Consider the following 56,205-nt stretch of genomic DNA (forward strand, 5'->3'; position numbering starts at 1 on the left):
GGGTCCGGCTCGGCGCTGCTCGGCACGTCGTCGTTCCTCATCGGAGCGGTCGCGTCCCCGCTGGTCGGGATCGCGGGGGAGCGGACGGCCGTGCCGATGGCGGTCGTGCAGCTGGCGGGGGCGCTCGTCGCTGCCGCGTGCTTCGTGGGGCTGGTACGGCCCTGGCGGACGGCCGAGGCGAGGCTCACGGAGCCGAGGACGGCCGAGGCGAAGCCTGCCGAGGTGACGACGGCCGCCGAGGTGACGGCCGCCGAGGTGACGCCCGCCCACGCGAACCCCGCCGACACGACCACGCACCCGAAGGGAGCGGACAGCTGAGCACCCCGAGACTGCGCACCGGCACCCCCGAGCGGGCCGGGCTCGACCCCGCCGAACTCGCCCTGCTCGAAGCCGAGTTGCGCACCCTCACCGAGGGGCCGCACCCCTGGGCTGCCGGTGCCGTCGCGGTGGCCGGGCGCGGTCCGGTGATCGCGGTGGCCGAGGCCACGGGCTGGGCGGTGCGCTACGCCTCGTACGACCCCGGAACCGGCGCGGGCGTCGAACTCCCGCCCACCGCACGGGTTCCGGCGACCGTGGACACGCCCTTCGACCTCGCCTCGCTCACCAAGCTGTTCACCTCCGTCGCCGCCGTGCAGCAGATCGAGCGCGGCACGCTGGGGATCGACGCCCGCATCGGCGCGTATCTCCCGGAGTTCACCGGAGTCGCCGAACACGGCGTGACCGTACGGCAGTTGCTGACCCACACCTCGGGGCTGCGGCCCGGACTCCCGCTGTACGACTGCCCGGACGCCGCCGCGCGGCTGGCCCTGCTGCGCGCCGAGGCGCCGAGCGCGGAGCCCGGCCGCCCTCTCTACTCCGACCTCAACATGATCCTGCTCCAGTTCGTCCTGGAGCGGATCACCGGGCGCGGTCTGGACACCCTGATCGTGGACGGCATCACCCGCCCGCTCGGAATGACCGCGACCCGTTTCGGACCGTGCCCCGGCGCGGCGGCCACCGAGGACCAGCGGCGGCCCTGGGCCAGGGCGGACCGGGGGATGCTGCGGGGCGTGGTGCACGACGAGAACGCCTGGGCGCTCGGCGGCGTCGCGGGCCACGCGGGCCTCTTCTCCACCGCCCCCGACCTCGCGGTCTTCTGCCGCGCCCTCCTGGCGGGCGGCGGCTACGGCCCCGCCCGCATCCTCGGCCCCGACTTCGTCGAACTCCTGCTGACCGCCCCCGGGCTGGGCTTCGCCGTGGACCAGCCCTGGTTCATGGGCGACCTCTCGGGCCGAGGCGCCGCGGGCCACACCGGCTTCACGGGCACCTCCCTGGTCCTGGACCCCGCCACCGACACCTACCTCGTCCTCCTGGCCAACACGGTCCACCCCGTCCGCCGCCCACCCGCCAACACCCCCCGAGCGAGCCTCGCCACCCACCTCTCCCACGCGATCCGCGACGCCTGACGCCGCGCCGAGACCGCGGCCGCGCACGGCGGCATCGACCCCGCCGTCCCGCCACGAGCGCCTGACGCACGGGTACGGCGTACGCCCCGCGCCGCGCTTCCCCCCCGACAGCCGTCCGGCTGTCGAGAGCCCCGGTCCCCGCCGTCGCCCACGGGGGCACGCGGCCGTAGCGAGGCCGTCTCCCCGCCCGTCGGCTGCGTCGGCCGCGTGGCCGGAGGGCGCCCGCCGCTCTGTCGATCACCCGCGCCGACCGTCCCGCCGCAGCGCGCCCGCAGTCCTCGGCCGCCACATGCGCCGACCGCATGGCCGCTCCGCGTCCCGCCCCCGGCGCACTCCCTCCGGCAGCCGCCCGGCCGCAGCGGTCCCGTCGCTCCCCCCCGGCGTGCCACTCGCGCCGACCTCTCAGCCGACCCGCGCACCCCCATCTACCCACCGCGCCGACACCCCCCGGCCGCAGCGCGCGTCCCCACCCCTGCCCACCACCTCCCGCCGCCCAACTGCGGCCCGCCCACCCCCGCACCCGCCACCTGCGACAATCGACACGTGAACGCCCCCACCTCCCCAGCCGAGACCCTGCGCGCCACCCTCGCGGGAGTGCTCGACGGGCTGCCGCCTCGGCAGGCGGCCACGGCCGTCGAGCGGTTGATCGCCAACTACCGGGGGGACACCCCGACGAACGCGCCGATCCTGCGGGACCGGGCGGACGTGGCCGCGTACGCGGCTTATCGGATGCCCGCGACCTTCGAGGCCGTGCGGTCGGCGCTGGCCGCGTTCGCGGACGCCGTGCCGGAGTGGGTGCCCGGGAGCCATGTGGACATCGGGGGCGGGACGGGGGCCGCGACCTGGGCCGTCGCCGCGACCTGGGACGGGGACCGGCCGGTCACCGTGCTGGACTGGGCCGAGCCCGCGCTCGCGCTTGGGCGGGAGATCGCCGCAGCCCACCCGGGCCTGGCCGGGGCGCGCTGGGAGCGGGCGCGGATCGGGGCCGCGCTCGACCTCGCCGACACCGACCTCGTCACCGTGTCGTACGTCCTCAACGAGCTGTCGGAGACCGACCGCGAAGCCCTGGTCGACGCCGCCGCAGGGGCCGCGCGGTCCGTGGTGATCGTGGAGGCGGGCACCCCGGCCGGGTACGAGCGGATCATCGAGGCCCGCGACCGGCTGATCGCGGCCGGGTTCCGCATCGCCGCGCCCTGCCCGCACAGCGCCCCCTGCCCGATCGTGCCCGGCACCGACTGGTGCCACTTCTCCGCCCGGGTCAGCCGCTCCTCGCTGCACCGGCAGGTCAAGGGCGGCTCGCTGGCGTACGAGGACGAGAAGTTCAGCTACGTCGCCGCCACCCGGCTGCCCGCCGAACCCGCCCTCAACCGCATCGTCCGCCGCCCCCAGCTCCGCAAGGGACAGGTGCTGCTCGACCTGTGCGAGGCCGACGACCGCCTTGGCCGTACGACGGTCACCAAGCGGCACGGCGATCTGTACAAGGCGGCCCGCGACGCCGAGTGGGGCGACGCCTGGCCCCCGTACGACCCCACCTGACGCGACCCGGCCGCAAACCTCGTAATCAGCGGGTAAAAGCAGGCAAATCACCTTGATTGTGAGGCATGTCTCGCCGGATTCCTTCACGTACGCGCTCCGGTCCCCCGGGGAGCTGGAAGATGGGACGATGAGACATGCTGTCCGCACCACAGCGATGCGAGGGGATGGATGAGCGCGACGTTCGGCGGCCGGTCCGGCCGGCAGGGCAGGATCTCCCAGTGGCTGCGCGGACGCCGGTCCAAGGAGACGTCCGCCGACGACGGCCGTGAGGCGCTGCTGCTCGCCGCCGCCGAGGCCGGACTGCCCCTCGCCCCCGCCGCGCACCCCGCCCCGGGCTACGGCTGTTCCTGCGACCGCGTCGGCTGTCCCACCCCCGGCCGCCACCCGGTGTCCTTCGCCTGGCAGACCCAGTCCACCACCGACCGCGCCCAGATCGAGCGCTGGGCCCGCAACCAGCCCGAGGCCAACTTCATCACCGCCACCGGCATGGTCCACGACGTCCTGGACGTCCCCCTGGCCGCCGGGCGCGAGGCCCTGGACCGGCTGCTCTCCACCGGCGTCGAGGTCGGCCCGGTCGCCGAGAGCGACGACGGCCGGATGCTGTTCTTCACCCTCACCCGGGGTACCCCCGAGGACGAGGACGAGTGGTGGCCCTGCGAACTGGACTGCCACCCCGAGACCATGGACGAACACCCCGGAATGCGCTGGCACTGCCGGGGCTCCTACGTCCTGATGCCCCCCGCCCGCCTCCCCGGCGGCGACGGCGACCGCCAGGTGCGCTGGGTACGCGGCCCCGAGCACCCGCTGCCCGAACCGCTGACCCTCCTCGAGGCGCTGACCGACGCCTGCGCCCGGCACGCGGGCACGGAGGAGGCCGACCACTCCACCGGCGCCTGGCCGCTACGGCACTGAACGACGGCCGGAAGCGGCTACGCCCCGCGCGCCGAGGTCAGCCCCTGCACCCGCCCCAGCACCGACACCCGCCCGCTCCCGGCCGGGACCAGCGCGGTCTCGTTGGAGACGAACTCCATCGTCAGGGACTGCTTGACCTCGCCCTTGGTCAGCGCCCGCACGTCCTGGTCGGTCACCGGCACCGAGGTGCCCGCCGCCGCGGTCTGCTTCTCGTAGTACCGGGAGGCGAAGAAGACCAGCGCGCCGCCGTCCACCGTGCGCAGCGCGAGCGGCGCGTAGGCGCCCCGGTCCAGCGTCTCGTCGATGTACTGCCGCACCAGCCCCGGCTTGCGCGCCTGCTGCTGCCGTACGGTGCGCAGCCCGCTGGTGCTCGGGCCGTTCGCGAAGCTCGTGCCGCCGCTCTTCAGATACTCCGCGTACTTACCGCTCAGCTCGCCCGGCGGCATGGCGAGCCCGGTGGCGTCGGCGGGCACCGCCTCCGCGAAACCGTCCGCGTCCTTCTTGAACTCCGGTACGGCGCCGGGCGCGAGCACGGTCAGATACGCCACCTGCCAGGGCGCGCCCATCGACTGACGGGTGAACACCAGCAGCCAGCGCGCCGAGCCGCCCTTGTTGCCGAGCGCGTCCGCGACGAACCAGCGCGGCCAGCCCGGCTTCTTCGGGATCGTGAACGTCGCGTCCGTCAGCTTCAGCGGGGTGTGCGCGGGGTTCCCGGACGGATGGTTGGTGTGCCCCGCGCGCAGCCGGGCCGAGTCGATGTCGGCGAGGGCGCCGGTGACATGGTCCTCGTCCAGGGAGCTGTCGTAGGCCCGGTCGGCCTTGTTGTACGCCTCGGTGAACCGGGCCAGCGCCTGCGCGGCGTCGGTACGGGTGGCCGCGGGGATCATCGCGCGCTCGCCGTGCACCACCACGCAGCCGCTCGCCGTCAGCGACACGGCCGCGCTCAGCGCGCCCGCTATGACGGCCTTCCGCCCCCGGCGCCGAACCCGATTGCTGCCCATGAGTACCGCTCACCCCTTCCCGGAGGCGAACCCTACCCGGACGTGCTCTCCGCCCGCTTCCGTCCGCGCAGCTTCGCCGAGACGCCCGGGTCGAGCAGGAACAGGGTCAGTACCGGGACCAGGTAGAGCAGCCAGACCGTGATCTGGACGACTGTCGGGTCCGGCTGGAAGTTGAGCACGCCCTTGAGCAGGGTGCCGTACCAGCTGTCCGGCGGGATGACGCCGCTGATGTCGAAGGCGAGGTGGGTGAGGCCCGGGACGATGCCCGCCTCCTGGAGGTCGTGGAAGCCGTACGCCAGCACGCCCGCCGCGACCACCACCAGCATCCCGCCGGTCCAGGTGAAGAACTTGGCGAGGTTGATGCGCAGCGCGCCCCGGTAGAACAGCCAGCCGAGCAGCACGGCGGTCGCGAGACCCAGCGCGACGCCGATCAGCGGGCGCGGAGTGCCGTCGCTCGCCGCGTGCACCGACGCCCAGACGAACAGCGCGGTCTCCAGGCCCTCGCGGCCCACGGCGAGGAACGCGGTCGCGACCAGCGCGCCGGTGCCCATGGCGAGGGCCGCGTCCAGCCGCCCGTGCAGCTCGCTCTTGAGGTGCCGGGCGGTGCGCCGCATCCAGAACACCATCCACGTCACGAGCCCGACCGCGATGATGGACAGCGAACCGCCCAGACCCTCCTGCGCCTTGAACGTCAGCTCCTGGGAGCCGAATTCGAGGGCGCAGCCGAAGCCCATCGCGAGCAGGATCGCCACGCCGATGCCGAGCCAGATCGGCCGAAGCGCGTCCCGGCGGCCGGTCTTGACCAGATAGGCGATCAGGATGCAGACGACGAGCGACGCCTCGAGCCCTTCGCGCAGACCGATCAGATAGTTGGAGAACACGGACTACGCCTCCTCGGAGAACAGCGTCCGGCCCCACCAGTCGGCGGAGTCCCGGACACCGGGCGGGATCGCGAAGACGGCCGAACCCACGTGCTGGATGTACTCGTTGAGCGCGTCGTGCGCGGACAGCCTGCGCTGCAACGGGACGAACCCGGTCCGCACGTCACGCTGGTAGGCCAGGAAGAACAGGCCCGCGTCCAGACGGCCGAGCCCGTCGGTGCCGTCGGTGAAGGAGTAGCCCCGGCGCAGGATGGTGACCCCGCCGTTGGAGTCCGGGTGGGCCAGGCGCACATGGGCGTCCGGCTTCATCGCCTTCAGGAACGGCGCGTCGTGCTCCTTGGCCTTGCCGACGGGAGCGCCCTCGCGCTTGTCCCGGCCGAACACGTCCTCCTGCTCCTGGAGCGAGGTGCGGTCCCAGGTCTCGATGTTCATCCGGATGCGCCGCGCGACCAGATACGAACCACCGGTCATCCAGGCCGACTTGGCGTCCCCGTCCGAGGCGGCCACCCACACGTGCTTCTTCAGCCGGGCGGTCTCGGTGCCCGCGATGTTGCGGGTGCCGTCCTTGAAGCCCATGAGGTTGCGGGGCGTCTGGGCGTCCGGGGTGGTCGAGGAGGTCTTGCCGAAGCCGAGCTGCGACCAGCGCACCGCGACCTTGCCGAAGCCGATGCGCGCCAGATTGCGGATCGCGTGCACGGCCACCTGCGGATCGTCCGCGCACGCCTGCACACAGAGGTCGCCCCCGGTGCGGGACTTCTCCAGGTTGTCGCCGGGGAACTTCGGCAGGTCCGCGAGCGCGGCCGGGCGCCGGTCGGTGAGACCGAACCGCTCGAAGAGCGAGGGACCGAAGCCGATCGTCAGGGTGAGCCGCGAGGGCTTCAGCCCCAGCGCCTCACCGGTGTCGTCCGGCGGGGCCTCGGCGAGCCCGCCGTAGGCACCCTCGCCGACCGCCTTGCCCGCCGTCATCCGGCGGGCCGCCTCGGTCCAGTCCTTCAGCAGCTGGACGAACTCGGCGCGGTCACCGGTCTTCACGTCGAACGCGGCGAAGTGCAGCCGGTCCTGCACCGGGGTGGCGATGCCCGCCTGGTGCGCGCCGTGGAAGGCGACCGCGCCGCCGGTGTCGGCGGACGCCAGACCCAGCCGGTCGTCCGCCCCGGTCAGCGCCAGCGTGCCGCCCGTGGCGGCGGCGCCGAGCGCGAGCCCGGCCCCGCTCCAGCCGATCAGCGCGCGCCGCGAGGGGCCGCTCCGCTCGCTCTCGGTCATCGCCTCGACTCCCGTGCTCCCGTTGCTACTTGACGACCGTGGCGGCGAGCTTCGACAGCGGCTCCGCCAGCGCGTTCACCGCGTCGGACAGCTCCTTGCGCTGCGCCTTGGTGACCTTGTCGTAGGAGACGAAGTCGTAGGACGCCTTGCCCGCGCGGTACTTGTCGAGCAGCTTGTCCAACGCCGCGAACTGCTTGTCCAGTTCGGCGGTCAGCTTCGGGTCGTTCTTGGCGGCGACCGGCTTCAGCAGCTCGTACGCCTGCTGCGCGCCCTCCACGTTGGCCTTGAAGTCCACCAGGTCGGTGTGGGAGTAGCGGTCCTCCTCACCGGTGATCTTGCCGGTGGCGACCTCGTCGAGAAGTTCCTTGGCGCCGTTGGCCATCGAGGTCGGGGTGATCTCGGCCTTGCCGACCCGCCTGCGCCAGTCGTCGAGGTCGGTGACCAGCTCGGCGGCGAGCTTCTTGTCCGCTGCGGTGATCTTCTTGTCCTGCCAGAGGGACTTCTCCAGCTTGTGCCAGCCGGTCCACTTCTGGCCGTCCTCCAGGCCGTCGGCGCGGGTGTCCACCTTCGGGTCGATGTCGCCGAAGGACTCCGCGACCGGCTCGGTGCGCTCCCAGCCCAGGCGGGAGGGTGAGTACGCCTTCTTCGCGGCGGCGAGGTCACCGGCCTGGATCGCCTTGGCGAACACCTCGACGCGGGGCAGCGTCTCGTCGGCCTGGTCCTGGGCGTACTCGCGATAGCCCGCGACGGCCTTGTCCAGCGCCGGGTCGCGCTTGGCGGTCGTACCGGAACCGGTCACGGCGAGCTTCTGCCGGACGCCGTGGCCCCGCATGCCGGGGCGGCACGCGATCTCGTACGAACCCGCCTTCACCTCGGCGGTGAGCGTGTACTTGGTGCCCGGGCCGATGTTCTCCTTCTCCGAGACGATCCGGTCGTCCGGGAAAAGGATCTCGACCTCGGTGGCCCGCGAGCCCTTGTTCTCGATCTTCAGGGTGACCTGGCCCGCCGGGACCGACTTGGTGGAGGTCTCGCACGTCGAGTCGGCGGCGGTGACCTGGATGGCGTCGCCGTCCTTGGCGTCGCTCTTGGCCGTACAGGCCGACAGGGCGGTCAGGGCAGCCGCCGCGGTGGCGGCGATCGCGATCGGGCGGACGGCTCGCATACGGGCTCCAGGCGGTCAGGGCAGGACGAACCCACCCATTCGGTTTGGTGAGGCTTGCCTAACTTACCCGACCCTTAGTTCGGCCGTACCCACCCCGGACCGCATTCGAACCGCACGAAAAGATCACAGACACGACTTGATGTCGGAGCCCCCAAGGCGCCGCCAACGGCAGGCAAAGAGCACCTCAAGCGGTCTCGGTGCTTCAATGCGCGGGTGACTGACTACGACGTTCTCCGCGTCTTCTGCGGACCCACCGGCGGCTACGGCAACGAACTCGGTGTCGTCCGCAACGGCTCGCTGGTGCCCGAGCACGACGACCGCCAGGAACTCGCCGCCAAGCTCGGCTTCAGCGAGACCGTGTTCGTGGACGACCCCGAGCGCGGAGTGATCGACATCTACACCCCCACCTCCCGGCTGCCCTTCGCGGGTCACCCCTGCGTCGGCACCGCCTGGCTCCTCGACGTGCCCGAGCTGGTCACGGCCGCCGGGGAGGTCGGCACCCGGCTCGACGGCGAGTTCACCTGGATCGAGGCCCGCGCGGAATGGGCCCCGCCGCGCACCCTGCGCCAGTACCCGAGCGCCGCCGAGGTGAACGCCCTTGAGGTGCCGCCGCCCGGCGACTGGATCTACGCCTGGGCCTGGGAGGACGAGGCGGCGGGCCGCGTCCGCGCCCGCGCCTTCCCCGGCCGGGGTGACGGCATCGACGAGGACGAGGCGACCGGCGCCGCCGCGCTCCTCCTCACCGACCGCCTCGGCCGGGCACTCAACATCACCCAGGGCGCGGGCTCCCAGATCCTCACCGCACCCCAGCCGCACGGCTGGGTGGAGGTGGGCGGGCGGGTGTTTCTGGAGCGGTGAGCGCTCGCACCAAGAGTTCTCGCACGGCGGGCCGGGTCCGGGGAGTCGTCTCCGGAGGCGGCCCGCTCGTCTTCGGCACAGCGATCTGCTGCGCATCCCAGTCGTCCTCGGCACCCGAGTCTCCGTACTCGTCGACCGACGGCACGGGAAGGCCCCGCTCGTCCGCCACGGGGGAGACAGACGGGCGGGGCCGGTTTCAGAGGTTCCAGGTGTTCTTCGGGTGGTCCAGCCAGGCGCGCTGGTCGTAGACGGTGACGGTGAGCCCGAACCGCTCGTACCCCGGTTCGCCGGCGGCCCGCCACCAGTCGAGCGCGGCGGACACCTCGTCCCAGAGCCGCCGGGGCCCGGACTGCCACACCATGGCTTCGCGATGGCCGTCGCGGAACATGACGCAGGCCCAGGAGCGGTCGGTGAGGCCGTAGAACCACACCGGCCGGGCGCCGTCGCGCTTGTCGGACGCCTGGTGGTGGCAGTCGCGTACCCGCAGTCCCACGGCGAACCGTGCGACGGCGAACCGGCCGTCGCCGAGCAGCCGCTCCTCGGTGACGGTGGTGGTGCCGCGGTCGGCATCGCCCACCCCGTCCGGCACATAGGCGGCGTGTCCGGCGAACGGGGACCGCTGGGAGCGCAGCTTCATGAACTCCACCGGCCCCAGGAACCGGCCGGACGCGCGACCGCCGTCCTCGTCCCTGCGGAGCCGTACGAGGGCGTCCCCGTTGCCGAAGTGTGTCCCCCAGGGCGCGAGGATGATCCCACCCTCCCTGGTGTGGCGAAGCCAATCTCCCGGGATCTCCCGGACTCCGGCTGTGACGGTGATCCGGTCGTACGGGGGCTCCCGCCTCGTCGCCTTCCAGGCCATCCCGGGTGAGGACCGTACCGAGCAGCCCTTGCGCGGCGAGCCGTTCCCGGGCGGCGTCGGCCAACTTCGGGTCGACCTCGATACTCACCACGTTGTTCGTGCCGAGCCGGTGTGCCAGGAGTCCCGCGTTCCAGCCGGTTCCGGTGCCGATCTCCAGGACGCGGTGTCCGGGCTCGACTTCCAGGGCCGCCAGCATCCGGAAGACGACCGAGGGCATGGACGCCGACGACGTCGGCACGTCGCCTTGTCCTTCTCGCGCACCGTCGTCCCACTGAGTGACGATCGATACGTCGGCGTTGGCGTACGAGGTCCAGCGTTCCGGCTCCTCGCGCCGGTCGACGGTGACGGTGGTGCCGGTGTCCATGTTGTGCGGCCACATGACATCGGGCAGGAAGACGGACCGGGGCACGGCGGCGAACGTCGGTAGCCAGTCGGCCGACATGTGCTTGCGTTCCAGGAGGGAGCGGCCCAGCTCGGACCGCCCCTCCTCCACTCCGGTGAGTGTCATCTCAGCCGTAGACCCTCGGGCCGCCGTCGGGAGACGGGGGCTCCTCCGGACCCGGCCACGGCTCACCGGGCAGGCCGTCCCCGCCCTCACCGCCGCCGCCTCCAGCCATCCGCCAGGTGAGCGTTTCCTTCATCGTGTTCTCCTTCGGTGTGTTCATGTTCTTTGCCGCCAACCCGCGTGCCGCTGGAGGGCCGGGAGTCTGGGAGCTTTTTGCAGGGCGGTGAGGTGCGACCCCGACTCCAAGCGGCCGTCATGGGGCCCCGTGACGGCCGGGGCATGAGGTCGCCGTCAGGGGCGGTGGACACGGCTCTGGCTTGTTCCGCTCGTCGCACAGCAGGTATGTCCCCAGGCCACTCAGCAGGTCGACGTGGTCGCACAGGGAGACCACTGACACGGCGAGCTGCTTCACCCGCATGAATTCGCCTTTGAGTCCCGGGGCTTCTTGAGCGCCGAGCCTTTGGCGGGCCTCGGCAAGCGCGGCCAGGCCCGCCTTCGCGCAGGCATCGTCGTCCGGCAGCCCGGCGGCCAGTTCCTCGACACGCGGCATCAACGCGGCGAGCGCCGTGCGGAAGTCACCCTCGAATGCCTTCACGGTGCCGTGGCGCGGAAGCGTCTTCTGGCCCAAGAAGACGGAAGCGGCGGCGCGCGTCATGGCGCGGCCGGGGGCGTCTCCGGCTCTCGTCCGTGTGTCGCTCACCGGCCGGTCTCCGCGCGGTGGATCGGGCAGGCGCAGGGCGGCAGTGCGGTACTCATCGGCGAGGGCGCAGCCGTGTGGTCGTAGGGGACGGTCACGATCGGACGCCGCGCGGTGACGAGCCCCTCCCGCGTGACCGTGTACACCCTGATCGTCATCGCCGGTCCGCGTGTGCGCTTTCGTGGTTGGCCTGTACCGTTCGTCATGTCGACGCTCCCTCACTGGTTTGAGCGTTGGCCATGGCCCCGGGACCGTCCCATCGGTCGCCGGGGTTCATGCGTCCTGGACCACGAGCGTCGTCCGTGCGGGCAGTTCGCGATATGACCAGCGGGGGTTACCGAGGCGGTCATACCCTCGTTGTCGGTTCGCTACGGCGCGATGACGCGCATACGATCACTCCGGAAGTTGGGCCCATGGACGCCACCACCCCCGGCCCGCTCGCTCCCGAAGTCCTCGACCGAGACGACTTGAAGCGAGCCCTGGCAGAGCACGACTTCGCCGCGGTCTTCTCGCTCGTCAAGAAGTGGGGCGGTCTGTCGCAGAACCGCATCGCGGCGGCTTGCCGGCTCACACCTGGCAAGGTCTCCACGATCATCAGCGGGCAACAGCAGGTCACCAGCTTCGAAGTGATCTGCCGTATCGCCGACGGGCTACGAATCCCGGGCCGGATGGTGGGACTTGCCGACTGCCCCTGGGAAAGACGGACCGAGACCCCAGACCCGTACCCTCAACAGCCCCCGGCCGCACGGTTATCAGTTGACGCACCTTGGCGCTCCACCGCGACCGTGCACCTGGCCGCAGACCTGACCAGGAGCGATCTCGTGATGGACCGCCGCGCTGCAACACGTGCCCTCACCGGCGCGGCCCTGTTCGGCACCCCCCTCCTCGATTCCCTTGAGGGGTGGCTCCAGCCCTCCCCGGCCGTTGCAAAGGGCCACCACCGGGGCCGCATCAGCATCCGGGAAGTACGGGAGCTGGAAGGAACAGCGCGTGTCTTTCGCGCCTGGGACCACCGGTTCGGCGGAGGCCTGCGCCGCAAGGCCGTGGTCGGACAGCTCAACGAGGTCTCCAGCCACCTCGAAGATCATCAGGCGCCCGACGTCGAGCGGGGCCTTTTTCAGGTGATGGCCTACCTCGGCGGTACAGCCGCAACGATCGCATGGGACTCCGGCCTCCAGCAGCAAGCGCAGTCCTACTACCTACTCGCGCTGCGCGCAGCCCACGCTGCGGGGGATTCTGCCTTCGGTGCCAACGTCCTTGCCGGAATGGCCCGGCAGATGCTGTACCAGGAGCGGCCGCAGGACGCACTCGAACTCGTGCACCTGGCGCAAAAGGGCACGGGGCCGAAGGCCGGGCCACGCCTTCGGGCACTGCTGCACACCAGGGAGGCGTGGGCGTACGCGGCGATGGATCGCACGGCAGCCTTCAAGCGTGCCACCAGCGAGGCGGAAGAAGCCCTGGCGGACGCGGGGGCGGATGATGAGCCGTACTGGATCGCATACTTCGACGAAGCCGAACTGACGGGAACAACCGGCGGCCGGCTCCTCGAAATGGCCCGCAAAGGCGCCCGTGAGCGCGCTGAAGAAGCGGCGGACTCCATCCGTCGGGCGGTCGAGCGCCGGGGTCCGGAGGCAGGGCGCAGCTACGCCCTGGACACGATTGGCCTGGCCGAATGCCATTTCCTCATCGGGGACGTGAACGGGGCTGTCGACCACACACAGCGCGCCGTCGAAGCAGCGGCGCGCACGCAGTCGGCCCGTGTGCGCGCCCAACTCGGCAAGCTGTATCCGTACACGGTCGGCCGGAACACTTCGCAGCGTGTGGCGGACGCCCGCACAATGATCCGCGACCTGCTGTCCACCTGAGGAAGTACCGTGACCACGATCGCCGTGACCGGCCACATGGACCTGACCGAAGCCAGCGTTCCGCTCGTACGTGACGCCCTTCGGGAGGCACTGAAGCCATACGCTGCGGATGGCGCCCTGGTCGGAGTCTCATGCATCGCCAAGGGCGCCGACTCTCTGTTCGCCGAGGCCGTGCTCGAACTTGGTGGCCGCCTGACCGCGGTCATTCCCTCGAAGGACTATCGCCAGAACAAGGTGAAGCCGGACCACGCCCAGACGTTCGACCGGCTCACGAACGCTGCCGCCGAGGTCATTGTCCTGGAACACGAGCTCGCGAACCGCTCGGCCTACGAGGACGCCAACCGTACGCTTCTCCGCCGAGCCGACCGCCTCATTGCCGTCTGGAACGGTGAACCGCCCACCGGGAAAGGGGGCGGCACCGCCGACACCGTCCACGAAGCCAAGGAAGCCGGGCTACCGGTGGACATCGTGTGGCCGGACGAAGCCGCACGCCAGAGCTGACCCAGTCCCGAGGGCGCCCAGCGGGGGCCCTGCGTGTCTGCGCCGACACGGACGGTGCCGCTCGGTCGGACTGCGGGCGGCCATCGAGGAGTGGTGCGTGGACTCGGCTCCGCGCCGTCTCGCGCTCTCGCCAGGCACAGGGGCAGCCTGATTTGATCGCTGCATGACTTCGTTCGACGCCATGCGAAATCACTGGTGGTGGCGCCCCGGCTGGAACGTGGGCCGCCGCTTCTACACCTGGCACCTGACGTTCGAGGGACAGAAGGACGTGCACCGGCTCGCGGCCGAGTACCGCTCCGCACTGGCCCCGTTCGGAGACGCCCTGACCGTCGTTCCGGATCCATGGCTGCACCTCACCATGCAAGGGATCGGGTTCGTCGGCGAGGTCAAGGAACAGGACGTCCGGGCCATCGTCGACGCGGCCGGCGCGCACCTGGCCGCCATCCCCGCCTTCGACGTTCAGGTGGGCCCGCACGTGCCGGACCCGGAGGCCATCCTTCTGCACGTCCATCCGGACGGTCCCGTGCATGCCGTCCGCAGCGCGATCGGTGACGTACTGCCCGAGATCCCGGAGAACGCGGACGGCTTCACCCCGCACGTGTCGGTGGCCTACAGCGCGAGCAACGGACCGGCCGACCCCGTTTTCAAGGCACTCGACACAGGCGGTTTCGCCCCGGCCCGGGCCCGGATCGCCAGCGCCGACCTGATCGTGATCCACCGGGACAACCAGATGTACGAATGGGAGCCCTTCGCCTCAGTACCCCTGGGCCGGCCGGAGCGGTGAGGCTCCTACGGCAGCGTCAGGATGTCCGCCCCGCTGTCCGTCACCACCAGTGTGTGCTCGAACTGGGCCGTGCGCTTGCGGTCCTTGGTGACCACGGTCCAGCCGTCGTCCCACATGTCGTACTCGTGGGTGCCGAGGGTCAGCATCGGTTCGATGGTGAAGGTCATGCCGGGCTGGATGACCGTGGTGGCGTGCGGGGAGTCGTAGTGCGGGACGATCAGGCCGGAGTGGAACGACGAGTTGATGCCGTGGCCGGTGAAGTCCCGTACGACGCCGTAGCCGAAGCGCTTGGCGTAGGACTCGATGACCCGGCCGATGATGTTGATCTGGCGGCCGGGCTTCACCGCCTTGATCGCCCGGTTCAGCGCCTCGCGGGTGCGCTCGACCAGGAGGCGGGACTCGTCGTCCACCTCGCCGACCAGGTAGGTGGCGTTGTTGTCGCCGTGCACCCCGCCGATGTACGCGGTCACGTCCAGGTTGACGATGTCGCCGTCCCTGAGGACCGTCGAGTCCGGGATGCCGTGGCAGATGACCTCGTTGACCGACGTGCACAGGGACTTGGGGAAGCCCCGGTATCCCAGAGTCGACGGATACGCGCCGTGGTCGCACATATAGTCGTGCGCGACCTTGTCCAGCTGGTCCGTGGTGACGCCGGGGGCGATGATCTTCGCCGCCTCCTCCATCGCCCGGGCGGCGATCCGGCCGGCGACGCGCATGGCCTCGATCGTCTCGGGCGTCTGCACCTCCGGACCGGTGTACGGAGTGGGCGCGGGCTTTCCGACGTACTCGGGGCGGCGGATGTTTCCGGGCACCGGACGGGTGGGAGACAGCTCCCCTGGTACGAGCAGCGACTGGCCAGACATGCCAGCGAGTCTAACCAGCGGGCATGGGGGAACATGTGTGTGGCGAGAGGAGCCGTTGATGTCCGTGTTCAAGAAGCGCACCCAGGGCAAGCCGGGCGAGTGGTACTACTGCCTGGAGCACAAGAAGGTCGAGGAGGGCCCCGACTGCCCCGGCAAGGACCGCTTCGGCCCGTACGCCACGCCGGAAGCGGCCCGGCACGCCATGGAGACCGCCCACGAGCGCAACGAGGAGTGGGAGAAGGACCCCCGCTGGCAGGACACCCCCTCCGGCGAGGACGGCGACAAGGCCTGACGGCCGCGCCCCTACGTACCCCTGCGCACCTCGACGTGCCGCCCGCGGCGCCCTACCAGGGTGCCGCGGGCGGTGCCGTCAGGATCTCCGCCAGCCGGGACAGCCGGTCCTTGAAGCCCCGCCGCGCCCTCGGCGGCCCCGCGTTCTCGCCCGCCGCGGCGCTGACCAGGTGCTGCACGCTGTCCAGGTCCAGCTCGGCGCCCTCGGGCACGGCCAGCACGTCATGGGCCATCGCGGCCAGCTCACCGTCACCCGCGCCGAGCGCCAGCACGGTCACCCCGGCCCGGCGGGCGGTGTGCACCCGCTCCAGCAGGGCCGCCGGTTCGTCCGGGGCCACCACCAGCAGGGTCTCGCCCCGGCGGGCCTCCGCGATGCGGCCCGGGCCGACCGCCAGATGCGCGGGGTCCGAGGGGCGGGCGTGGTGGCGTACCAGGACGGGGGCCAGCTCCGGCGTGCCCGACCAGGCCGCCTCGTCCACCAGATGCGCCGCCAGATGCCAGGGCTCGTACTCCGGCGTCCCGGCGAGCAGCAGCCCGCCGCCGTGCGCCGTCACCGAGCCGCGCAGCACCCCCGCGAACCGGCGCGTGGCCCCCAACCACTCCGTCCCGGCGAGCACTTCGCGCAGCAGCGCGACCCGTACGGCGTCCATGCGCCCGCATCCTGCCTCAACCGGTCCCCTCCGTCCCGCAGTTCACTCCAGGTTCGCCCGAACCGAGGACTCACCCGCGCGGGTGCGCGAGGGCGCGCGGACGTAGAGTCGGGCCATGACCACCAGCGACAGCGCACAGACCGCCGCCCGGACCCCCGCGAAGGCCCCGGCCAAGGACCCCTGGGACCTGCCCGACGTCTCCGGGCTGACCGTCGGCGTCATCGGCGGCACCGGGCCGCAGGGCAAGGGCCTCGCGTACCGGCTCGCCAAGGCCGGGCAGAAGGTGATCGTCGGCTCCCGCTCCGCCGAGCGCGCCCACACGGCCGCCGAGGAGCTGGGCCACGGGGTGGAGGGCGCCGACAACGCCGAGACCGCGCGCCGCAGCGACGTCGTGATCGTCGCCGTGCCGTGGGACGGCCACGCCGACACCCTGAAGTCGCTCCGCGAGGACCTGGCGGGCAAGCTCGTCGTGGACTGCGTCAACCCGCTCGGCTTCGACAAGCAGGGCGCCTACGCACTCACGCCCGAGGAGGGCAGCGCCGCCCAGCAGGCCGCGGCCCTGCTCCCGGACTCCCGGGTCACCGCCGCCTTCCACCACCTCTCCGCCGTCCTCCTGGAGGACCCGGAGATCGACGAGATCGACACCGATGTGATGGTCCTCGGCGACCGGCGCGCCGACACCGACATCGTGCAGGCCCTGGCCGGGCGCATCCCCGGCATGCGCGGCGTCTTCGCCGGGCGGCTGCGCAACGCGCACCAGGTGGAGGGCCTGGTCGCGAACCTGATCTCCACCAACCGCCGCTACAAGGCGCACGCCGGGCTGCGCGTCACCGACGTGTGACACCCTCCGCCCCGGCATCGGCGGCCGGGGCCCATGGGGGACACTGGTGCGCGTAGCAGTGTCCCCCGACAGGAGCCGGTCCCATGCCCCGCATCGCCCTCGTCACCCTCGCCGTCTGCGTCCTGGCCGTGGCCGCGGCCGTCGTCTCGTTCGTCCAGGGCAGCTGGCTCGGGATCGTCTGGGTGCTGCTCGCGGGCCTGACCTCCAACATGAGCTGGTTCTACTTCAAGCGGAGCCGGGGCGCCGCCGCCAAGTCCGTCACGGGCTGACCGCGCAGTACGCCGGGGCCTCGCTCCAGAAGCGGTAGAGCCAGTACCCGCAGTCGGAGACCCCGTCCTGCACCCCCAGGGCGCGCAGCACGCCGTAGACCAGGTCGAAGAAGGCCGCGTTGACCGAGGGCACCCACAGCAGCGCGAAGACCAGCAGCATGCCGAACTGGGCGAACGTCTCCAGCTGCCGCTTGATCCCGTACGGCAGCCACGGCTCCAGCACGCCGTAGCCGTCCAGGCCCGGAACGGGCAGGAAGTTCAGGATCGCCGCGCTCACCTGGAGCAGGGTGAGGAACGCCAGCGCGTACCGGAAGTCGCGCGGCACCCCGTCCGCCGCGCCCAGCCAGAACGGCGCCGCGCACACCAGCGCGAACGCCACGTTCGTCAGCGGGCCCGCCGCGGAGATCAGGCTGTGCCGCCAGCGGCCCCGGATCCGGCCGCGCTCGATGAACACCGCGCCGCCGGGCAGACCGATCCCGCCCGCGATCACGAACAGCACCGGCAGCACGATGCTCAGCAGCGCGTGCGTGTACTTCAGCGGGTTCAGCGTCAGATAGCCCTTGGCCCCGATGGAGATGTCGCCGCCGTGCAGCGCGGTGCGCGCGTGCGCGTACTCGTGCAGACAGAGCGAGACCACCCAGGCCGCCGTCACGAACAGGAACACCGCGAGCCCCGGCTGCGCGGCGAACCCGGTCCAGGTCGCCCAGCCGGTCACCGCCGCCACGGCGAGGATTCCGACGAAGACGGGACTGACCCGGCGGTCGCCGGGACGGGTCGCTGCGGTGGTCATGGGCGGCTCCTGAAGGGTTCTTTTCGGGCGAAGCGGTACGGATCGGGCGGTGCGGTGCGGGGATCGGACGGACGGTCGGGTGCCCGACCGTACCGGGCCGGGACGCGCCGGGAAAACGCCTCGCCACCGGCCCCCGGTTCCGCGAGGCTGGGGGGATGGCACCGAGGGAGGTCCGCTGCGGCGGAGGCGACCGCGTCGCCCGCGTCGTCCTCGCCGCCCTCGTCGTCCCGGAGGTCCCGGACGGGTCCTCCACGCCCCCGCCCCCACCGTCCCGTGCCCGCTGCCGATCCCGCCGGGCCGACCGGAGACAATGAACCCCGTGCGCTATCGGCTTCTCGGCACCACCCAGGCCCTCCGCCCCGACGGCACGGCCGTCCCCGTCGGCGGGGCGCGGCTGCGTGCCCTGCTGACCGTGCTCGCGCTGCGGGCCGGGCGGACCGTACCCGCCGCCGTCCTCGTGGACGAGGTGTGGGGCGCCGACCCGCCCGCCGACGCGGCCGGAGCCCTCCAGGCGCTGATCGGCCGCCTGCGCCGCGCCCTCGGCGCCGACGCGATCACCTCCGCCGACGGCGGCTACCGGCTCGCCGCCGCCCCCGACGACGTCGACCTCACCCGCTTCGACCGGCTCACCGCCGACGGCCTCGGCGCCCTCGCCGACGGCGACCCGGCCAAGGCCGCCGGGGTCCTCGACGACGCCCTCGCCCTCTGGCAGGGCCCGGTCGTCGCCGACCTGCCCGACCGCACCGCCGAGGCCGCCCGCTGGGAGGCCCGCCGCCTGGACGCCCTGCGTGCCCGGCACACCGCCGCCCTCGCCCTCGGCCAGGCCGAGCGCTCCCTGCCCGAGCTGGCCGCCCTGTGTGACAGCCACCCGCTGGACGAACCCCTCCAGGCGCTGCGCCTGCGCGCCCTGCGCGACGCGGGCCGCCCCGCCCAGGCCCTGGCCGCCTACGAGGAGGTACGACAGCTCCTCGCCGACCGGCTCGGCTCCGACCCCGGGCCCGAACTGCGCGCGCTGCACACCGAGTTGCTGACCGAGGACGCCCCGGCGCCCCCGAGACCGGCCCCGGCAGCCGCCGTGCGCCCCGCGCCGGGCAACCTGCCCGCCCGGCTCACCTCCTTCGTCGGCCGCGAGAGCGACATCGCGGCCATCGGCGCCGACCTCGCCGCCTCCCGCCTGGTCACCCTGCTCGGGCCCGGCGGCGCGGGCAAGACCCGGCTCTCCCAGGAGGCCGCCGAGGCGGTCCGCGACACCGCCCGCGACGGGGTCTGGCTCGCCGAACTCGCGCCCGTGGACGCGCCCGAGGCCGTCCCGCAGGCCGTGCTCACCGCGATCGGCGCCCGCGAGACGGTGCTGCACGGCGCGGGCGTCGAGGGCGCCCGCGCGGTCTCCGAGCGCTTCGGCGACCCCGTCGAGCGCCTGGTGGAGTACTGCGCCCGGCGCCGGATGCTGATCATCCTCGACAACTGCGAGCACGTGGTGGACGCCGCCGCCCGCCTCACCGAACGCCTCCTGGCCGCCTGCCCCGGGCTGACCGTGCTCGCCACCAGCCGCGAACCCCTCGGCGTACCGGGGGAGTTGGTGCGTCCGGTCGAGCCGTTGCCGGAGCCGGTCGCGCTGCGGCTGCTCGGCCACCGGGGCGCCGCCGCGCGGCCCGGCTTCCGGGTGGAGGACGACCCCGAGGCGTGCGCCGAGATCTGCCGCCGCCTGGACGGACTGCCCCTCGCGATCGAGCTGGCAGCCGCCCGGCTCCGCATGCTGACGCCCCGTCAGATCGCGGACCGGCTCGACGACCGCTTCCGGCTGCTCACCTCCGGCAGCCGCACCGTGCTGCCCCGCCAGCAGACCCTGCGCGCCGTGGTCGACTGGTCCTGGGAACTGCTGGACGAGGACGAACGCGACGTCCTGGGCCGTCTGTCCGTCTTCGCGGGCGGCTGCGACCTCGCCGCCGCCGAGGCCGTCTGCGGCCCCGTCGCCCTGGACGCGCTCGGCTCCCTGGTCGACAAGTCCCTGGTGGTGGCCACCCCTTCACCCGACGGCGGGATGCGCTACCGGCTCCTGGAGACCGTCGCCGAGTACGCGGCGGAGCGCCTGGACGAGACGGGCGCGCGCCTGGCCGCCGAGCGCGCGCATCTCACGTACTACCGCGAACTCGCCCGCACCACCGACCCGTTGCTGCGCGGCTCCCGTCAGCGCGAGGCCATCGGCCTGTTCCAGCTGGAGTACGAGAACCTGCGCACGGCCTTCCGGCACGCCGTCTCCGTGGGGGACGAGCAGGAGGGGCTGGTCCTGGTGCTGTCCCTGCTCTGGTACTGGCAGATGCGCGACCAGCGCCTGGAGACCCGGGCCTGGTGCGAGGACGTCATGGCGCTCGGCCCCGACCCGTTCGCGGACCCGGTCCGGCCCGCCGAGCCGGTGTGGGAGCGCTGCACCGACACCCCGCCGCCGCTCACCGGCGAACTCCTCGCCGAGGCCCGGCGCGGACTGCACCTCGCCCATCTCGCCTGCATGGACACCGACCTGGAGGCATGGCAGAACCCCGAGGCACGGGACAAACTGCGCCTCGTCACCGAGGTCTACCGGCCAGGGCTGCCCCAGACCTGCCGCTCGCCCGGCATGCTGTGGTGGTTCGCGGAGATGCTCGTCAACGGCGCCGGCCGGCTGCCCGAGATCACCGACGCCACCGTGCGCACCTGCCGCGCGACCCCCGGCTACGAATGGGAGCTGGCGGGTGCCCTCCAGACCCGCGCCAACCTCCTTGCCAACCGCGCCAGCTGGGCGGGGGACGCCGCCCGCGACGCCGACGAGGCGCTGGAGATCTACCGCCGTCTCGGGGACGCCTGGGGCATCGCCGAGGCGCTGTCCGCGCGCGGGGAGGCCCACGAGCGCAAGGGCATGAGCCGCGAGGCCGCCGCCGACTACGCGGGCGCGATGGAGCACGCCGAACACCTCGGCGCCCGCGCCCAGATGGCCGTCCTCGGCGCCCGCCTCGGCAACATGCTGATGGAGGCGGGGGACAAGGAGCGCGGCGAACGCCTGCTGCGCGAGGTCGTCCACGAGCTGGACGGCAGGCACAGCGAGGCGATGCCGGTGGCCCGGCTGTATCTGGCCGCCTGGCTGCTCGTGGACGGCAGGACCGCCGAGTCCCGCGAACAACTCGGGCTGCTCCGCGAGGAGTTCGTCCTCTCCCGGTTCGTCGTCTTCGACGCCATGATCCTCACCCAGGAGGCCTGGCTGGACGCCGAGGAGGGGCATGTGGAGCGGGCGCTGGAATCGGTCCGCCGGGCGCTCGGGCTGGCCGGTGACCCGCTGTGCGAGGTCGTCGTCCCGCAGATGCCGTCCCTCTGCCTCACCGCCGCCGCCCAGGCCCTGGCGGCCACCGGCGACGCCGCCCGCGCCGTGGACGGCGCCCGCTGCCTGGGCGCCTCGGTGGCCCTGATGCCGAACGGTCATCTCCGCTCCCACGTGGAGCAGCATGCCTACGACCGCGCCGAGGCCGACATCCGCGCGACCCTCGGCGAAGCCGCGTTCCGCGCCGCGTACGCCGAGGGCGGTGGCCTCTCCCTCGCGGAGGCCACCGCCCTGGTGTGAGGCGCGCCAAGGTCAGCTCTTGGTGCGGAACTTGTGGATCGCGACCGGCGCCATCACGGCGGTGATCGCGACCGACCAGCCCACCGTCACCCACAGGTCGTGCGTCACCGGGCCGCCGACCATCAGGCCGCGTGCGGCGTCCGCGAGCGTGGACAGCGGGTTGTAGTCGGTGAACGCCTGGAGCCAGCCGGGCATCGACTGCGTCGGCGCGAAGATGGACGAGCCGAACTGGAGAGGGAACAGCACCAGGAAGCCCATCGCCTGCACCGACTGCGCGCTCTTCATCACGACGCCCAGGGTGAGGAACACCCACATGATCGAGGACGCGAACAGCGCGGACAGACCCACGGTCGCGAAGAGCCCGGACCAGCTGGTGATGTCGAAGCCGACCAGCACCGCCACGACCATCAGCACGACCGTCGCGAACAGCATCCGGCCCAGCTCGACCACGATCTTGGCGAAGAGCACCGAGCCGCGGCCGATCGGCAGCGAGCGGAAGCGGTCCATGACACCGCTGTTGAAGTCCTGGCTGAAGCCGGTGCCGACGCCCTGCGACATCGTCATGCTCATCATCGCGAGCATGCCGGGGATGACGTACTGGACGTACTGGTCCTGGCCGCCGCCCAGCGCCTTGCCGATCGAGCCGCCGAAGACGAACACGAACAGCAGCGTGAAGACGATCGGCATCAGCAGCGCGTCGAACATCGACTCCGGGTCCTGCCGGATCCAGAGCAGATTGCGCCGGATGAGGGCGCCGGTGTGCCGCAGATGCCCGCGCAGGGTGATGCGGGAGTCGGCCGTGGTGACGGCCGCGGTGGTGACGGTGGCGGCGCTCATACGGCGACCTCTTCGCGGGTGTCGGAGTCGACGGGCGTGGCGTCCTGCGGGGCACTGGCGCGGTGGCCGGTGAGCGAGAGGAACACCTCGTCCAGGCTGGGGAGTTCGGTGACGATGGAGGAGATGGTGATGCCGCGCGCGGTCACCGCGCCGACGACGGCGGTCAGCTGCTCGTCGCTGAGGATCGGCACCAGCAGCGTGTTGCTCTCGGGGTCCACGGTGGTGGTGGCGAGGCCGGTGATGCCCAGCTCGTCCAGCATCGCGGCGAGCGGGCTCAGCTGGAGCGGGTCCACCGGGCGGATGCGCAGGGTGCGTCCGCCGACGCGGGCCTTCAGCTCCTCGATCTGACCGGCGGCGACCACCTTGCCCCGGTCCACCACGGTCAGCTCGGAGGCCAGCTGCTCGGCCTCCTCCATGTACTGGGTGGTGAGCAGCACGGTCACGCCCTCGCCGACCATCGCCTTGACCTCGTCCCACACCTCGTTGCGGGTGCGGGGGTCGAGGCCGGTGGTCGGCTCGTCCAGGAACAGCACCTGCGGGCGGCCGATCATGGAAGCGGCCAGGTCCAGGCGCCGTCGCATACCGCCGGAGTATGTGGAGGCGGGGCGCTTGGCGGCCTCCGTCAGCGAGAACCGCTCAAGCAGCTCGTCGGCGCGGGCGCGGGCGTCCTTGCGGGACAGGTCGAGCAGCCGGCCGATCATGTACAGGTTCTCCCAGCCGGGCAGCTTCTCGTCCACCGAGGCGTACTGCCCGGTCAGGCCGATCACCCGGCGCAGTTGGCGGGGCTGCCGTACGACGTCGTACCCGGCGACGGTCGCCTCACCGGTGTCCGGCGTGATCAGGGTCGACAGAATCCGCACGAGGGTCGTCTTCCCGGCCCCGTTCGGCCCGAGCACCCCCATCACGGTGCCCTCCCGCACGTCCAGGTCGACCCCGTCCAGCGCCTTGGTCTCCCCGTAATGCTTCACCAGCCCCCGCACGGAAACCGCCACCCGGCGCCCGTCGGAGTTGTCTTCGATTCGCGTCATGGGGATGACGATGCCAGCACCCACCGACAAAGCACCGACATACGGCCGACAGCGCGGCGGAGGCCGGTGTGGGCGCCTGTCGGCCCGCGCGCCGGGCCTCGCCGTGGCACTCCCGTGCTATTTCTCCGGGCGCCCGAGCTGGTGGACGGTCCAGCCCGCCGTTCGCCAGGGCTCGGGGTCCAGGGTGGTGCGGCAGTCGACGAGCAGGGGGTTGGCCGGTCGGCAGGCCAGGGTCCGAGGGTCGGCCTGCCGGTACTCGGCCCACTCGGTGGCCAGTACGACGAGGTCGGCGCCGTCGAGGGAACCGGCCAGGTCGTCGGTGTACTCCAGTTCCGGGTTGCGTACCATCGCCGTGGGCACAGCCTGCGGGTCGTGCACGGTGACGATTCCGCCCGCCTGCTGGAGAGCCTGGGCCAGGGCGAGGGCGGGGGATTCGCGCACGTCGTTGGTGCCCGGCTTGAACGCGGCGCCCCACACGGTGATCCGGGCACCGCTGACCGGCCGCTCGCCCAGGGCGCGGGTGACGAGCCCGAGGGCCACGTCCGTACGCTGCTCGTTGATCACCTCCGCGGCCCGCAGGAGAGAGGCGGCGGCGTCGGCGCCGAGGGCCCGCGCGGAGGCGGTGAAGGCGCGTACGTCCTTGGGGAGGCACCCGCCGCCGTAGCCGATGCCCGGACGCATCCCCCCGCTGCCGATCCGCGGGTCGATGCCGAGGATGTCCACGATCTGGGCGACGTCGCCGCCCGCGGCCTCGCACATGTCGGCGACGGCGTTGATGTAGCTGATCTTCAGGCCGAGGTACGTGTTCGCGGCACCCTTGGCCAGTTCGGCGGTCTGCGGGTCGGTGATGAAGATCGGCACACCGGCGTCGATGATCCCGGCGTACACGGCGCGGATCGCCTTCTCGCCCTCCGCGGTGGTGACACCGGCGATGAGGCGGTCCGGGCGCAGGGTGTCCTCCACGGCGTGGCCCTCGCGCAGGAACTCGGGGTTCCACACGACCTCCACGCCCTTCCCGGCCGGGGCGAGCCGCTGGGCGAGGGCGGTGACCTGCGCGGTGGTGCCCACGGAGACCGTGCTCTTGCCGACGATGGCGCACGGTCGGCCCAGATGCGGGGCGAGTCGGCGGATCGCGCCGAAGACCTGCGCGGTGTCGTACGAACGGCCGTCGGCGTCGATGGGGGTGCCGACTCCGAGGAAGTGCAGCTCGGCGAAGCCTGCGGCCTCGCTGATGTCGGTGGTGAAGCGCAGACGCCCGCTCGCGGTGTGGCGGGTGAGCAGTTCCGGCAGCCCGGTCTCGTAGATGGGGCACTCGCCGGCGTTGAGCCGGTCGACCTTGGCCTGGTCGACATCCACGCCGATCACCTCATGGCCGAGCTCGGCCATCGCCGCCGCGTGCGGGATGCCGAGGTGTCCGCAGCCGATCACGGAAACGCGCATGGCAGGTCGTCCTCGTCTGGTCGGGGGCGCGCCGGATCCGGCGGGCCCCCGCACGCTATCGGCTGTCACGCAGGGTTCAAGTCGGTTCGTATACTTGTTCGTTGCGGTGTTCGATCAGTGTGGGGCGTGGGCGGCCCGGGGCTGGACCGCGAACTCCACACCGAGCCGGCGGCACAGCTCGACCAGCGTGGGAATGGCCTCGGCCCGCACGACCACGTCACCGTCCTGCGGACCCTCCAACGGATAAGGCAGGTACTGGCCGAACTCCTCCAAGCCCTCGGTGTCCACGAAGAACACCTTCATCCCACGCTCCCGGGCACGCTTCTCGATCGACCGGCGGTCGGCGTGCAGACCGATCACCAAGAGCGCCTTGGCCTCGTCCAGGAGCGGCACGGGCGGGATCTTCTGGTCGTAGCGGCGTACGAAGCACTCGGTGAGCCCGGCTCGCGCGGCGAGCAGGTCGAAGTTGTGCTGGAGGACCGGGCCCACCATGTGTCCGGCGTCACGCAGGGCCTTCAGCGCGCGGTGCGCGGCCGTCGGTCGGGCGAGGAAGCTGATGCGGAACATCGCGACCAGTTCGTCCGCCTTCGCGGTGGCGTCGAGCAGCATCTCCCTGACCAGGGTGTCCCTCTGCGGGCTCAGCACGAAGGGATGTGTCTCCTTCATGACGCTGTCGGTGCGCTCGGTGACCCGGTACACCTGATGCAGGAAGTGCAGCGGGGGCACCCCGGCCTCGACGCTCGTGCCGCAGCCCAGTTCGACCTGGAACGGCAGGTGGTCCTTCAGTTCGCCCAGGTCGTCCGCGTAACGCGGGTTGCCACGCCTGTCCTTGACGCGGATGCCGCCCGACAGCACGTTCCAAGGCATCTGCCGTACGACGCGCGTCACTTGGAAGTCCTCGGACAGGAAGACCACGTCCAGCGAGCGGAACCCCTCGGGGGTGTCCCGGGCGGCACGCTCGTCCTGCGGGTGAACGTCGTAGGGGGTGACGGTGACCCGCAGGTCGCCCTTGGACCACACGTCGTCGTCGGTCTGCCGCCAGCGGCCCTCGCTGAGCCAGGCCCGCACGTCACTGCGGTACGTGTCGATCTCGGCCGCCGGGGCGCGTACCGACGTGTACAGGTACAGGTCGGCGAGCACCAGACGGGGGACGGGGAACGTGTAGTCGATGTCGAACCGGTACCGGTAGTGGACGATGCGCCGGCGCCCGTCCTCACCCTCGGCCCAGCCGGACTGCGTCGCGTTGGCCGGGTCCTGCGTCCGGCGCCAGACCCCCTCCTCGATCGCGCGGGGGCGCTCGCGTCCGGTGCCTGCGAAGTGCTCGTGCCAGGCCGCTTCCTGACTCTCGTCGAGCTGGTCGATCACGGGGTGGGGAAGGAACATCTCGTTCTCCTCGGTGGGCGAGTGAGTGACACCTCTGGACGCCGTTCCTCTGGGCGCCGTTCGAGGACATCACCGGCACGACGGCCGTGGTGATCGACTGGCAGGGTGCGCAAACGCCTTGCAGCATCTGCAAGTTCGGGCAGTAAACCTGCGGACGGCGCACACCCGATGCCGCCGAGTCTCTACGCTGGGTAGCCGTACGGTGTCGGGTCTTCGCGCGGGAGGAGCCGGATGAACGCGGTTCGTCTCTGGGGGTCCGAAGAGGCCCGTTCCTGTGTGCGGGAGCAGGACCCCGGCGGCCTGATCCGGATCGGCCGGGTGGGACGTGGCTGGCGTCTGGAGGATCTCGGTGCCCGGATCGGCTGCTCGGCCGCCACCGTCTCCCGGCTGGAGCGAAGGGGGCGGAAGGCCGACTTCGACATGCTCATGAGCGCCGCCAGGGCCGTGGAAATCCCGATGCTTGTCCTGGCTGCGTCACTCGGCTTAACCGGCGCCCCAGCGACTAGAGTTGCGCCGGACGGGCCACGCTGTGCCGAGGAGGACCCCATGCGCCGCCGCAGGTTGCTCGCCGCCACCGGCCTGGCCGTTCCAGCCTCCCTCCTGGCGGGAGTGAGCGACGCGCTGGCGAGCATTCCCGATCCCACCGGGTCGCCAGTGCCTCTCGACTCACGGCTTGCCGCCGCCCGCGGACTCTTCGACGCCGGACAGAACGCCGAGTTGCTGCGCGTGCTGCCGGGCCTGCTCGCCGATGCCCGTCACGCCGCGTCACCCGCGCACGAGGAGATGGCGCTCGCTCGCCTCTCGACCGCCTACAGTCTGGCCGGCCGGGTACTGACGAAGGTCGGCCGCTACGGGGACTCCCGGCTGGCCGCGGATCGTGCGGCGCTGTACGCGGAGTGGTCCGGCTCGCCCCTCGCCGCTGCGGCCGCAGCCCGGGAGCTGAGCATCGTGCTGCGCCATCAGGACCAGCCCGCCGCTGCCGAGCGCCACATCCTCGATGCCGTGGCCAAGGTCGAGGAGACCGGGCTGCGAACGGACGCACAGCGCTCGGCGTACGCACAGATGCTGTGCACCACCTCGTACACCGCAGCACGCGCCGGGGTTCGTGACCAGGCCCTCACCATGATCCGCGACGCCGCGCGAGCCGCTCGCGCTCTTCCCGACGTGACTCCGAGGGGGCGGATCTTCCCCATCACCCCGGCAGCGGTGGACTTGTACGCCGTCGGAGTGCACTGGGCCCTCGGGGACGCGGGCGCCGCACTGGAGGCCGGCCGTGGTTTGCACGAGGGACGGTTCACCACTGCCGAGCGCAAGGGCAGGATGCACACCGACCTCGGGCGGGCGTGGTGGCAGTGGGGCAAGGCGGAGCAGGCAGCTGCCGAACTGCTGTCGGCGGTACGCGTCTCTCCGGGCGAAGTCCGTGACCGGCCCGCGATCCGGCAGATCGTCAGCGACCTGCGGTCCCGTCACCCTCGGGTGACGGGGGTGCGCGAACTGGCGGCGGCCGCGGGCTCGGCGGAGTAGACCGCCGCAAGCTCGGCGGCCCGAAAACCGCAGGGCAGCCCGCCGACGGGGGATGATCGGCGGGCTGCCCGGGGTGTTGCCGCAGTGGCTAGTGGACGGAGTGTTCGTCGAGCGGGAACGTGCCGCCGACGACCTCTTCCGCGAAGGACTTCGCCGCGTCGGTCATGACCTCGCGGAGCGCCGCGTACTTCTTGACGAACTTGGGGACGCGGCCGGAGGTCAGGCCGAGCATGTCGGTCCAGACGAGGACCTGGGCGTCGGTGTCGGGGCCCGCGCCGATGCCGACCGTCGGGATGTGCAGGACGCGGGTGACCTCGGCGGCGAGTTCCGCCGGGACCAGCTCCAGGACGACGGCGAAGGCGCCCGCGTCCTGGACGGCCTTGGCGTCGCGCAGGAGCTGCTGGGCCGCCTCCTCGCCACGGCCCTGGACGCGGTAGCCCATGGCGTTGACGGACTGCGGGGTGAGGCCGATGTGGGCCATCACCGGGATGCCGGCCTCGACGAGCAGCTTGATCTGCTCGTGCGAGCGCTCGCCGCCCTCCAGCTTGACCGCCCCGACCCCGGCGTCCTTGACCAGCCGGGTCGCCGAGCGCAGCGCCTGCACCGGGCCCTCCTGGTAGGAGCCGAAGGGGAGGTCGCCGACGATGAGCGCGCGGCTGGTGCCGCGTACGACGGCGGCGGAGAGCATGGTCATCTCGTCGAGGGTGACGGGCACGGTCGTCTCGTAGCCGAGATGGCAGTTGCCCGCCGAGTCGCCGACCAGCATCACGGGGATACCGGCCTCGTCGAAGACGGACGCGGTCATCGCGTCGTAGGCGGTGAGCATGGGCCACTTCTCGCCCCGCTCCTTGGCAAGTGCGATGTCGCGGACGGTGATGCGACGGGTGCCCTTTCCTCCGTACAGCGTCTTGCCGTCGGAGGGCTTCGTCTGGGCAGCCGAGAGCTGCGTCATGGCAACGGCTCCTTACACGTCATCTCGAGGCGCCCTTTCGGCGTCCCCGGATCGCCTCCATGGTGGCACCTCGTGCCGCACCTGGCCAGAGGGAGGTCCCCCTACCGGCTCCCGCACCGGCTCCGGCACAGGCCCCGCACGAGGCCGCACCGGCCCCGCACCGACCCCGCACAACCCTCCCCGCGTAAGAGCTGGGTAAAGTAATTCAGATACGAGACGGTTCCGTATTGAAATGGGCCTAGGCTCGAACGCATGACAACTTCCGTCCCCGCACCCCGGATACCGGAGGCGGTGCACAAGCGCCGCTGGGCGATCCTCGGCGTGCTGATGCTGAGCCTGCTCATCGTGGTGCTCGACAACTCGATCCTGAACGTCGCCATCAAGACCATCGCCACCCCGGCCCCGACCGGCCTCGGCGCCACCCAGAGCGAGATCGAGTGGGCGATCAACTCGTACACGCTCGTCTTCGCCGGGCTGCTGTTCACCGCGGGTCTCGTCGGTGACCGCCTGGGCCGCAAGAAGGTGCTGCTCGGCGGCATCATCGTCTTCGGCATCGGCTCGGCGCTGGCCGCCGAGGCGGGCTCCCCGGGGCAGCTCATCGCCTACCGCGCGGTGATGGCCCTCGGTGCCGCCTTCGTCATGCCCGCGACCCTCGCCGTGCTGATGAACGTCTTCGAGCGCGAGGAGCAGCCCAAGGCCATCGGCATCTGGGCGGGCGGCGTCGGCCTCGGCATCGCCATCGGCCCGATCACCGGCGGCGCGCTGCTCGACCACTTCTGGTGGGGCTCGGTCTTCCTCATCAACGTGCCGATCGTGATCCTCGCCCTCGGCCTGATGCTCTGGCTGGTCCCTGACTCCCGCGACCCGAAGCCGGGCCGCCTCGACCCGATCGGCGTGGTCCTGTCCGTGGTCGGCCTGGTGCTGCTGGTCTACGGCATCATCAAGGGCGGCGAGCTGGCCGACTTCACCGATCCCAAGGTGCTGGCCACGATCATCGCCGGGCTGGTGATCCTCGCCGCGTTCGTGATCTTCGAGAAGCGCAGCGACCACCCCTCGCTCGACGTCACCTACTTCCGCAACAAGGTCTTCTCGGCCGCCATGAGCGCCATCGCGCTGGTCTTCTTCGCCCTCATGGGCGTCACGTTCTTCGGTGTCTTCTACACCCAGAGCGTGCGCGGCTACTCGCCGCTGGAGTCCGGTGTGCTGATGCTCCCGCTGGCCGCCGCCCAGATGATCTTCGCGCCGCGCGCCCGGCTCCTGGTCGACCGGTTCGGCAACAAGGCCACCACCACGGCGGGCCTGGTGCTCATCGCCGCCACGCTGGCCGCGTTCGCGACCTTCGAGGCCGACACGCCGATCTGGCTCCTGGAGGTCGTCTTCTTCCTCATGGGCACCGGCATGGCGCACATCATGACGCCGACCTCGGTCGTCATCATGCAGGCGCTGCCCCGCGAGAAGGCGGGCTCCGCCTCCGCGCTCAGCAACACCTTCCGCCAGGTCGGCGGCGCCCTCGGCATCGCCGTGCTCGGCTCGGTGCTCTCCGCCGCCTACCGCAACGGCATCGAGGGCAAGCTCGGCCTGCTCCCGCCCGGTCTGCGCGACGCCGCGGGCGAGTCCATCGAGGCCACCCTCGGCATCGCCGCGAAGCTCGGCCCGCAGGGCCAGGGCCTGGTCGTCCCGGCCCACGACGCCTTCCTGCACGCCATGCACATCACCGCCCTGTGCGGTACGGGTGTCGCGCTCGTCGGCGCCGTGGTCACCGCCCTCTTCCTGCCGGGCAAGCCGCCTGCCGGAACCGCGCAGGACACCGAGAAGGAACTGGTCGCCGCGGCGGACTGAGCACGCGGCGCGGCGAACGGATCGCCGCGCCACGCGCCGGGGCAGGGACGGTACGACAACGGGGGAGGAGGCGGCTGCGGGAGAATTGCCGCAGCACAGCGAGAGGACGAGACGACGTGAGCCTTGCCGACAGCCGGCCCCCGCAGGCCGGTCCCGCCCGGGGCCGGCCCCGCAGCGAAGCCGTGGAACGCGCCATCCTGGAGGGCGCGATGCAGCTCCTGGAGGAGGGCGTGCCCCTCGCGGAGCTGTCCATCGAGCGCGTCGCACGCACCGCCGGAGTCGGCAAGGCCACCATCTACCGCCGCTGGAGCGGCAAGGAGGAACTGTTCGTCGACGTCATGCGCGCCGCCGAACCCGCCGACCCGGAGCTGCCCGGCACCTCCATGCGCGACGACCTCGTCGTCCTCCTGGAGACCCTGCGCCGCCGGGGCCTGGTCAGCCGCTCCTCGGCGATCATGCACAACGTGTTCGTGCAGGCGAAGTGCAGCCCGCGCATCTGGGCCGCCTACCAGGCCGGGGTGATAGCGCCCCGGCGGGCCCTGATGACCGAGGTGCTGCGCCGGGGCCAGCGCGAGGGCGAACTGCGCTCCGACATCGACGTGGACCTGGCCAACGACATGTTCGTCGGCCCCATGCTGGCCCGCACCGTCCTGCGCCCCGACGCCGAGCTGCCCGAGGACCTGGCCGAAGTGATCGTCGACACGGTCCTGGCGGGCCTACGCCCCGTCAGCACCCCGTCCGAGCAGCACTGATGTACGCGTTTCGTCACAGAACCCACGCGGAACGGCCGTAACGGAACTACCCGGCCCAGCCGTTCGTCCTCGTCTTCCGAACGGCCGTCATGGGACGGCGGAACGAAGCCGTTCATCCCCTAGGGTCGTAGACACACACGGGGGGATGACGGAGCGCACGGCAGGCAGTGAGGCAGACGGTATGGCGCAGCAGGCGTACATGACGGAGACGGACAACGGCGGCTCGGGGCCCGAGCGACCGGTATCCCGGCTTCGGCGCCTGGCGCACCGTCTGTTCGGCGGCTGGCGCGACGATCCGCGCATCTGGCGCCGGGGCGCCGTCACCGCCGTCCTGGCGCTGCTGCTCGCCCTGGTGATGCTGCTGCACTCGCGCATCCCCAACCGGGTGGGCAACCTCGGCAGCCTCATCGAGACCTTCCTGCCCTGGCTGGGGCTCGCGGTCCCGGTGCTGCTGCTCGTCGGGCTGGCGCGCAAGTCCGCGACCGCGCTGATCGCGGTGCTGCTCCCGGCGATCGTGTGGCTGAACCTCTTCGGCGGGCTGCTCACCGACAAGTCCGGCACCGGCGGCGACCTGGTCGTGGCCACCCACAACGTGAACGCCGACAACCCCGCCCCCGCTGCCACCGCCCGGGACGTCGCCGCCTCCGGGGCCGATCTGCTCGCCCTGGAGGAACTGCCCGCGCCCGCCGTCGGCACCTACGACCAGGCGCTGTCCGGCCAGTACCCGTACCACGCGGTGGTCGGCACCGTCGGGCTGTGGAGCAAGTACCCGATGAGCCAGGTCCGCTCCGTGGACATCAAGCTCGGCTGGAAGCGCGCGATGCGGGCCACCGTGGCCACGCCCGACGGGCTCGTCGCGGTGTACGTCGCCCACATGCCCTCGGTGCGGGTGGAGCTGAAGGCGGGCTTCACCGCCCGGCAGCGCGACAAGAGCGCCGACGCCCTCGGCGAGGCCATCGCGGACGAGACGCTGAAGCGGGTCGTGCTGCTCGGCGACCTCAACGGCACCATGAACGACCGCTCGCTGAACGCCGTCACCTCCCAGATGCGCTCCACGCAGGGGGCCGCGGGCAGCGGCTTCGGGTTCAGCTGGCCTGCCGCGTTCCCGATGGCCCGCATCGACCAGATCATGGTCAAGGGCGTCGAGCCGGAGAGTTCCTGGACCCTGCCGCGCACCGACAGCGACCACCTCCCGGTGGCCGCCCGGGTCAGTCTCGACACCGAGTCCTGACCCGACTCGACACGGACTCGTAACCCGGTTCGTACCCGCTGGAATACTGGACCTGAGAGACTTTGTTCCGTACGGGAACATAGGCGATCCCATCCCTGTACGGCACCCCTCTGAGAGGTCCCCTCATGCCCCTGGCTCTGCTCGCCCTCGCCGTGGGCGCCTTCGGCATCGGTACCACCGAGTTCGTGATGATGGGCCTGCTGCCCGACGTCGCGGACGACCTGCGGATATCCATCCCGACCGCCGGTCATCTGGTCTCGGCGTACGCGCTCGGCGTCGTCATCGGCGCCCCGCTGCTGGCCGCCGTCACCGCGCGGATGTCCCGCCGCACGGTACTGATCGGCCTGATGGCCCTGTTCGTCGCGGGCAACGCGCTCTCCGCGTTCGCCCCCGGCTACGAGTCCCTGCTCGCCGCCCGCTTCCTGAGCGGGCTGCCGCACGGCGCGTTCTTCGGCGTCGGCGCGGTCGTCGCGACCTCCATGGTCGCCCCCGAACGCAAGGCCCGCTCGGTCTCGCTGATGTTCCTCGGCCTGACCGTCGCCAACGTCGCGGGCGTCCCCGTCGCCACGCTCATGGGCCAGCACCTGGGCTGGCGGGCCACCTTCCTCGGCGTGAGCGCCATCGGCCTGGCCGCCATCGCCTCGCTCGCGTGGCTCATCCCGCACGACCACACCCACGCCTCCCCGGCCGGACTGCGCGGCGAGCTGGCCGCACTGAGGTCCCTGCCGGTCTGGCTGGCGCTCGGTACGACGGTCGCGGGCTTCGGCGCGCTCTTCGCCGCCTACAGCTATGTCACCCCGATGCTCACCGGCGCCGCCGGGTTCGCCCCGGCCAGCGTGACCCTGCTGCTCGCCCTGTTCGGCGTCGGCGCCACGGCGGGCAACCTGCTCGGCGGACGGCTCGCCGACCACGCCATGCGCGGCACCCTCTTCGGCGGGCTCGCCGCGCTCGGCGGCGTCCTGGCGCTGTTCCCGCTGATGATGCGGGCCGAGTGGAGCGCGGCGCTCGCGGTGGCCCTGCTCGGCATGGCGGCCTTCGTCACCGGCTCGCCGCTCCAGCTGATGGTGATGGACAAGGCCGCGGCGGCGCCGTCGCTGGCCTCCTCGGCCAACCAGGCGGCCTTCAACCTGGCCAACGCGGGCGGCGCCTGGATCGGCGGCCTCGCCCTCGCGGCCGGACTCGGCGTCACCTCCCCGGCGCTCGCCGGAGCGGCCCTCGCGGTGCTCGGCATCGGGGTGGCCGCGGTGGCCTACGGCGTCGACCGCAGGCGGGCGGTGACGCTCCAGCAAACCGGCGCGCTTGCCGGTGCCACCGGTCGACTGGTCGCGACGCACGTCCCCCAGGTCAACGAGCGTTCACGGCAGTGAAGATCGCGCAAACTACAGTTGTGCAACATTCGTTCGTTTTCCGCCAAGGTGGCTTGAAGTTCACTCCCTCTCCCGTGAAGCTTCACACCATCAACACATGACACTCCAGTAGCACCAGACACACCTGTCACACCAGACACGCATGTCACAACTGGACATAGGGAGAGGACCCCGATGCAGGGCACGGCCGGATTCGACTACGGGCTGCTGACGCCGCTCGCCGCCTACCTCATGGCCTGCCTCGGCGCCGCTCTCGGACTGCGCTGCGTGGTCCGCACCGTGCACGCGGAGAAGGGCCGCAAGGCCGCCTGGCTCGGCCTCGGCGCGGCGGCCCTCGGCTGCGGCATCTGGAGCATGCACTTCATCGCCATGATCGGCTTCTCGGTCCCCGGCGCGTCCATCAGCTACGACGCCCCGCTGACCGTGCTCAGCCTGATCGTGGCGATCGTCATGGTCAGCGTCGGCATGTTCATCGTGGGCTACCGGGGCGTCGCCCCCATGACCCTGGCCACCGCAGGCATCATCACCGGCCTCGGCGTCGCGGTGATGCACTACCTCGGCATGGCCGCGATGCGCGTGAACGGCACCATCACCTACGACAACACGACGGTCGCGCTCTCCGTGATCATCGCCGTGGCCGCCGCGACGGCCGCGCTGTGGGCCGCCGTCTCCATCCGCGGCTTCGTCCCCGCGCTCGGCGCCAGCCTCGTGATGGGCGTCGCCGTGACCGGCATGCACTACACCGGCATGGCCGCGGTCGACGTCCACGTCCACTCCGTCACCTCGGGCTACGGCGACAACTCCGCCTCGCTGGTGCTGCCCATGCTGCTCGGCCCGGCCGTCTTCCTGATCCTCGCGGCCGTCGTCGTCATGTTCGACCCGCTGCTCGTGGCGGGCGACGAGCAGGAGCCCGCCCGGCGCCTGTCCCGCCCGCGCACGCCGGTCGGCTGACGGCGAGGACGCCGGACGGCACGCCGTACCGCATGACGAAAGGGGCGCCCGGTCCTTCCCGACCGGGCGCCCCTTCGCCGTCCCGCACTACACCGACTCGCGCCAGCTGTTGGTGATCGGCAGCCGGCGGTCCTTGCCGAAGCCCTTCGCCGAGATCTTCGTGCCCGGCGGGTACTGACGCCGCTTGTACTCCGCGGTGTCCACCATCCGCAGCGTCTTCGTCACCAGCGCCGCATCGAAGCCCGCCGCCACGATCGCGTCCGCGCCCTGGTCCCGGTCCACGTACAGCTCCAGGATCGCGTCAAGGAGCGGGTAGTTCGGCAGCGAGTCCGTGTCCACCTGGTCCGGGCGCAGCTCCGCGCTCGGCGGCTTGCTGATCGAGTTCTCCGGGATCGGCGGAACCTTCCCGCGCTCCTCGGCGACCTTGTTGCGCCAGCGGGCCAGCTGGAACACCGAGGTCTTGTACACGTCCTTGATCGGGCCGTACGCGCCCACCGAGTCGCCGTACAGCGTCGAATAGCCCACCGCCAGCTCGGACTTGTTGCCCGGGGCCAGCACGATGTGGCCCTCCTGGTTGGAGACCGCCATCAGCAGCGTGCCGCGCAGCCGCGACTGCAGGTTCTCCTCCGCGAGCCCTGACAGGCCCAGCGCGCCCATGTACGCGTCGAACATCGGCTCGATCGACACCGTACGGAAGTGGAGGCCCGTGCGCCGGGCCAGCTCGGCCGCGTCGCCCCGGGAGTGCTCCGAGGAGTACTTCGAGGGCATCGAGATGCCGTACACGTTCTCCGCGCCGATCGCGTCGCACGCCAGCGCGGCCACCAGCGCCGAGTCGATGCCGCCGGACAGACCGATCAGCACCGAGCGGAAGCCGTTCTTGACGACGTACGCCCGCAGGCCCGTCACCAGCGCGCCGTACACCTCGGCGTCGTCGTCCAGGTGGTCGTCCAGACGGCCGGGGAACTCCGGCGCGTACGCGGGCAGCGGGTCCTCCGACAGCACCACGCGGTCGATGCGCAGACCGTCGTCCACGACCCCGGTCGGGGCGTCCGCGTCGGCGGCGGGCAGGTCCAGGTCGAGCAGCAGCAGGACCTCCTCGAACTGCGGCGCGCGGGCGATGACCTCGCCGTCCGCGCCGACCACGATCGAGTCGCCGTCGAAGACCAGCTCGTCCTGGCCGCCGGTCATCGCGAGGTAGGCGGTGGTGCAGCCCGCCTCCTGAGCGCGCTTGCGGACCAGCTCAAGACGCGTGTCGTCCTTGTCACGCTCGTACGGCGAGGCGTTGACGGAGAGCAGCAGGCCCGCGTGGGCCGAGCGGGCGGCGGGCACCCGGCCGCCGTCCTGCCACAGGTCCTCGCAGATGGCGAGGGCCACGTCCACGCCGTGCACCCGGATCACCGGCATGGTGTCGCCGGGCACGAAGTAGCGGAACTCGTCGAAGACGCCGTAGTTCGGCAGATGGTGCTTGGCGAAGGTGAGGACCACCTCGCCGCGGTGCAGCACCGCCGCCGCGTTCTGCGGGGCACCGGCCGGCTGGCCGTACTTCGGCTGCGCGGTCTCCGAGCGGTCCAGGTAACCGAGGACCACCGGCACCTCGCCGAGACCTTCGTCGGCCAGGCGGGCGGCCAGCGCGCGCAGCGCGGCGCGGGAGGCGTCGACGAAGGAGGAGCGCAGGGCCAGGTCCTCGACGGGATACCCGGTCAGCACCATCTCCGGGAAGGCGACGAGATGCGCTCCGCGCTCGGCGGAGTCCCGGGTCCGGCGGACGACCGCCTCGGCGTTCCCCGCGAGGTCGCCGACGCGCGAGTCGATCTGGTTCAGGGCGAGACGAAGTTGAGGCACGCGCCCAGTGTAATCGTCAGAGCGACGCGATGTGGGGGCGCGCGGTGTCTGACACCTCACGCCCCCACGGCAGCGCACTCGATCAGTGACGCTTGAACGACTTCACGTAACCCTCGGCGGGCGAGCCCACACCGGTCACGTCGTCATAGCCCTTGACCGCGGCCAGCGAGCTGTCCTTGCCCAGGCTGCGGACCGAGGTCAGCAGGCCGTCCGAGGCGTCGACGCCGTTGGCGAAGTCGAGCCGGGCCACCGCCAGGCCGGAGCCCGTCGGGTTGTCCGTGACGTCGTGGAAGACGCCCTTCTTGCCGTACAGCCCGTAGATCGACGGGTTGGCGAAGCCGATCGCCTTGCCGCCGCGCGCCTCCTGCGCCAGCGCCTGGACCGCCGCGATCACCGGGGCGGCCAGCGAGGTGCCGCCGATGCGGTACTCGCTGTACCGCTCGGTGCCGTCGGGGAAGGTCTGGGTCTGGCCCACCAGGAAGCCGGTGTTCGGGTCCGCGATGGCCGCGATGTCCGGCACCACGCGGTTGCCCGTGGCGTTGTTGGCCGTGGCCAGCGCCTTCGGGACGATCCCCTTCTGGTAGTACGGCTGCGGCACGTTCTTGCTCGTGCCGCCGCCCGCGCCCGAGGTGAAGGCGCCGGGGAAGGAGTCCCAGCTCTTGCCGTCGGCCGACAGGTTGGCCTTCTGGGTGCCCCAGCCGGTCTCCCACTGGTACGTGTCGCCCTTGCCGACCGCCAGCGAGGTACCGCCGACCGCCGTCACCCAGGCGGAGTTGGCCGGGGTGTCGACCTGCTTCTCGCCGGAGGCCGCGACCTGGTCGCCGTCGTCGCCGGAGGAGAAGTAGAAGCCGATGCCCTGGACCGCGCCCAGCTGGAAGACCTGGTCGTAGGCGGCGGCGAGGTCCGGGGTCTGGTTGGCCTCGATGTCGCCCCACGAGTTGGAGACGATGTCCGCCAGGTGCTGGTCGACGACCTTGCTGAGCGCGTCCAGCAGATCGTCGTCGTAGCAGGAGGCGCCGCCGACGTAGGTCACGTCCGCGTTCGGCGCGACCGCGTGCACGGCCTCGACGTCGAGGGTCTCCTCGCCGTACCAGCCGGCCGCCCCGCACTCCTCGGTCTTCGTGTACGTCTTCGGCAGCACCTGGTGCAGCTGACCGGTCTTCCAGGCCGCGTCACCGTTCTTCTTCGCGTACGAACCCGCGTCGAAGGCGATGGTCGGCGAGGCGTACGCGTCGGTGATCGCGATGCGCACGTGCTTGCCGGTGTAACCGCCCGCGCCGTAGGCGGCCCGCAGCTGCTTGCCGGTGTAGCCCTTGATCGCGTACGGGATCTTGTGGCCGTAGGCGTCCGGCAGCGTGCTCGCGACCTTCGAGCCGTAGTACGAGGAGAACGGCCCGGCGTTCTTGAACACCGCGTCCGGCGGCGGCAGTTGGTCGTCGTGGTGCGCGATGTGCGGTGCGCTGTCCAGACCGGTGACCGTCAGCACGGCGCCCTTGAGGGCGGCCGGGACCGAGGCGGTGCGCTGCGGGGCGCGGTAAGTCCGCTTGCCCTTGGTGAAGTTGTGCAGCTGGGTGCCGAACGCCTTCTCGGTGGCGGCGACATCGCCGGACACCGAGACGTAGTGCGCGGTGACCTCGGTGACGTCGAGCCCGGCCGACTTCAGCCAGGACTTCACCGCGGACACCTGGGCCTTGGTCGCCCCGAAACGGGACGCGGCCTGCTGGGCACTGAGGAACTTGCCGTACTGCGGCGAGGCCGGGTCCGACACCGCCTTGGCGTACGCGGCGAGCCCCGCGGCGTCACGCCCCGCGAGGTAGACACGGGTCTGCACCTTGGCGCTGTCGGCGGTGGCGCCCTTGTCCGCCTTGGCCGTGGCCCACGCCGGGCGGGTGCCCGCCAGCGCGTCCCGGGCCGGGCCGTCCGCGGCGTTGGCCGCGGGTATGCCGAGCGCCAGCGCGCCCGCGATCATCGGAAGCGTCGCCGCCATGCTCACACCGGCGCGCGTCCTGGCGCGGTTGGATCTCATAAAACCCCCTGCGATGCGATTCGCATGTAGTGGCCGGATCGTCGTGCGCGACGCGCCTGCCCGCGGCGGTTGGGACCGGCGGAGCGATCACACGATGCGCCCACTCTTGTGATGAACCGTTCATGTCAGGTAAACGGGAGGGTCAAGAGAACCCCAAGTGACGCCATTCACAGGGTATTTGGGCGCTTCGTCCGCCCGGCGGCTTACGAACGGGCTTGTGCGCCGCGTTCTTTGAGCATGTCGGACATCAGCTGGATCTCGGAGCGCTGGGCCGCGACCATGCCGCGGGCGAGGCGCTTCTCCGGGGCGACCGTGCAGCGTTCGGCGCATCCCTGAGCCATGTGGACGCCGCCCCGGTGGTGTTCCGTCATGAGCTGGAGGTAGAAGATCTCGGCCTGCTTGCCGCTCAGTGAACTCAGCTTGCGCAGATCGGAGTTGGTCGCCATGCCCGGCATCAGCGCGCCGTCCTGGCCCGGAGGCATGTCGCCCATGCCCATCCAGGTCATCGGCGGGTCCGCCGACACCTTGGGCAGCCGCCACAGGTCCAGCCAGCCGAGCAGCATCCCGCGCTGGTTGGCCTGCGTCTGCGCGATGTCGTACGCGAGCCGCCGCACCTCGGTGTCCTTCGTGCGGTCGCGCACGAGGTACGACATCTCCACGGCCTGCTGGTGGTGCACGGCCATGTCCCGGGCGAACCCGGCGTCGGCGGAGGCGGCCGTGGGCGTACCCGTCGGGCGCTCGTCCCCTCCGGCGGCGTACCCGGCCGCCCCGGCGGCCACCACCGCGAGCACCGCGGCCCCGGCGGCCCACCCCATCAGCGCACGCCTCACCGCATGACCCCGCCCGTGCACGCGGCCCCCGGCTCCGGCGTCTGCTCGCCCTGCACATAGGTGGCGAAGAACTTGTCCACCTCGGGGTCCTTCGCGCTCTCGACCGTCACCTGGTGGCCCCAGGCCGACAGGACCAGCGGGGCGTCCTGCTTCTCGTACGGGCTCATCAGCGAGTACGGCGTCCGCTTCACCTTGGCCGCGAGCGCGCTCACGTCCGCCTTCCGCGCCGCGCCGGTGTACGTCACCCACACCGCGCCGTGCTCCAGGGCGTGCACCGCGTTCTCGTCGTGCACCGGCTTGTCGTAGACCGTGCCGTTGCAGTCGAGCCACACCGGGTTGTGGTTGCCGCCGACCGGCGGGTGCATCGGGTACGTCACCTTGGTCGTGACGTGCGTGCGCGACAGCTTGCCGGACCAGGTCCGCACGCCGTCCTTGCCGGTGGTGAAGTGGCCCGAGTCGCCCGCGCTGTTCTTGGCGTTCTCGGTGTTCTTGGCGTCACCGCTCGCGGCGGTGTCCTTCTTCCCCGAGTCGTCCGACTGCGACCGCACCAGCACCACCCCGCCCACCACGAGCCCGGCGACGACCACCACGCTCGCGGCGACGGTGAGTATCCGGTTGCGCCGCGCCCGGGCCCGCTCGGCACGCCGCATCTCCTCGACACGCGCGCTGCGGGCCGCGCTGCTGCTGCTCTTCACCGAACCCATGAGGTGTGTCCTTCGGCCGGAGGGGTCTGCGGGCCCGTTGATCGTAGTGGGGGAGGCGGGGCCCGAGGGCTCGGACGGAAGGGCTCGGTGGTGACAACCCGATAATTTGAACCGGGAATGCGTATTACCTACCCTTCCGGTATGCGGCTGCTTCGCTCGACCGATCTCGCCCTGCGGGTCCTCATGCGACTCGCGGTCGCCGGTGCCGACGCGAACCCCACCACCCGCGAGGTCGCGGCCGACATGGGCGTCCCCTACACGCACACCACCAAGGTCGTCGCCGAACTCCAGCACCTCGGCCTGGTCGACGCCCGCCGGGGCCGGGGCGGCGGGCTCAGCCTGACCGAGCGCGGGCGGAAGGCGTCCGTCGGCTCGGTGGTCCGGGTCTTCGAGGGCGACGGCGACGTGGTCGAGTGCGAGGGCCCGACCCCCTGCCCGCTCAACTCCGCGTGCCGTCTGCGGGGCGCACTGCGAAGGGCCCAGGAGGCGTTCTTCGCCTCGCTGGACCCGTTGACGATAGAGGACATGGTGGCGGACCCGACCGGGCCCGTCCTGCTGGGCATCTCCAGCGGCCCGCCGAGGAGTTGACGGGCCGGGGAGGCCGGGGGAGTCCTCTGGAGGCTCCCGGTGCGCTCAGCCCTGCGCGAGCCAGAGGTCGGGCCCGAACACCTCGTAGTGGATGTCGGCCGGGGCCACGCCCTTCTCGATGAGCTGGGCACGCACCGCGCGCATGAAGGGCAGCGGACCGCACAGGTACGCGCGCGTGCCGGAGGCCACCGGGATGCCGGTGAGGTCCACGAGGCCGGTGCGGGCGTCGGCCGGGGCGTCGTTCTCGTAGAAGAAGTGGCAGGCCGCGTCCGGGAGTTTGGCCGCGTACGCCTCATGGTCGGCGCGCAGCGCGTGGTCGGCGGGGGAGCGGTCGCCGTGCACGACGGTGACCGGGGCGCGGTGGCCCGCGTCCGCGAGCGCGGCGAGCATCGCCACCATCGGGGTCACGCCGATGCCCGCCGAGGCGAGCAGCAGCGGGTGCGCGTCGTCGCCGTCGAGCACGAGGTCGCCGTACGGCTCGGACAGGCTGACCCGGTCGCCGACCGCGACGCCGGCGTGCAGGAAGTGGGAGACCTCGCCGTCCGGGCCCGCGCCCCCGTGCACCCGCTTGACGCTGATCTGGCGCACGCCCTCGCCGGGGGCGCCGGAGAGGCTGTACTGGCGGATCTGGTGGGCGCCGTCGGGCAGGTCGACGCCGACGGAGACGTACTGTCCCGCGCGGAAGGGCGAGACCGGGCCGCCGTCGACGGGGCGCAGCCGCAGGGTGAGGACGTCGGCGGTCTCGGTGATCCGCTCGACGACCTCCCACTCACGGGTGCCGCGCCCGCCGCTCTGCTCGTAGAGCCGCTTCTCGATGGCGATGAGGGCGTTGGCCATCAGCCAGTAGACCTCGTCCCAGGCGGCGGCGACCTCGGGGGTGACGGCGTCGCCGAGCACCTCCACGATCGCGGCGAAAAGGTGCTCGTGGACGACGTCGTACTGCTCGGGGGCGATGCCGAGCGAGGCGTGCTTGTGGGCGATGCGGTCCAGCAGGGCGTCCGGGCGCTGGTCGGGGTGGTCCAGCAGGTGCACGGCGAACCCGGCGATGGAACCGGCCAGGGCCTGCTTCTGGGCGCCGGAAGCCTGGTTGCCCCGGTTGAACAGGTTCCGCAGCAGCTCGGGGTGGGCGTCGAAGAGACGGGCGTAGAACCGCTCGGTGATCTCGCCGATGGCCGCGCCGACGGCGGGCAGGGTGGCGCGGACGGTGGCTGCGGACTGCGGGGACAGCATCGGGGCTCCTCACGACGGACGGTCGGCAGGGTCTTCCTGTCTTCACCTTCGACGCTATGAAAACTTGCATCTGAGATGCAAATTAAAACGGCGTGTCCTCCCTCACGTGGGGGTGCGATCCGGTGGTTTCCGGCCACCCGGGCGGCCATTACGGATACGCGTCCGAGCAGGCAAGATGGGCGGAAGGGCAGTACACCCGCCGTACGAGACCCGTACGCGAGCCGTTCGGGCCGCGGAAGCCCGGGCGACCGAGGTCCGCAACGCGCGCGAAATGCGGTTGTGGTGGGATGCTCAGGTGCCCGACCGCGTCCCGCGGTACCGGGGGAAGGCGGCCTGACCAGCAAGGATGGGGAAGCGGAAGATGGACAAGCAGCAGGAGTTCGTGCTCCGGACCTTGGAGGAGCGGGACATCCGGTTCGTACGTCTGTGGTTCACGGACGTGCTGGGGTTCCTGAAGTCCGTGGCCGTGGCCCCCGCCGAGCTGGAACAGGCCTTCGACGAGGGCATCGGCTTCGACGGCTCCGCGATCGAGGGTTTCGCCCGGGTCTACGAGTCCGACATGATCGCCAAGCCGGACCCGTCGACGTTCCAGATGCTGCCCTGGCGTGCGGAGAGCCCCGGTACGGCCCGCATGTTCTGCGACATCCTGATGCCGGACGGCTCCCCGTCCTTCGCCGACCCGCGCTACGTGCTCAAGCGCGCGCTCGCCCGCACCTCCGACCTCGGGTTCACCTTCTACACCCACCCCGAGATCGAGTTCTTCCTGCTCAAGGACCGCCCGCTGGACGGCTCCCGCCCGATCCCGGCCGACAACTCGGGCTACTTCGACCACACGCCGACCAGCATCGGGCTGGACTTCCGGCGCCAGGCGATCACCATGCTCGAGTCGATGGGCATCTCGGTGGAGTTCTCCCACCACGAGGGCGGCCCCGGCCAGCAGGAGATCGACCTGCGGTACGCCGACGCGCTCTCCACGGCCGACAACATCATGACGTTCCGCCTGGTCATGAAGCAGGTCGCCCTCGAACAGGGCGTCCAGGCCACCTTCATGCCCAAGCCGTTCTCCGAGCACCCCGGCTCCGGCATGCACACCCACCTCTCCCTCTTCGAGGGTGACCGGAACGCGTTCTACGAGTCCGGCTCCGAATACCAGCTCTCCAAGGTCGGCCGCTCCTTCATCGCGGGCCTCCTGCGCCACGCCGCCGAGATCTCCGCGGTCACCAACCAGTGGGTCAACTCGTACAAGCGCATCTGGGGCGGCTCGGAACGCACGGCGGGCGCGGGCGGCGAGGCCCCCTCCTACATCTGCTGGGGCCACAACAACCGCTCCGCCCTGGTCCGCGTCCCCATGTACAAGCCCGGCAAGACCGGCTCCGCCCGCGTGGAGGTCCGCTCCCTCGACTCCGGCGCGAACCCCTACCTGGCCTACGCGGTCCTCCTGGCGGCGGGGTTGAAGGGCATCGAGGAGGGCTACGAACTCCCCCCGGGCGCCGAGGACGACGTCTGGGCCCTCTCCGACGCGGAACGCCGCGCGATGGGCATCGAACCGCTCCCGCAGAACCTCGGCGAGGCCCTGACCCTGATGGAACGCAGCGACCTGGTCGCCGAAACCCTCGGCGAACACGTCTTCGACTTCTTCCTCCGGAACAAGCGGCAGGAGTGGGAGGAGTACCGGTCGGAGGTCACGGCTTTCGAGCTGCGGAAGAATCTGCCGGTGCTGTAGGGGGCGGATTCCGCCTGCGGCGGGCGCGGCGCAGGCCGTAGGGGACGGCTGCGGCCAGGGCGAGGACGGCAGCCGCCGTACCGCACGCCGCGAGGACCGGCCAAAGGGCGCCGGTGGCGGACGCCGAGCCGTTCACCGTGATCGGTGCCGTGTTGTCGGAGCGGTCGGGGTCGCGGCGGTCGTAGTCGTCCCGTAGAACGGCGCTCACCCGGCCCGGAGCACCGGAGTCGTCCCGGCCGATGCGGAACCTCAGAGTCTGGGTCGCTTTCGCTCCGGGGGCGAGGCTGCCGGACACCACGCACGTGTAGTGTCCGGCGCCCGCCCGCCAGGGGCGGCACACCCAGGGGTCGGGCTCTCCGTCGCCCTCGGGGTCCGGAGTCGGCTTCGGCGGCGGGAGCAGGGTCGTGCCCTCGGGCGGGGTGATCTCGTAGGTGAGGTAGCCGTGGTCGACGCGGCCCGGACCCGCGTTGCGCACGCCCGCCTCGATCCCGACCACATCGCCGGGCCTGCCGCGCAGATCGCCCGCCACCGCCTGGACGTCGGCCTTCTGGTCGGTGTCGATGCTCACGTGCCCCGCGCTCCGGGCGAAGCCCTCGGGCGCGGTCGGGGTCAGCGCGAGCGCGGGGCCGCTGCCCCGGACGGTGAAGTCGCGCTCGTCGAAGTACGGTCCCGCGTCCTGCCCCGGCGCGAACAGCCGGACGTCCACCGAGCCCTTCGTCAGCGGTTTTCCGCCGAGCGCCAGGAAGGGGCCGGTGAACGCGTAAGCCTGGCCGGGCTCGACGCGGGAGGGGAAGAAACAGTACGCGCGGGACTGGCCCTGGTCGGTGTAGCGGCAGTTGCCGTACCGGTGGGCGAGCCGGATGCGCGGGTCGGCCGTGACCGTGACGCCGAAGCCGTTCGCCGCGATCGGACCGTGGTTGAGGACGCCGCCCCGGATCTCCACGGGCGTGTCCGCCGGGGCGTTCTCGACGGACAGCTTCCTGCCCCACAACTCCGGGCTGCCCGCGGTCATTTCGGTCTTCGCGTGGGCCTGTCCGCCGTCGGGGGCGGTGGCGGTGAACCGTACCGTGCCGCGCGTGCCGGGTGCGGCCGACCTGTCCGCGCCCAGCACCATCAAATCCATGAGCCCTGACCGGAGTTGACCGGCGCCGACGCGGCAGGTGAAGACATATCCGGTGCCCTCCGCGCAGCTCCGCTTCGCGTACAGCCGTACCGTTCCCCGGACTTCGGACGCATCGACGGTGAGGGCGACCTCGCGGACGGAGCCACCACCGGTGTCGAAACGGACCGGCAGCGCGACGCGGGTGGGGTCGGTCGTCTGGGTGTAATAGACCTCCGGGACCTCGATGCGCAGGCCGCCGTCGTCCTGTGGCGCCGGGGACGCCGGTGCGACCAGGGTCAGCGACGCGGCGACGGCGGCGAGGGTGACGGTGGCGCGACGTCTCATCCCTCGATGATGGACGCGGCCGACGGTGCCGGTGATCACGCCCGGGTATCGATCGGCCGCCACCCTCCCGACCGGCCGGGTGTCTCAGCGGAAGAGAGCGGCGTTCTCCGTAGCCCACTGCTGGAACGTTCTGGCCGGGGAGCCGGTGATCTGTGGAACGGTGTCGCGTACCGCCAGCAGTTCGTCGTTGACGTCTCCGCCCGTGACGTCGAGCACCGCGTCCGCGGCCTCGTCCCCGAAGACCGCGGCCAGCTGGGTGTGGGCCTCCTGGCGGCTGATCTCGGCGAAGGGGACGTTCCGCCCGATCGCTGCCGCTATGGCCTGGGCCTGTTGCCGGGCGGTCACCGGGCCCGGACCGGTCAGGGCGTACGTCCGCCCCCGGTGGCCGGGCTCCGTCAGCGCTATCCGCGCCACGGATGCGATGTCCGCGGGGTGGATGGTGGGCAGCGCGGTGTCCGCGTACGGCGCGCGGACCGTTTCGTGGTCGCGGATCGCCGCCGCCCACATCAGGGCATTCGAGGCGAACTGTGTCGGCCGCAGGATCGTCCAGGCCAAGCCGCTGTCCTTGAGCAGCATCTCGACCGCTAGGTTTTCGGCGGCGGGGCCCAGATGCGGATGAGTCTGGACGGTGATGGACGACACCAGCACCACGTGTTCCACCCCCGCCCGCCGGGCAGCCTCGATGACCTCGGCATCCGGGCCCAGCCGCGACACGAGGAACAGCGAGCGCACCCCGTCCAGAGCGGGCTTCAACGACTCCGGCTCCGCGAAGTCGCCCTCAACGGCCTCGACCCCTTCGGGGAACGTGGCCCGTGAGGCGTCACGGGTGAGCCCTCTCAACGGCCCCGCACCACATGCGCGCAACTCTCTCAGCAGCGCACTTCCTATGTTTCCGGTGGCTCCGGTCACGAGGATCACGGACGCGTTCTCCTGTCGTCGGATGATCGACCTGAAGAACACGCTAAAAGCTCAATCGCACTTCAGGTCAAGGAGAGAACCAGAACCCCGCCTCTTCCTGGATACGGTCCAGGAAGAAAGCGCACACTGCGTGCATGGCGACCTACGACACCATCGGCGCGACCTACGCAGACACCCGGCGGCCAGATCCCCGAATCGCGGCCACGATCCATCAAGCCCTCGGCAATGCGGCCAGTGTGATCAACGTAGGAGCAGGCACCGGCTCTTACGAACCGCCACAAACAGTGCTGGCTGTCGAGCCCAGCGCAGTGATGATCGCCCAGCGCCCGGCCGGATCCGCACCGGCCCTGGAAGCAGCCGCGGAGTCGATCCCTCTCGCCGACAACTCGGCCGACGCGGCAATGGCCCTCCTGACCGTGCACCACTGGAGCGACCTGGAAGCCGGTATCGGCGAACTCCGCCGCATCGCCCGGCAGCGGATCGTCATCCTCACCTTCGACCCCGACATCAACCGCAGGTTCTGGCTGCTGGAGGAGTACCTGCCCGAAGCAGCCGCACTCGACGGCACCCGAGCCGTCGCCGTCGAACAACTGGCCACGCTGCTGGGAGGCGCCCGCATCGAAACCGTCCCCGTCCCGCACGACTGCACCGACGGATTCCTCGCCGCCTTCTGGCGCCGACCCGAGGCATACCTCGACCCGGAAGTGCGGGCCGGTATCTCGCTGTTCGCCCAGACCAGCGAGAAGGTCCTCCAGCCGGGCCTGGCCCGGCTGTCCGACGACCTGTCCTGCGGCCGATGGCACCAGCGCCATGCCGACCTGCTCCACCGTGAAGCACTCGACGCCGGCTACCGGCTGCTCCTGGCCGACCTGTAAAACCCCACAGCGGCGCTGCGCCACGGAAGCGACCGCAAGCCCTCACCGCACCAGTTCCCCCACCCCCAGCAGATTCCCCTCACTGTCCCGGAACCACGCCCCCCGCTCGCCCCGAGCCCCCTTGCTCGGATAATTCCCCTCGATCTCGGCGATGCCGTCCCGCGTACGGAAGCCGGGGGAGTCGACGTCCTCGAAGACGACGCCCTTGGCGCGCAGCTCGGCCACGACAGAGTCGAGATCGTCGACCTGGAAGCCCATCTGGGTGAAGGTGCCGGGGGAGGAGCCGGTGGACTGGAAGACGGCGAAGTCGGTGCCGCCGCACCGGTACAACAGCCCCCCGGGCCGCTCATCCACAGGCTCAAGGCCCAGCTTCTCCGCATAGAACCGCCGAGCCCGCTCCAGATCCTGAGCGGGCAACCGAGTCGCCACAGTGCCCCGCGCCAGCCCACTCACGAGAACCTCCACCTGGTCTGACTGAACGGCTCCCCCTTGCCGAACCCGAAAACGGTCACCGGCGCGACAGCGAAGACGTACGCGGGCCCGGGCCCATGCTGGAAGCACCCGTCCCGCACCTCGTAGTGCCAGAAGTCCCCGTACTTGGCCTCCCAGACAGCCGCCAGCTCCCGCAACCGCCCCTCGTCGGTGACCCGAACCGCCTCCCCCTCCACGACCACGTCGAACCCGGCGGCCCACGTATTGACCCCGGTCGTCAGCACGACATACGGATTCTCAGCAAGGTTCCGGGCCTTGCGCTCCCCGGGCCCGGTCCCGAAGTGCAAGGCCCCCTCGCTCCACACGGCCAGCGTCGGAGTGACATGAGGCCGCCCGTCCGCCCGCACGCTGGACACCCAGAACAACTCCGCAGCCTCCAGCACCCCCACCACGTCGTCCCAGGAGTGAGCGACGGTCCCCTCACTGCTGTACCGAACATCCAGCTCACCAACAGGCCCAGCCATAGAAGACACCTCCACGGAAAGTCCCCTCAATTCGGACCCTGCCCGCCCCCGAAACTCATCGCAACCGGCGGAAGCGACGGGAGGGGGCCGGGGGCCCGCACCCGCGTACGGCGAGAAGGGGACGTGGCGGGGGGTGTCCGCCCGCAGCGGCCGGCGAAAGCAGACAGCACCTATCCAGCGAACAGTGCGCCGGACCGAGGACGGATACCCCCCGCCGCGGCCCCGACCCCCCGACGCGACGTGGGCGTACGGCCCCGACCACGACGCGCCGCGGGCGTTACGCTCTGGCCAGCACCGTCCCGAAAAAGATGGGGAGCCCAAGAAGATGACGCCGGGCCGCAGAAGCAGCACCTTCACCCGACTGCTCAGGCACGGCTTCACCGACCCCTCCGCCGCAGAACGCAGCCTCGACACCCCCGAACTCGCAGCCGTACGCGACGACCCCGTCCTCCTCGAAGCCCTCGGCGAGACCGCAGACCCCGACCTGGCCCTGCACGGCTTGGTCAGACTCCTGGAGTCCCAGCCCGCCCCCACGGACCGAAGGGAACTCCTCGACACCCTCATCGCGGCCAAACCCCTGCGAGACCGCCTCCTAGGCATCCTCGGCGCATCAGAAGCCCTCGCGGACCACCTCGCCCGCCACCCCCACGACTGGCAGGCCCTGGTCACGTACGAACCGAGGGACCTGCACCCAGGAGTGGCGGAGTTCGAACGGGGCCTGGCGGAAGCGACAGACCCCGTGACCCTCCGCGTCGCCTACCGCCGCTGCCTCCTCTCCATCGCCGCGAGAGACGTATGCGGCACCACGGACCTCGCCCAGACGGCGGCGGAACTCGCGGACCTGGCCACGGCCACCCTCCGCGCCGCACTCGCGATGGCGAGAGCCGCCGCCCCCGAGGACGCAGCCGCCTGCAGGCTCGCGGTGATCGCGATGGGCAAGTGCGGCGGCCACGAGCTGAACTACGTCTCGGACGTGGACGTGATCTTCGTGGCGGAGGCGGCGGAGGGCACGGACGAGGCGAAGGCCCTCAGATCGGCCACGAAACTCGCCTCGCACATGATGCGCATCTGCTCCGAGACCACGATCGAGGGCTCGATCTGGCCGGTGGACGCGAACCTGCGCCCGGAGGGCCGCAACGGCCCCCTCGTCCGCACACTGAGCAGCCACCTCGCGTACTACCAGCGCTGGGCGAAGACCTGGGAGTTCCAGGCGCTGCTGAAGGCCCGCCCGGTGGCGGGGGACGCGGAGCTGGGGGAGGCGTACATCGAGGCGCTGACGCCGATGGTGTGGCAGGCGGCGGAGCGGGAGAACTTCGTCGCGGACGTGCAGAAGATGCGCCGCAGGGTGGTGGAGAACATCCCGGCGGCGGAGATCGACCGCGAGCTGAAGCTGGGCCCCGGCGGCCTCAGGGACGTCGAGTTCGCCGTCCAGCTCCTCCAGCTCGTGCACGGCCGCACGGACCCGACCCTGCGCAGCCGTACGACCCTGGACGCGCTCCAGGCACTGGCGGCGGGCGGCTACGTCGGCCGCGAGGACGCCGCCCGCCTGGACGAGGCGTACCGCTTCCTGCGCGCGATGGAGCACCGCATCCAGCTCTACCGCCTGCGCCGCACCCACCTGGTCCCGGAGGCGGAGGAGGACCTGCGACGGCTCGGCCGCTCGCTGGGCCTGCGCACCGACCCGGTGACCCGGCTGCGCCGCGAGTGGAAGCGGCACACCGGTGTCGTACGACGGCTGCACGAGAAGCTGTTCTACCGCCCGCTGCTCGACGCGGTGGCCCAGCTCGCCCCCGGCGAGGCCCGGCTCAGCGCGGAGGCGGCCCGCGAGCGCCTGGTCGCGCTCGGGTACGCCGACCCGGCCGCCGCCCTGCGCCACCTGGAGGCGCTGGCCTCCGGGGTGACCCGCAAGGCGGCGATCCAGCGCACCCTGCTGCCCGTGCTCCTCGGCTGGTTCGCGGACTCCGCCGACCCGGACGCCGGGCTGCTCAACTTCCGCAAGGTCTCCGACGCGCTCGGCAAGACCCCCTGGTATCTGCGGCTGCTGCGCGACGAGGGCGCGGCGGCGGAGAACCTGGCCCGCGTGCTGTCGGCGGGCCGCCTCGCCCCCGACCTGCTGATGCGCGCCCCCGAGGCGGTGGCCCTGCTGGGGGACGGCGACGGCGGGAGCGGCGGTCTCGAGCCGCGCGGCCGGGCCCAGCTGGAGCAGGAGATCCTGGCCGCGGTGGGCCGCGCGGAGAACGCCGAGCAGGGCGTCACCGCGGCGCGCGGGGTCCGCCGCCGCGAGCTGTTCCGTACGGCCGCGACGGACATCGTCGGCTCCTACGGCACCGAGACCACCCCCGCCGAGGCCGACGAGGGCGCCCTCCTGGACCGTACCGGCGCGGCGATCTCCGACCTCACCGCCGCGACCCTGGCGGGCACCCTGCGGGCGGTGGTGCGCGAGCACTGGGGCGACACGCTGCCGGTGCGGTTCGCGATCATCGGCATGGGCCGCTTCGGCGGGCACGAGCTGGGCTACGGCTCCGACGCCGACGTGCTGTTCGTCTACGAGCCGCGCGAGGGCGTGGACGAGCAGGAGGCGGCCCGCGCCGCGAGCAAGGTCGTGGCCGAAATGCGCCGCCTGCTCCAGCTCCCGAGCGCCGACCCGCCGCTGCTGATCGACGCGGATCTGCGCCCGGAGGGCAAGTCGGGGCCGCTGGTGCGCACCCTGAAGTCGTACGAGGCGTACTACCGCCGCTGGTCGCTGGTGTGGGAGTCGCAGGCGCTGCTGCGGGCCGAGCCGGTGGCGGGGGACGCGGACCTGGGGCGCCGGTTCATCGAGCTGATCGACCCGCTGCGCTACCCGCGCCACGGCCTGGACGACGAGGCCGTACGCGAGATCCGGCGGCTGAAGGCCCGCATGGAGTCCGAGCGGCTGCCGCGCGGCGCCGACCCCAAGCTGCACACCAAGCTGGGCCCCGGCGGCCTGTCCGACGTGGAGTGGACCGTGCAGTTGCTCCAGTTGCGGCACGCCTGGGAGGTGCCGGGACTGCGTACGACCCGGACCCGGGAGGCGCTGGGCGCCGCCCGCGAGGCGGGGCTGCTGAGCGAGGAGGACGCGGCGGTCCTGGACGAGGCGTGGGTGCTGGCCAGCCGGGTGCGCAACGCGGTGATGCTGGTCCGGGGCCGGGCCGGGGACACCTTCCCCACCGAGCCCCGCGAACTGGCCGCCGTCGGCCGCTACCTCGGCCACGGCGCGGGCCAGGCGGGCACCATGCTCGACGCCTACCGCCGCACCGCCCGCCGGGCCCGCGCGGTGGTGGACGAACGGTTCTACGCGGACTGAGGCGCGGGCTGAGTCACCGGGAACCGGTCTCGGACCTGGACTTCGCCCCCGCGTCCGGCGCCGGTTCCACCCCGCCGTCCACCCGGGAGTCCACCTCGCCCTCCACCCCCCGGGGCAGCGCCCCCGGCAACCGCCCGTACCAGAGCCACGCCACCCCGAACCCGAAGGCCAGACAGGCCATCCCGCCCACCGCGTCCAGCCAGAAGTGGTTGGCGGTGGCGACGATCACCACCAGGGTCGCCGCCGGGTAGAGGAGCGCGAGGACGCGGACCCACGGCACCGAGGCCAGCGCGAAGATCGTCAGCCCGCACCACAGCGACCAGCCGATGTGCATCGAGGGCATCGCGGCGTACTGGTTGGACATGTGCTTGAGGTCGCCGGAGGCCATCGAGCCCCAGGTCTGGTGGACCATGACGGTGTCGGTGAAGTGGCCGCCGCGCATCAGCCGGGGCGGGGCGAGCGGGAACAGGTAGTAGCCGAGCAGGGCCACACCGGTGGTCGCGAACAGGACGAGTCTGGCGGCGCCGTAGCGCCCGGGATGCCAGCGGTAGAGCCACACCAGGACGGCGATCGTGATCACGAAGTGCAGCGTGGCGTAGTAGTAGTTCATGGCGATGATCAGCCAAGTGACCGCATCAGCGGCGTGGTTGACCGACGCCTCCACGGCGATGCCGAGATGGTGCTCCAGGCGCCAGATCCCGTCGGCGTTGCGCAGCGCCTCGGCCTTCTGCTCCGGGACCGCGTTGCGGATCAGGGAGTAGACCCAGTAACTCACCCCGGTCAGCAGGATCTCGAACCACAGCCGGGGCCGCCCGGGACGACGGCGCAGCCGCTCCCGCACCCTCCTCGCGCGCTCGCCCGTGACGGTCCGCGGAACGGTCACCTTCTCGCGACCTTCCGGGTCTGTCACGGTCGAGTCACTCATAGCCACCGAGTCTGCCAGACAAAGGGTGCCTGACTGATCATCCCAAGGCGGGTTCCAGCACGCATGTTCTGCGCCCTGGGCCCCCTTGTGCTAGTGCCCGCGCTCCGCCCCGCCACGCCCCGGCGCGGAGGCCGTCGAGCCGCGTACCACCAGCTCCGGCATGAACACGAACTCGCTGTGCGGCGCGGGCGTCCCGCCGATCTCCTCCAGGAGGGTGCGCACCGCGGCCTGCCCCATCGCCGGGACCGGCTTGCGGACGGTGGTCAGCGGCGGGTCGGTGAAGGCGATCAGCGGGGAGTCGTCGAAGCCCACCACGGACACGTCGCGGGGGACTTCCAGGCCGAGCTGCCGGGCCGCGCGTATCGCGCCGAGCGCCATCATGTCGCTCGCGCAGACGATCGCCGTGCAGTCGCGCCCGATCAGCGCGGTCGCCGCGGCCTGGCCGCCCTCCAGCGTGTACAGCGAGTGCTGGACCAGCTCGGTCGTCACCGTCGTGGCGTCGAGCCCCAGCTGCTCCTGCATCGCGCGCACGAAGCCCTCGATCTTGCGCTGCACCGGCACGAACCGCTTCGGCCCGAGCGCCAGCCCGATCCGGGTGTGGCCCAGCGAGGCGAGGTGGGTCACCGCGAGGATCGTCGCGGCCCGGTCGTCGGGGGAGATGAACGGCGCCTGCACCTTCGGCGAGAAGCCGTCCACGAGGACGAACGGGACGCCCTGCGCCTGCAGTCGCTCGTAGCGCTGCATGTCGGCGGTGGTGTCGGCGTGCAGCCCGGAGACGTAGATGATCCCGGCCACCCCCCGGTCCACCAGCATCTCGGTCAGCTCGTCCTCGGTGGAGCCGCCCGGGGTCTGGGTGGCCAGCACCGGGGTGTAGCCCTGCCCCGTCAGCGCCTGCCCGATGACCTGCGCGAGCGCCGGGAAGATCGGGTTCTCCAGCTCGGGGATGATCAGGCCCACCAGGCCCTCGCTGCGCCGCCGCAGCCGTACCGGACGCTCGTAGCCGAGCACGTCCAGCGCGGCGAGCACGGACTGGCGGGTGGCGGACGCGACGCCCGGCTTGCCGTTGAGGACCCGGCTGACGGTCGCCTCGCTCACCCCCGCCTGCGCTGCGATGTCGGCAAGCCGTGTGGTCACGCCACCGGACTGTACCGGCCGGGGCCTGCCCTGTGCACCGGCGGGACGTCGTGCACGGCTCGCCGAACGGCCCGCCGTGGATTGCCGCGTCATCGCGCTCCTCGTCCCTCTAGGAATCTCATCGCTCTGCCCGCCGGGAGGTCTCCCCGGCGCTCGGCCGCAAGGGGATGATCCCGGCGGCGGCACCCTGCGGCAAGAGCTTGCAGAGTCTTGCACAAGTGTCCGTCAACCCTCCGACCGGCGTAAGGCCAGTATTTCGACAAGGTCTGGCGCAGGTCACGACACGGTAACCCCACGGCGTTCTTGCACTTTTTTTCTGCAAGGTCTTTCGCCAGGATTGCATCGCTGTTACGTTCCCAGTCGCCCGGCCGCGGCAATGGCGCAGTCGGCAAGTCGCAGGCGGCGGCAGACGGGGCCGCTCCTGCTCACTCGGGCTTTCACCCTCAAGGAGAATCATGCGGCGTGGCATAGCGGCCTCCGCGCTCGTGGCGTCCCTCGCCCTCACGGCGACGGCGTGCGGCGGGAGCGACAGCGACAGCAAGTCCAGCGGACCGGTGACCCTCACCTGGTGGGACACCTCCAACGCCACGAACGAGGCGCCGACCTACAAGGCCCTCATCAAGCAGTTCGAGGCCGCCAACAAGGGCATCAAGGTCAAGTACGTCAACGTGCCCTTCGACCAGGCGCAGAACAAGTTCGACACCGCGGCCGGTTCCCAGGGCGCCCCGGACATCCTGCGCTCCGAGGTCGGCTGGACCCCCACGTTCGCCAAGAAGAGCTACCTGCTGCCGCTGGACGGCACCGAAGCCCTCGCCGACCAGGCCAAGTTCGAGCCGAACCTGATCAAGCAGGCCCAGTACGAGGGCAAGACCTACGGCGTCCCGCTGGTCACCGACACCCTCGCGCTCGTCTACAACAAGGCCCTGTTCAAGAAGGCCGGCATCACCGAGGCCCCCAAGACCTGGGACGACCTGAAGAAGGACGCCGCCACGATCAAGTCCAAGACGGGCGTGGACGGTTACTGGGGCTCCACCCAGGCGTACTACGCGCAGTGCTTCCTCTACGGCGAGGGCACCGACACCGTCGACGCCTCCGCCAAGAAGATCACCGTGGACTCCGCCGAGGCGAAGAAGGCGTACGGCACCTGGCTGGGCCTGTTCGACGGCAAGGGCCTGCACAAGGCCGACGCCACCGCCGACGCCTACGCCCACATCCAGGACGCGTTCGTCAACGGCAAGGTCGCCGCGATCGTCCAGGGCCCCTGGGAGATCACGAACTTCTACAAGGGCTCGGCGTTCTCCGACAAGTCCAACCTCGGCATCGCCACCGTCCCGGCCGGTTCCACCGGCAAGGCGGGCGCCCCGACCGGCGGCCACAACCTCTCGGTCTACGCCGGCTCCGACAAGGCCCACCAGAAGGCGGCCCTGAAGTTCGTGAACTTCATGACCTCGGCCACGTCCCAGGAGACCATCGCGCTGAAGAACTCCACGCTGCCCACGCGCACGGACGCCTACACCGACCAGGTCAAGGCCGACCCGGGCATCGCCGGTTACCAGGGCGTGCTCGCCGCCGCCCAGCCGCGCCCGGCGCTGCCGGAGTACAGCAGCCTGTGGACCCCGCTGGACCAGGAGCTGCCGAAGATCGCCAGCGGCAAGGAGTCCCTGGACAAGGGCCTCGGCAACGCCGAAGTGGCCATCGCCAAGCTGGTGCCCGGCTTCGGCAAGTGAGCCCGCGTGACCGCCGGACCCTCCTCGCCGTGGGGGATGGGGAGGGTCCGGCGGTCACCGGACGGCGCCCCGCGCGTCCCGGCCCGTACCCGAACTTTCCAGAAGGTGTCGAACCATGACAGTCGCCATCGACCGCGCGACCGGCGAACGCCGAGGTGAGCGCGCGCCCCGTCCCGGGCTGGCGCAGCGCCTGAAGAACGGCTACCAGCGGTACTGGTACGCGTACGCGATGATCGCCCCGGTGGTCGTCGTCCTCGGTGTCCTGGTGGGCTACCCGCTGGTGCGGGGCTTCTACCTCACCCTCACCGACGCCAACAGCCTCAACTCGGCGCGCACGATCGGCGTCAACCACATCGACGCCACGTACAAGTTCATCGGGCTCGACAACTACCAGGACATCCTGTTCGGGCCGACCGCCTACGACCGGTTCTGGTCGCACTTCCTGTGGACCGTCGTCTGGACCGTCGCCTGTGTGACCCTGCACTACGTCATCGGGCTCGGCCTCGCCATGATGCTCGACCAGAAGCTGCGCGGGCGCACCTTCTACCGGGTGCTCCTGGTGCTGCCCTGGGCCGTGCCGACCTTCGTCACCGTCTTCTCCTGGCGGATCATGCTCGCCGACGGCGGTGTGCTCAACCAGGTCCTCGGCACGCTCCATCTGCCCCAGCCCGAGTGGCTGGAGGACTCCTTCTGGCAGCGGTTCGCCGCCATCATGGTCAACACCTGGTGCGGTGTGCCGTTCATGATGATCTCGCTCCTCGGCGGGCTCCAGTCCATCGACTCCACGCTCTACGAGGCCGCCGAGATGGACGGCGCGACCGCCTGGCAGCGCTTCCGGCACGTCACCCTGCCCGGACTGCGCTCGGTCAGCTCCACCGTGATCCTGCTCGGTGTGATCTGGACCTTCAACCAGTTCGTGATCATCTTCCTGCTGTTCGGCAAGACCTCGGCGCCGGACGCCCAGATCCTCGTGACCTGGGCCTACCAGCTCGGCTTCGGCCAGCAGCCGCGCGACTTCGCCCAGTCCGCCGCCTACGGCGTCCTGCTGCTGTCGATCCTCACCGTCTTCACCTCCTTCTACTTCCGCTG

50 protein-coding genes and 1 pseudogene (2 of these 51 only partly in view) are annotated in these 56,205 nt (G+C 71.5%); 24 read left to right on the top strand and 27 right to left on the bottom strand.

Features of this window, described 5'->3' with window-relative positions:
• The 4 genes from B079_RS0108740 to B079_RS0108755 all read left to right on the top strand — a co-directional run.
• Window positions 1-318 carry the 3' end of a multidrug effflux MFS transporter gene (locus B079_RS0108740; RefSeq protein ID WP_018545402.1) on the top strand. It extends 1,086 nt beyond the left edge of the window, so 318 of the gene's 1,404 nt are visible here — the last part of the coding sequence; its start codon lies beyond the left edge, outside the window; the stop codon is at window positions 316-318.
• Window positions 319-329: 11 nt separating this feature from the next.
• A complete protein-coding gene (locus B079_RS0108745) occupies window positions 330-1,445 on the top strand; it encodes a serine hydrolase domain-containing protein (RefSeq protein ID WP_420705765.1) in 1,116 nt (371 codons plus the stop codon).
• Between the two features lie 543 nt (window positions 1,446-1,988).
• Entirely contained in the window at window positions 1,989-2,981 is a 993-nt protein-coding gene (locus tag B079_RS0108750; RefSeq protein ID WP_018545404.1) for a small ribosomal subunit Rsm22 family protein, read from the top strand.
• 168 nt (window positions 2,982-3,149) lie between these two features.
• On the top strand, window positions 3,150-3,893 hold the full coding sequence (locus tag B079_RS0108755; protein ID WP_018545405.1) for a bifunctional DNA primase/polymerase: 744 nt from the start codon (window positions 3,150-3,152) through the stop codon (window positions 3,891-3,893).
• Between the two features lie 17 nt (window positions 3,894-3,910).
• On the opposite strand, the gene B079_RS0108760 is transcribed toward B079_RS0108755, so the two are convergent.
• Genes B079_RS0108760 through efeO form a run of 4 tightly spaced genes read right to left on the bottom strand, consistent with a single transcriptional unit; the run spans window position 3,911 to window position 8,200 of the window.
• A complete protein-coding gene (locus B079_RS0108760; RefSeq protein WP_026248486.1) occupies window positions 3,911-4,894 on the bottom strand; it encodes a hypothetical protein in 984 nt (327 codons plus the stop codon).
• A 32-nt stretch (window positions 4,895-4,926) separates the two neighbouring features.
• On the bottom strand, window positions 4,927-5,775 hold the full coding sequence (efeU, locus tag B079_RS0108765; protein WP_018545407.1) for an iron uptake transporter permease EfeU: 849 nt from the start codon (window positions 5,773-5,775) through the stop codon (window positions 4,927-4,929).
• 3 nt (window positions 5,776-5,778) lie between these two features.
• Window positions 5,779-7,038, bottom strand: coding sequence for an iron uptake transporter deferrochelatase/peroxidase subunit (gene efeB / locus B079_RS0108770; RefSeq protein WP_018545408.1), 1,260 nt, complete (start codon window positions 7,036-7,038; stop codon window positions 5,779-5,781).
• A gap of 25 nt (window positions 7,039-7,063) precedes the next feature.
• Window positions 7,064-8,200 (bottom strand): iron uptake system protein EfeO, encoded by a 1,137-nt coding sequence (efeO, locus tag B079_RS0108775; RefSeq protein WP_018545409.1) that lies wholly within the window; start codon window positions 8,198-8,200, stop codon window positions 7,064-7,066.
• Window positions 8,201-8,413: 213 nt separating this feature from the next.
• Here efeO and B079_RS0108780 point away from each other — a divergent pair, with 213 nt between their 5' ends.
• A complete protein-coding gene (locus B079_RS0108780; protein ID WP_018545410.1) occupies window positions 8,414-9,058 on the top strand; it encodes a PhzF family phenazine biosynthesis protein in 645 nt (214 codons plus the stop codon).
• 196 nt (window positions 9,059-9,254) lie between these two features.
• Here the strand turns inward: B079_RS0108780 and B079_RS31590 are convergent.
• From B079_RS31590 to B079_RS35470, 4 genes and pseudogenes are all read right to left on the bottom strand, one after another.
• Window positions 9,255-10,425, bottom strand: a pseudogene (locus tag B079_RS31590) (methyltransferase domain-containing protein).
• Between the two features lies 1 nt (window position 10,426).
• Window positions 10,427-10,558 carry a hypothetical protein gene (locus B079_RS36280; protein ID WP_267880468.1) on the bottom strand — a complete coding sequence of 44 codons (132 nt, stop codon included), beginning with the start codon at window positions 10,556-10,558 and terminating at the stop codon, window positions 10,427-10,429.
• Between the two features lie 117 nt (window positions 10,559-10,675).
• Entirely contained in the window at window positions 10,676-11,077 is a 402-nt protein-coding gene (locus B079_RS0108790) for a DUF6415 family natural product biosynthesis protein (protein ID WP_018545412.1), read from the bottom strand.
• A gap of 41 nt (window positions 11,078-11,118) precedes the next feature.
• A complete protein-coding gene (locus tag B079_RS35470) occupies window positions 11,119-11,277 on the bottom strand; it encodes a hypothetical protein (protein ID WP_018545413.1) in 159 nt (52 codons plus the stop codon).
• Window positions 11,278-11,532: 255 nt separating this feature from the next.
• On the opposite strand from B079_RS35470, the gene B079_RS0108800 reads away from it, so the two are divergent.
• The 3 genes from B079_RS0108800 (at window position 11,533) to B079_RS0108810 (ending at window position 14,269) form a co-directional block, all read left to right on the top strand.
• Complete coding sequence (locus B079_RS0108800) at window positions 11,533-12,984, top strand: helix-turn-helix domain-containing protein (RefSeq protein ID WP_018545414.1); 1,452 nt, start codon at window positions 11,533-11,535, stop codon at window positions 12,982-12,984.
• Window positions 12,985-12,993: 9 nt separating this feature from the next.
• Entirely contained in the window at window positions 12,994-13,485 is a 492-nt protein-coding gene (locus B079_RS0108805) for an SLOG family protein (RefSeq protein ID WP_018545415.1), read from the top strand.
• 163 nt (window positions 13,486-13,648) lie between these two features.
• The gene (locus B079_RS0108810) at window positions 13,649-14,269 is read left to right on the top strand and encodes a 2'-5' RNA ligase family protein (protein ID WP_234016767.1); all 621 of its coding nucleotides are present in this window, start codon (window positions 13,649-13,651) and stop codon (window positions 14,267-14,269) included.
• Between the two features lie 5 nt (window positions 14,270-14,274).
• Here B079_RS0108810 and map read toward each other — a convergent pair whose 3' ends face one another.
• The gene (gene map, locus B079_RS0108815; protein ID WP_026248489.1) at window positions 14,275-15,132 is read right to left on the bottom strand and encodes a type I methionyl aminopeptidase; all 858 of its coding nucleotides are present in this window, start codon (window positions 15,130-15,132) and stop codon (window positions 14,275-14,277) included.
• A 58-nt stretch (window positions 15,133-15,190) separates the two neighbouring features.
• Between map and B079_RS0108820 the strand changes: the two genes are divergently transcribed.
• On the top strand, window positions 15,191-15,424 hold the full coding sequence (locus tag B079_RS0108820) for a hypothetical protein (RefSeq protein ID WP_018545418.1): 234 nt from the start codon (window positions 15,191-15,193) through the stop codon (window positions 15,422-15,424).
• Window positions 15,425-15,476: 52 nt separating this feature from the next.
• Here B079_RS0108820 and B079_RS0108825 read toward each other — a convergent pair whose 3' ends face one another.
• A complete protein-coding gene (locus B079_RS0108825) occupies window positions 15,477-16,073 on the bottom strand; it encodes a hypothetical protein (protein WP_018545419.1) in 597 nt (198 codons plus the stop codon).
• A 115-nt stretch (window positions 16,074-16,188) separates the two neighbouring features.
• Here B079_RS0108825 and npdG point away from each other — a divergent pair, with 115 nt between their 5' ends.
• Complete coding sequence (npdG, locus tag B079_RS0108830) at window positions 16,189-16,914, top strand: NADPH-dependent F420 reductase (RefSeq protein ID WP_018545420.1); 726 nt, start codon at window positions 16,189-16,191, stop codon at window positions 16,912-16,914.
• Window positions 16,915-16,997: 83 nt separating this feature from the next.
• Window positions 16,998-17,183 (top strand): hypothetical protein, encoded by a 186-nt coding sequence (locus B079_RS0108835; protein ID WP_018545421.1) that lies wholly within the window; start codon window positions 16,998-17,000, stop codon window positions 17,181-17,183.
• On the opposite strand, the gene B079_RS0108840 is transcribed toward B079_RS0108835, so the two are convergent.
• Window positions 17,173-17,973 carry a site-2 protease family protein gene (locus B079_RS0108840; protein ID WP_018545422.1) on the bottom strand — a complete coding sequence of 267 codons (801 nt, stop codon included), beginning with the start codon at window positions 17,971-17,973 and terminating at the stop codon, window positions 17,173-17,175. The genes B079_RS0108835 and B079_RS0108840 overlap by 11 nt on opposite strands.
• Window positions 17,974-18,283: 310 nt before the next feature.
• On the opposite strand from B079_RS0108840, the gene B079_RS0108845 reads away from it, so the two are divergent.
• Window positions 18,284-21,562: a BTAD domain-containing putative transcriptional regulator gene (locus B079_RS0108845; protein ID WP_018545423.1), complete on the top strand. Its 3,279-nt coding sequence runs from the start codon at window positions 18,284-18,286 to the stop codon at window positions 21,560-21,562.
• Window positions 21,563-21,574: 12 nt separating this feature from the next.
• On the opposite strand, the gene B079_RS0108850 is transcribed toward B079_RS0108845, so the two are convergent.
• From B079_RS0108850 to B079_RS0108865, 4 genes are all read right to left on the bottom strand, one after another.
• Window positions 21,575-22,399 carry an ABC transporter permease gene (locus B079_RS0108850; RefSeq protein ID WP_018545424.1) on the bottom strand — a complete coding sequence of 275 codons (825 nt, stop codon included), beginning with the start codon at window positions 22,397-22,399 and terminating at the stop codon, window positions 21,575-21,577.
• Window positions 22,396-23,427 carry an ATP-binding cassette domain-containing protein gene (locus B079_RS0108855; protein ID WP_026248490.1) on the bottom strand — a complete coding sequence of 344 codons (1,032 nt, stop codon included), beginning with the start codon at window positions 23,425-23,427 and terminating at the stop codon, window positions 22,396-22,398. Before B079_RS0108855 ends, B079_RS0108850 begins: the two co-directional genes overlap by 4 nt.
• 117 nt (window positions 23,428-23,544) lie before the next feature.
• Complete coding sequence (locus B079_RS0108860; RefSeq protein WP_018545426.1) at window positions 23,545-24,867, bottom strand: UDP-glucose dehydrogenase family protein; 1,323 nt, start codon at window positions 24,865-24,867, stop codon at window positions 23,545-23,547.
• 114 nt (window positions 24,868-24,981) lie between these two features.
• A complete protein-coding gene (locus B079_RS0108865) occupies window positions 24,982-26,250 on the bottom strand; it encodes a hypothetical protein (RefSeq protein WP_018545427.1) in 1,269 nt (422 codons plus the stop codon).
• A gap of 231 nt (window positions 26,251-26,481) precedes the next feature.
• On the opposite strand from B079_RS0108865, the gene B079_RS0108870 reads away from it, so the two are divergent.
• Window positions 26,482-27,774, top strand: coding sequence for a helix-turn-helix domain-containing protein (locus B079_RS0108870; protein WP_018545428.1), 1,293 nt, complete (start codon window positions 26,482-26,484; stop codon window positions 27,772-27,774).
• Between the two features lie 88 nt (window positions 27,775-27,862).
• On the opposite strand, the gene panB is transcribed toward B079_RS0108870, so the two are convergent.
• Window positions 27,863-28,726 carry a 3-methyl-2-oxobutanoate hydroxymethyltransferase gene (gene panB / locus B079_RS0108875; protein ID WP_018545429.1) on the bottom strand — a complete coding sequence of 288 codons (864 nt, stop codon included), beginning with the start codon at window positions 28,724-28,726 and terminating at the stop codon, window positions 27,863-27,865.
• A gap of 252 nt (window positions 28,727-28,978) precedes the next feature.
• On the opposite strand from panB, the gene B079_RS0108880 reads away from it, so the two are divergent.
• The 5 genes from B079_RS0108880 to B079_RS0108900 all read left to right on the top strand — a co-directional run bounded on the left by B079_RS0108880 (window position 28,979) and on the right by B079_RS0108900 (window position 34,866).
• A complete protein-coding gene (locus B079_RS0108880; RefSeq protein ID WP_199779887.1) occupies window positions 28,979-30,565 on the top strand; it encodes an MFS transporter in 1,587 nt (528 codons plus the stop codon).
• A 116-nt stretch (window positions 30,566-30,681) separates the two neighbouring features.
• Complete coding sequence (locus B079_RS0108885) at window positions 30,682-31,317, top strand: TetR/AcrR family transcriptional regulator (protein WP_018545431.1); 636 nt, start codon at window positions 30,682-30,684, stop codon at window positions 31,315-31,317.
• A 181-nt stretch (window positions 31,318-31,498) separates the two neighbouring features.
• The gene (locus B079_RS0108890) at window positions 31,499-32,548 is read left to right on the top strand and encodes an endonuclease/exonuclease/phosphatase family protein (RefSeq protein ID WP_018545432.1); all 1,050 of its coding nucleotides are present in this window, start codon (window positions 31,499-31,501) and stop codon (window positions 32,546-32,548) included.
• 125 nt (window positions 32,549-32,673) lie between these two features.
• Window positions 32,674-33,915, top strand: a complete 1,242-nt coding sequence (locus tag B079_RS0108895; protein ID WP_018545433.1) for an MFS transporter — start codon at window positions 32,674-32,676, stop codon at window positions 33,913-33,915.
• Between the two features lie 174 nt (window positions 33,916-34,089).
• Entirely contained in the window at window positions 34,090-34,866 is a 777-nt protein-coding gene (locus tag B079_RS0108900; RefSeq protein WP_018545434.1) for an MHYT domain-containing protein, read from the top strand.
• A gap of 87 nt (window positions 34,867-34,953) precedes the next feature.
• On the opposite strand, the gene B079_RS0108905 is transcribed toward B079_RS0108900, so the two are convergent.
• From B079_RS0108905 to B079_RS0108920, 4 genes are all read right to left on the bottom strand, one after another.
• Window positions 34,954-36,708 (bottom strand): NAD+ synthase, encoded by a 1,755-nt coding sequence (locus B079_RS0108905; RefSeq protein ID WP_018545435.1) that lies wholly within the window; start codon window positions 36,706-36,708, stop codon window positions 34,954-34,956.
• Between the two features lie 82 nt (window positions 36,709-36,790).
• Window positions 36,791-38,734, bottom strand: a complete 1,944-nt coding sequence (locus B079_RS0108910; RefSeq protein ID WP_037801344.1) for a S53 family peptidase — start codon at window positions 38,732-38,734, stop codon at window positions 36,791-36,793.
• A gap of 203 nt (window positions 38,735-38,937) precedes the next feature.
• Window positions 38,938-39,549 carry a DUF305 domain-containing protein gene (locus B079_RS0108915; RefSeq protein ID WP_018545437.1) on the bottom strand — a complete coding sequence of 204 codons (612 nt, stop codon included), beginning with the start codon at window positions 39,547-39,549 and terminating at the stop codon, window positions 38,938-38,940.
• An 11-nt stretch (window positions 39,550-39,560) separates the two neighbouring features.
• Entirely contained in the window at window positions 39,561-40,268 is a 708-nt protein-coding gene (locus B079_RS0108920) for a DUF3105 domain-containing protein (RefSeq protein ID WP_018545438.1), read from the bottom strand.
• A 141-nt stretch (window positions 40,269-40,409) separates the two neighbouring features.
• On the opposite strand from B079_RS0108920, the gene B079_RS0108925 reads away from it, so the two are divergent.
• Window positions 40,410-40,856 (top strand): RrF2 family transcriptional regulator, encoded by a 447-nt coding sequence (locus tag B079_RS0108925; RefSeq protein WP_018545439.1) that lies wholly within the window; start codon window positions 40,410-40,412, stop codon window positions 40,854-40,856.
• Between the two features lie 45 nt (window positions 40,857-40,901).
• On the opposite strand, the gene B079_RS0108930 is transcribed toward B079_RS0108925, so the two are convergent.
• Window positions 40,902-42,086, bottom strand: coding sequence for a globin domain-containing protein (locus B079_RS0108930; RefSeq protein ID WP_018545440.1), 1,185 nt, complete (start codon window positions 42,084-42,086; stop codon window positions 40,902-40,904).
• Window positions 42,087-42,447: 361 nt separating this feature from the next.
• Between B079_RS0108930 and B079_RS0108935 the strand changes: the two genes are divergently transcribed.
• Window positions 42,448-43,809: a glutamine synthetase family protein gene (locus B079_RS0108935; RefSeq protein WP_018545441.1), complete on the top strand. Its 1,362-nt coding sequence runs from the start codon at window positions 42,448-42,450 to the stop codon at window positions 43,807-43,809.
• Here B079_RS0108935 and B079_RS0108940 read toward each other — a convergent pair.
• Window positions 43,769-45,256, bottom strand: a complete 1,488-nt coding sequence (locus B079_RS0108940; protein ID WP_158684955.1) for a hypothetical protein — start codon at window positions 45,254-45,256, stop codon at window positions 43,769-43,771. The genes B079_RS0108935 and B079_RS0108940 overlap by 41 nt on opposite strands.
• Before the next feature lie 84 nt (window positions 45,257-45,340).
• A complete protein-coding gene (locus B079_RS0108945) occupies window positions 45,341-46,174 on the bottom strand; it encodes an NAD(P)H-binding protein (protein ID WP_026248493.1) in 834 nt (277 codons plus the stop codon).
• Between the two features lie 134 nt (window positions 46,175-46,308).
• Between B079_RS0108945 and B079_RS0108950 the strand changes: the two genes are divergently transcribed.
• On the top strand, window positions 46,309-47,049 hold the full coding sequence (locus B079_RS0108950; protein ID WP_026248494.1) for a class I SAM-dependent methyltransferase: 741 nt from the start codon (window positions 46,309-46,311) through the stop codon (window positions 47,047-47,049).
• Window positions 47,050-47,091: 42 nt separating this feature from the next.
• Here B079_RS0108950 and B079_RS0108955 read toward each other — a convergent pair whose 3' ends face one another.
• Entirely contained in the window at window positions 47,092-47,502 is a 411-nt protein-coding gene (locus tag B079_RS0108955; protein ID WP_018545445.1) for a VOC family protein, read from the bottom strand.
• A complete protein-coding gene (locus B079_RS0108960) occupies window positions 47,499-48,005 on the bottom strand; it encodes a pyridoxamine 5'-phosphate oxidase family protein (protein ID WP_018545446.1) in 507 nt (168 codons plus the stop codon). Before B079_RS0108960 ends, B079_RS0108955 begins: the two co-directional genes overlap by 4 nt.
• A gap of 325 nt (window positions 48,006-48,330) precedes the next feature.
• On the opposite strand from B079_RS0108960, the gene B079_RS0108965 reads away from it, so the two are divergent.
• Window positions 48,331-51,330 carry a bifunctional [glutamine synthetase] adenylyltransferase/[glutamine synthetase]-adenylyl-L-tyrosine phosphorylase gene (locus B079_RS0108965; RefSeq protein WP_018545447.1) on the top strand — a complete coding sequence of 1,000 codons (3,000 nt, stop codon included), beginning with the start codon at window positions 48,331-48,333 and terminating at the stop codon, window positions 51,328-51,330.
• 13 nt (window positions 51,331-51,343) lie between these two features.
• Here the strand turns inward: B079_RS0108965 and B079_RS31595 are convergent, their stop codons facing one another.
• Entirely contained in the window at window positions 51,344-52,255 is a 912-nt protein-coding gene (locus tag B079_RS31595) for a phosphatase PAP2 family protein (RefSeq protein WP_199779888.1), read from the bottom strand.
• Between the two features lie 90 nt (window positions 52,256-52,345).
• On the bottom strand, window positions 52,346-53,389 hold the full coding sequence (locus B079_RS0108975) for a LacI family DNA-binding transcriptional regulator (protein ID WP_026248495.1): 1,044 nt from the start codon (window positions 53,387-53,389) through the stop codon (window positions 52,346-52,348).
• A 455-nt stretch (window positions 53,390-53,844) separates the two neighbouring features.
• Here B079_RS0108975 and B079_RS0108980 point away from each other — a divergent pair, with 455 nt between their 5' ends.
• Together B079_RS0108980 and B079_RS0108985 are read left to right on the top strand one after the other, a co-directional pair.
• The gene (locus B079_RS0108980; protein ID WP_026248496.1) at window positions 53,845-55,116 is read left to right on the top strand and encodes an extracellular solute-binding protein; all 1,272 of its coding nucleotides are present in this window, start codon (window positions 53,845-53,847) and stop codon (window positions 55,114-55,116) included.
• Window positions 55,117-55,231: 115 nt separating this feature from the next.
• Window positions 55,232-56,205, top strand: partial view of a carbohydrate ABC transporter permease gene (locus B079_RS0108985; RefSeq protein WP_018545451.1) — the 5' portion only. 31 nt of this gene lie beyond the right edge of the window; 974 of the gene's 1,005 nt are visible here — the first part of the coding sequence; it begins with the start codon at window positions 55,232-55,234; its stop codon lies beyond the right edge, outside the window.

This window comes from Streptomyces sp. LaPpAH-108 (assembly GCF_000373625.1).
GTDB lineage: Bacteria > Actinomycetota > Actinomycetes > Streptomycetales > Streptomycetaceae > Streptomyces.

What these genes read in the sequence shown, in the direction of transcription:
- B079_RS0108755 (WP_018545405.1), top strand. Translation starts at nt 3,150, where the DNA reads ATGAGCGCGACGTTCGGCGGCCGGTCCGGCCGGCAGGGCAGGATCTCC.
- B079_RS0108760 (WP_026248486.1), bottom strand. Translation starts at nt 4,894, where the DNA reads ATGGGCAGCAATCGGGTTCGGCGCCGGGGGCGGAAGGCCGTCATAGCG.
- efeB (WP_018545408.1), bottom strand. Translation starts at nt 7,038, where the DNA reads ATGACCGAGAGCGAGCGGAGCGGCCCCTCGCGGCGCGCGCTGATCGGC.
- efeO (WP_018545409.1), bottom strand. Translation starts at nt 8,200, where the DNA reads ATGCGAGCCGTCCGCCCGATCGCGATCGCCGCCACCGCGGCGGCTGCC.
- B079_RS36280 (WP_267880468.1), bottom strand. Translation starts at nt 10,558, where the DNA reads ATGAAGGAAACGCTCACCTGGCGGATGGCTGGAGGCGGCGGCGGTGAG.
- B079_RS0108790 (WP_018545412.1), bottom strand. Translation starts at nt 11,077, where the DNA reads ATGACGCGCGCCGCCGCTTCCGTCTTCTTGGGCCAGAAGACGCTTCCG.
- B079_RS35470 (WP_018545413.1), bottom strand. Translation starts at nt 11,277, where the DNA reads ATGACGATCAGGGTGTACACGGTCACGCGGGAGGGGCTCGTCACCGCG.
- B079_RS0108800 (WP_018545414.1), top strand. Translation starts at nt 11,533, where the DNA reads ATGGACGCCACCACCCCCGGCCCGCTCGCTCCCGAAGTCCTCGACCGA.
- B079_RS0108810 (WP_234016767.1), top strand. Translation starts at nt 13,649, where the DNA reads ATGACTTCGTTCGACGCCATGCGAAATCACTGGTGGTGGCGCCCCGGC.
- map (WP_026248489.1), bottom strand. Translation starts at nt 15,132, where the DNA reads ATGTCTGGCCAGTCGCTGCTCGTACCAGGGGAGCTGTCTCCCACCCGT.
- B079_RS0108820 (WP_018545418.1), top strand. Translation starts at nt 15,191, where the DNA reads ATGTCCGTGTTCAAGAAGCGCACCCAGGGCAAGCCGGGCGAGTGGTAC.
- B079_RS0108825 (WP_018545419.1), bottom strand. Translation starts at nt 16,073, where the DNA reads ATGGACGCCGTACGGGTCGCGCTGCTGCGCGAAGTGCTCGCCGGGACG.
- npdG (WP_018545420.1), top strand. Translation starts at nt 16,189, where the DNA reads ATGACCACCAGCGACAGCGCACAGACCGCCGCCCGGACCCCCGCGAAG.
- B079_RS0108835 (WP_018545421.1), top strand. Translation starts at nt 16,998, where the DNA reads ATGCCCCGCATCGCCCTCGTCACCCTCGCCGTCTGCGTCCTGGCCGTG.
- B079_RS0108840 (WP_018545422.1), bottom strand. Translation starts at nt 17,973, where the DNA reads ATGACCACCGCAGCGACCCGTCCCGGCGACCGCCGGGTCAGTCCCGTC.
- B079_RS0108845 (WP_018545423.1), top strand. Translation starts at nt 18,284, where the DNA reads ATGAACCCCGTGCGCTATCGGCTTCTCGGCACCACCCAGGCCCTCCGC.
- B079_RS0108850 (WP_018545424.1), bottom strand. Translation starts at nt 22,399, where the DNA reads ATGAGCGCCGCCACCGTCACCACCGCGGCCGTCACCACGGCCGACTCC.
- B079_RS0108855 (WP_026248490.1), bottom strand. Translation starts at nt 23,427, where the DNA reads ATGACGCGAATCGAAGACAACTCCGACGGGCGCCGGGTGGCGGTTTCC.
- B079_RS0108860 (WP_018545426.1), bottom strand. Translation starts at nt 24,867, where the DNA reads ATGCGCGTTTCCGTGATCGGCTGCGGACACCTCGGCATCCCGCACGCG.
- B079_RS0108865 (WP_018545427.1), bottom strand. Translation starts at nt 26,250, where the DNA reads ATGTTCCTTCCCCACCCCGTGATCGACCAGCTCGACGAGAGTCAGGAA.
- B079_RS0108870 (WP_018545428.1), top strand. Translation starts at nt 26,482, where the DNA reads ATGAACGCGGTTCGTCTCTGGGGGTCCGAAGAGGCCCGTTCCTGTGTG.
- panB (WP_018545429.1), bottom strand. Translation starts at nt 28,726, where the DNA reads ATGACGCAGCTCTCGGCTGCCCAGACGAAGCCCTCCGACGGCAAGACG.
- B079_RS0108880 (WP_199779887.1), top strand. Translation starts at nt 28,979, where the DNA reads ATGACAACTTCCGTCCCCGCACCCCGGATACCGGAGGCGGTGCACAAG.
- B079_RS0108890 (WP_018545432.1), top strand. Translation starts at nt 31,499, where the DNA reads ATGGCGCAGCAGGCGTACATGACGGAGACGGACAACGGCGGCTCGGGG.
- B079_RS0108895 (WP_018545433.1), top strand. Translation starts at nt 32,674, where the DNA reads ATGCCCCTGGCTCTGCTCGCCCTCGCCGTGGGCGCCTTCGGCATCGGT.
- B079_RS0108900 (WP_018545434.1), top strand. Translation starts at nt 34,090, where the DNA reads ATGCAGGGCACGGCCGGATTCGACTACGGGCTGCTGACGCCGCTCGCC.
- B079_RS0108910 (WP_037801344.1), bottom strand. Translation starts at nt 38,734, where the DNA reads ATGAGATCCAACCGCGCCAGGACGCGCGCCGGTGTGAGCATGGCGGCG.
- B079_RS0108915 (WP_018545437.1), bottom strand. Translation starts at nt 39,549, where the DNA reads ATGGGGTGGGCCGCCGGGGCCGCGGTGCTCGCGGTGGTGGCCGCCGGG.
- B079_RS0108920 (WP_018545438.1), bottom strand. Translation starts at nt 40,268, where the DNA reads ATGGGTTCGGTGAAGAGCAGCAGCAGCGCGGCCCGCAGCGCGCGTGTC.
- B079_RS0108925 (WP_018545439.1), top strand. Translation starts at nt 40,410, where the DNA reads ATGCGGCTGCTTCGCTCGACCGATCTCGCCCTGCGGGTCCTCATGCGA.
- B079_RS0108930 (WP_018545440.1), bottom strand. Translation starts at nt 42,086, where the DNA reads ATGCTGTCCCCGCAGTCCGCAGCCACCGTCCGCGCCACCCTGCCCGCC.
- B079_RS0108935 (WP_018545441.1), top strand. Translation starts at nt 42,448, where the DNA reads ATGGACAAGCAGCAGGAGTTCGTGCTCCGGACCTTGGAGGAGCGGGAC.
- B079_RS0108940 (WP_158684955.1), bottom strand. Translation starts at nt 45,256, where the DNA reads ATGAGACGTCGCGCCACCGTCACCCTCGCCGCCGTCGCCGCGTCGCTG.
- B079_RS0108950 (WP_026248494.1), top strand. Translation starts at nt 46,309, where the DNA reads ATGGCGACCTACGACACCATCGGCGCGACCTACGCAGACACCCGGCGG.
- B079_RS0108960 (WP_018545446.1), bottom strand. Translation starts at nt 48,005, where the DNA reads ATGGCTGGGCCTGTTGGTGAGCTGGATGTTCGGTACAGCAGTGAGGGG.
- B079_RS0108965 (WP_018545447.1), top strand. Translation starts at nt 48,331, where the DNA reads ATGACGCCGGGCCGCAGAAGCAGCACCTTCACCCGACTGCTCAGGCAC.
- B079_RS31595 (WP_199779888.1), bottom strand. Translation starts at nt 52,255, where the DNA reads ATGAGTGACTCGACCGTGACAGACCCGGAAGGTCGCGAGAAGGTGACC.
- B079_RS0108980 (WP_026248496.1), top strand. Translation starts at nt 53,845, where the DNA reads ATGCGGCGTGGCATAGCGGCCTCCGCGCTCGTGGCGTCCCTCGCCCTC.